At 62.9% G+C, this 56,511-nt stretch carries 53 protein-coding genes and 3 pseudogenes (1 of these 56 cut by a window edge); 33 read left to right on the top strand and 23 right to left on the bottom strand.

Annotated elements, in window-relative coordinates:
- From AC07UK_RS30095 to AC07UK_RS30015, 17 genes are all read left to right on the top strand, one after another.
- Positions 1-689 carry the 3' portion of a PRTRC system protein F gene (locus tag AC07UK_RS30095; RefSeq protein WP_494687087.1) on the top strand. It extends 442 nt beyond the left edge of the window, so the window shows 689 of its 1,131 coding nt (coding positions 443-1,131); its start codon lies off the left edge, out of view; its stop codon occupies positions 687-689.
- Between the two features lie 9 nt (positions 690-698).
- Positions 699-1,415, top strand: a complete 717-nt coding sequence (locus AC07UK_RS30090; protein ID WP_494687086.1) for a PRTRC system protein B — start codon at positions 699-701, stop codon at positions 1,413-1,415.
- Positions 1,416-1,423: 8 nt separating this feature from the next.
- Complete coding sequence (locus AC07UK_RS30085) at positions 1,424-2,065, top strand: PRTRC system protein A (protein ID WP_494687085.1); 642 nt, start codon at positions 1,424-1,426, stop codon at positions 2,063-2,065.
- Positions 2,065-2,859 (top strand): PRTRC system ThiF family protein, encoded by a 795-nt coding sequence (locus tag AC07UK_RS30080; protein WP_494687084.1) that lies wholly within the window; start codon positions 2,065-2,067, stop codon positions 2,857-2,859. The genes AC07UK_RS30085 and AC07UK_RS30080 overlap by 1 nt, the downstream gene beginning before the upstream one ends.
- A gap of 219 nt (positions 2,860-3,078) precedes the next feature.
- Complete coding sequence (locus AC07UK_RS30075) at positions 3,079-3,753, top strand: hypothetical protein (RefSeq protein WP_494687083.1); 675 nt, start codon at positions 3,079-3,081, stop codon at positions 3,751-3,753.
- A gap of 73 nt (positions 3,754-3,826) precedes the next feature.
- Complete coding sequence (locus AC07UK_RS30070) at positions 3,827-4,165, top strand: DUF3085 domain-containing protein (RefSeq protein WP_436225937.1); 339 nt, start codon at positions 3,827-3,829, stop codon at positions 4,163-4,165.
- Between the two features lie 156 nt (positions 4,166-4,321).
- Positions 4,322-4,789 (top strand): outer membrane lipoprotein, encoded by a 468-nt coding sequence (locus tag AC07UK_RS30065; protein ID WP_494687082.1) that lies wholly within the window; start codon positions 4,322-4,324, stop codon positions 4,787-4,789.
- Positions 4,790-4,985: 196 nt separating this feature from the next.
- Complete coding sequence (locus AC07UK_RS30060) at positions 4,986-5,366, top strand: hypothetical protein (RefSeq protein WP_435385209.1); 381 nt, start codon at positions 4,986-4,988, stop codon at positions 5,364-5,366.
- A 193-nt stretch (positions 5,367-5,559) separates the two neighbouring features.
- Complete coding sequence (locus tag AC07UK_RS30055; protein ID WP_494687081.1) at positions 5,560-5,940, top strand: hypothetical protein; 381 nt, start codon at positions 5,560-5,562, stop codon at positions 5,938-5,940.
- Between the two features lie 12 nt (positions 5,941-5,952).
- On the top strand, positions 5,953-6,426 hold the full coding sequence (locus AC07UK_RS30050; RefSeq protein ID WP_479944765.1) for a hypothetical protein: 474 nt from the start codon (positions 5,953-5,955) through the stop codon (positions 6,424-6,426).
- A 233-nt stretch (positions 6,427-6,659) separates the two neighbouring features.
- Positions 6,660-7,022 (top strand): hypothetical protein, encoded by a 363-nt coding sequence (locus AC07UK_RS30045; protein WP_494687080.1) that lies wholly within the window; start codon positions 6,660-6,662, stop codon positions 7,020-7,022.
- Positions 7,023-7,124: 102 nt separating this feature from the next.
- Positions 7,125-8,690, top strand: a complete 1,566-nt coding sequence (locus tag AC07UK_RS30040) for a hypothetical protein (RefSeq protein WP_494687079.1) — start codon at positions 7,125-7,127, stop codon at positions 8,688-8,690.
- 281 nt (positions 8,691-8,971) lie between these two features.
- Complete coding sequence (locus AC07UK_RS30035; protein ID WP_494687078.1) at positions 8,972-9,997, top strand: ATP-binding protein; 1,026 nt, start codon at positions 8,972-8,974, stop codon at positions 9,995-9,997.
- Between the two features lie 89 nt (positions 9,998-10,086).
- Positions 10,087-11,004: a hypothetical protein gene (locus AC07UK_RS30030; protein WP_436225929.1), complete on the top strand. Its 918-nt coding sequence runs from the start codon at positions 10,087-10,089 to the stop codon at positions 11,002-11,004.
- 7 nt (positions 11,005-11,011) lie between these two features.
- Positions 11,012-12,259: a vWA domain-containing protein gene (locus tag AC07UK_RS30025; RefSeq protein ID WP_494687077.1), complete on the top strand. Its 1,248-nt coding sequence runs from the start codon at positions 11,012-11,014 to the stop codon at positions 12,257-12,259.
- 442 nt (positions 12,260-12,701) lie between these two features.
- Positions 12,702-13,076, top strand: a complete 375-nt coding sequence (locus AC07UK_RS30020) for a hypothetical protein (RefSeq protein ID WP_479944761.1) — start codon at positions 12,702-12,704, stop codon at positions 13,074-13,076.
- Positions 13,077-13,458: 382 nt separating this feature from the next.
- Positions 13,459-13,749, top strand: coding sequence for a hypothetical protein (locus tag AC07UK_RS30015; protein WP_494687076.1), 291 nt, complete (start codon positions 13,459-13,461; stop codon positions 13,747-13,749).
- Between the two features lie 482 nt (positions 13,750-14,231).
- On the opposite strand, the gene AC07UK_RS30010 is transcribed toward AC07UK_RS30015, so the two are convergent.
- The 3 genes from AC07UK_RS30010 to AC07UK_RS30000 are packed head-to-tail and all read right to left on the bottom strand — an operon-like array spanning position 14,232 to position 15,863.
- Positions 14,232-14,669, bottom strand: a complete 438-nt coding sequence (locus tag AC07UK_RS30010) for a bactofilin family protein (protein WP_494687075.1) — start codon at positions 14,667-14,669, stop codon at positions 14,232-14,234.
- A gap of 13 nt (positions 14,670-14,682) precedes the next feature.
- Positions 14,683-15,282 carry a hypothetical protein gene (locus tag AC07UK_RS30005; RefSeq protein ID WP_492316460.1) on the bottom strand — a complete coding sequence of 200 codons (600 nt, stop codon included), beginning with the start codon at positions 15,280-15,282 and terminating at the stop codon, positions 14,683-14,685.
- Between the two features lie 41 nt (positions 15,283-15,323).
- Positions 15,324-15,863, bottom strand: coding sequence for a hypothetical protein (locus AC07UK_RS30000; RefSeq protein WP_494693901.1), 540 nt, complete (start codon positions 15,861-15,863; stop codon positions 15,324-15,326).
- Positions 15,864-16,558: 695 nt separating this feature from the next.
- Here AC07UK_RS30000 and AC07UK_RS29995 point away from each other — a divergent pair.
- The 8 genes from AC07UK_RS29995 to AC07UK_RS29960 all read left to right on the top strand — a co-directional run bounded on the left by AC07UK_RS29995 (position 16,559) and on the right by AC07UK_RS29960 (position 25,110).
- Complete coding sequence (locus AC07UK_RS29995; RefSeq protein ID WP_479944758.1) at positions 16,559-16,882, top strand: DUF7696 family protein; 324 nt, start codon at positions 16,559-16,561, stop codon at positions 16,880-16,882.
- The gene (locus AC07UK_RS29990; protein WP_494687073.1) at positions 16,834-18,159 is read left to right on the top strand and encodes a recombination directionality factor; all 1,326 of its coding nucleotides are present in this window, start codon (positions 16,834-16,836) and stop codon (positions 18,157-18,159) included. Before AC07UK_RS29995 ends, AC07UK_RS29990 begins: the two co-directional genes overlap by 49 nt.
- A 140-nt stretch (positions 18,160-18,299) precedes the next feature.
- The gene (locus AC07UK_RS29985) at positions 18,300-19,721 is read left to right on the top strand and encodes a metallophosphoesterase family protein (protein ID WP_494687072.1); all 1,422 of its coding nucleotides are present in this window, start codon (positions 18,300-18,302) and stop codon (positions 19,719-19,721) included.
- Between the two features lie 161 nt (positions 19,722-19,882).
- Entirely contained in the window at positions 19,883-20,401 is a 519-nt protein-coding gene (locus AC07UK_RS29980) for a hypothetical protein (RefSeq protein ID WP_494687071.1), read from the top strand.
- Positions 20,389-22,713 (top strand): SMC family ATPase, encoded by a 2,325-nt coding sequence (locus AC07UK_RS29975; protein ID WP_494687070.1) that lies wholly within the window; start codon positions 20,389-20,391, stop codon positions 22,711-22,713. The genes AC07UK_RS29980 and AC07UK_RS29975 overlap by 13 nt, the downstream gene beginning before the upstream one ends.
- Before the next feature lie 83 nt (positions 22,714-22,796).
- Positions 22,797-23,072, top strand: coding sequence for a hypothetical protein (locus AC07UK_RS29970; protein WP_494687069.1), 276 nt, complete (start codon positions 22,797-22,799; stop codon positions 23,070-23,072).
- A gap of 9 nt (positions 23,073-23,081) precedes the next feature.
- The gene (locus tag AC07UK_RS29965) at positions 23,082-23,273 is read left to right on the top strand and encodes a cell division protein ZapA (protein ID WP_494687068.1); all 192 of its coding nucleotides are present in this window, start codon (positions 23,082-23,084) and stop codon (positions 23,271-23,273) included.
- 70 nt (positions 23,274-23,343) lie between these two features.
- Positions 23,344-25,110, top strand: a complete 1,767-nt coding sequence (locus AC07UK_RS29960) for an adenine nucleotide alpha hydrolase family protein (RefSeq protein WP_494687067.1) — start codon at positions 23,344-23,346, stop codon at positions 25,108-25,110.
- Between the two features lie 73 nt (positions 25,111-25,183).
- Here the strand turns inward: AC07UK_RS29960 and AC07UK_RS29955 are convergent, their stop codons facing one another.
- From AC07UK_RS29955 to AC07UK_RS29940, 4 genes are all read right to left on the bottom strand, one after another.
- Positions 25,184-25,627, bottom strand: coding sequence for an HU family DNA-binding protein (locus tag AC07UK_RS29955; protein WP_494687066.1), 444 nt, complete (start codon positions 25,625-25,627; stop codon positions 25,184-25,186).
- 110 nt (positions 25,628-25,737) lie between these two features.
- Entirely contained in the window at positions 25,738-26,700 is a 963-nt protein-coding gene (locus AC07UK_RS29950; protein WP_494687065.1) for a tyrosine-type recombinase/integrase, read from the bottom strand.
- 50 nt (positions 26,701-26,750) lie between these two features.
- The gene (locus AC07UK_RS29945) at positions 26,751-27,083 is read right to left on the bottom strand and encodes a hypothetical protein (RefSeq protein ID WP_494687064.1); all 333 of its coding nucleotides are present in this window, start codon (positions 27,081-27,083) and stop codon (positions 26,751-26,753) included.
- The gene (locus AC07UK_RS29940; protein ID WP_494687063.1) at positions 27,080-27,868 is read right to left on the bottom strand and encodes a DUF6884 domain-containing protein; all 789 of its coding nucleotides are present in this window, start codon (positions 27,866-27,868) and stop codon (positions 27,080-27,082) included. The genes AC07UK_RS29945 and AC07UK_RS29940 overlap by 4 nt, the downstream gene beginning before the upstream one ends.
- Positions 27,869-27,986: 118 nt before the next feature.
- Here AC07UK_RS29940 and AC07UK_RS29935 point away from each other — a divergent pair.
- Positions 27,987-28,067: pseudogene (locus AC07UK_RS29935) on the top strand (hypothetical protein); the annotation flags it as partial.
- Positions 28,068-28,168: 101 nt separating this feature from the next.
- The gene (locus tag AC07UK_RS29930) at positions 28,169-28,702 is read left to right on the top strand and encodes a transposase (RefSeq protein ID WP_494687062.1); all 534 of its coding nucleotides are present in this window, start codon (positions 28,169-28,171) and stop codon (positions 28,700-28,702) included.
- Between the two features lie 3 nt (positions 28,703-28,705).
- Here the strand turns inward: AC07UK_RS29930 and AC07UK_RS29925 are convergent, their stop codons facing one another.
- The 7 genes from AC07UK_RS29925 to AC07UK_RS29895 form a co-directional block, all read right to left on the bottom strand.
- Positions 28,706-29,173 carry an RES family NAD+ phosphorylase gene (locus tag AC07UK_RS29925; RefSeq protein WP_494687061.1) on the bottom strand — a complete coding sequence of 156 codons (468 nt, stop codon included), beginning with the start codon at positions 29,171-29,173 and terminating at the stop codon, positions 28,706-28,708.
- Positions 29,173-29,601: an Xre family toxin-antitoxin system antitoxin gene (locus tag AC07UK_RS29920; protein ID WP_494687060.1), complete on the bottom strand. Its 429-nt coding sequence runs from the start codon at positions 29,599-29,601 to the stop codon at positions 29,173-29,175. Before AC07UK_RS29920 ends, AC07UK_RS29925 begins: the two co-directional genes overlap by 1 nt.
- A 401-nt stretch (positions 29,602-30,002) precedes the next feature.
- Entirely contained in the window at positions 30,003-30,452 is a 450-nt protein-coding gene (locus tag AC07UK_RS29915; protein ID WP_494687059.1) for a hypothetical protein, read from the bottom strand.
- A 118-nt stretch (positions 30,453-30,570) separates the two neighbouring features.
- A complete protein-coding gene (locus tag AC07UK_RS29910) occupies positions 30,571-32,970 on the bottom strand; it encodes a TOTE conflict system archaeo-eukaryotic primase domain-containing protein (protein ID WP_494687058.1) in 2,400 nt (799 codons plus the stop codon).
- Positions 32,927-33,490: a hypothetical protein gene (locus tag AC07UK_RS29905; protein WP_494687057.1), complete on the bottom strand. Its 564-nt coding sequence runs from the start codon at positions 33,488-33,490 to the stop codon at positions 32,927-32,929. Before AC07UK_RS29905 ends, AC07UK_RS29910 begins: the two co-directional genes overlap by 44 nt.
- 561 nt (positions 33,491-34,051) lie before the next feature.
- Positions 34,052-35,563 carry an ATP-binding protein gene (locus AC07UK_RS29900; protein WP_494687056.1) on the bottom strand — a complete coding sequence of 504 codons (1,512 nt, stop codon included), beginning with the start codon at positions 35,561-35,563 and terminating at the stop codon, positions 34,052-34,054.
- 946 nt (positions 35,564-36,509) lie between these two features.
- Positions 36,510-37,880 carry a Fic family protein gene (locus AC07UK_RS29895; protein WP_494687055.1) on the bottom strand — a complete coding sequence of 457 codons (1,371 nt, stop codon included), beginning with the start codon at positions 37,878-37,880 and terminating at the stop codon, positions 36,510-36,512.
- A 408-nt stretch (positions 37,881-38,288) separates the two neighbouring features.
- Here AC07UK_RS29895 and AC07UK_RS29890 point away from each other — a divergent pair, with 408 nt between their 5' ends.
- From AC07UK_RS29890 to AC07UK_RS29880, 3 genes are all read left to right on the top strand, one after another.
- A complete protein-coding gene (locus tag AC07UK_RS29890; protein WP_494687054.1) occupies positions 38,289-38,639 on the top strand; it encodes a DUF4160 domain-containing protein in 351 nt (116 codons plus the stop codon).
- Entirely contained in the window at positions 38,525-38,950 is a 426-nt protein-coding gene (locus AC07UK_RS29885; RefSeq protein WP_035868910.1) for a DUF2442 domain-containing protein, read from the top strand. Before AC07UK_RS29890 ends, AC07UK_RS29885 begins: the two co-directional genes overlap by 115 nt.
- Positions 38,951-39,049: 99 nt before the next feature.
- Positions 39,050-39,529, top strand: coding sequence for a hypothetical protein (locus AC07UK_RS29880; protein WP_494687053.1), 480 nt, complete (start codon positions 39,050-39,052; stop codon positions 39,527-39,529).
- Here the strand turns inward: AC07UK_RS29880 and AC07UK_RS29875 are convergent.
- Entirely contained in the window at positions 39,524-39,787 is a 264-nt protein-coding gene (locus tag AC07UK_RS29875; RefSeq protein ID WP_494687052.1) for a hypothetical protein, read from the bottom strand. The genes AC07UK_RS29880 and AC07UK_RS29875 overlap by 6 nt on opposite strands.
- A 449-nt stretch (positions 39,788-40,236) precedes the next feature.
- Here AC07UK_RS29875 and AC07UK_RS29870 point away from each other — a divergent pair, with 449 nt between their 5' ends.
- Complete coding sequence (locus AC07UK_RS29870; protein ID WP_494687051.1) at positions 40,237-41,400, top strand: IS110 family RNA-guided transposase; 1,164 nt, start codon at positions 40,237-40,239, stop codon at positions 41,398-41,400.
- Between the two features lie 313 nt (positions 41,401-41,713).
- Here AC07UK_RS29870 and AC07UK_RS29865 read toward each other — a convergent pair whose 3' ends face one another.
- From AC07UK_RS29865 to AC07UK_RS29835, 7 genes are all read right to left on the bottom strand, one after another.
- Positions 41,714-43,210, bottom strand: coding sequence for an ISNCY family transposase (locus AC07UK_RS29865; protein WP_494687050.1), 1,497 nt, complete (start codon positions 43,208-43,210; stop codon positions 41,714-41,716).
- 298 nt (positions 43,211-43,508) lie between these two features.
- Entirely contained in the window at positions 43,509-44,009 is a 501-nt protein-coding gene (locus AC07UK_RS29860) for a hypothetical protein (protein ID WP_115737136.1), read from the bottom strand.
- Complete coding sequence (locus AC07UK_RS29855; RefSeq protein WP_115737135.1) at positions 44,002-46,320, bottom strand: hypothetical protein; 2,319 nt, start codon at positions 46,318-46,320, stop codon at positions 44,002-44,004. The genes AC07UK_RS29860 and AC07UK_RS29855 overlap by 8 nt, the downstream gene beginning before the upstream one ends.
- A complete protein-coding gene (locus AC07UK_RS29850) occupies positions 46,317-47,780 on the bottom strand; it encodes a tyrosine-type recombinase/integrase (RefSeq protein ID WP_240992900.1) in 1,464 nt (487 codons plus the stop codon). Before AC07UK_RS29850 ends, AC07UK_RS29855 begins: the two co-directional genes overlap by 4 nt.
- A gap of 49 nt (positions 47,781-47,829) precedes the next feature.
- Positions 47,830-49,065: a site-specific integrase gene (locus tag AC07UK_RS29845; protein ID WP_115737134.1), complete on the bottom strand. Its 1,236-nt coding sequence runs from the start codon at positions 49,063-49,065 to the stop codon at positions 47,830-47,832.
- 1,007 nt (positions 49,066-50,072) lie between these two features.
- Positions 50,073-50,498 carry a type II toxin-antitoxin system VapC family toxin gene (locus tag AC07UK_RS29840; protein WP_011154102.1) on the bottom strand — a complete coding sequence of 142 codons (426 nt, stop codon included), beginning with the start codon at positions 50,496-50,498 and terminating at the stop codon, positions 50,073-50,075.
- Positions 50,492-50,764: a type II toxin-antitoxin system Phd/YefM family antitoxin gene (locus tag AC07UK_RS29835; RefSeq protein ID WP_082236122.1), complete on the bottom strand. Its 273-nt coding sequence runs from the start codon at positions 50,762-50,764 to the stop codon at positions 50,492-50,494. The genes AC07UK_RS29840 and AC07UK_RS29835 overlap by 7 nt, the downstream gene beginning before the upstream one ends.
- A gap of 422 nt (positions 50,765-51,186) precedes the next feature.
- Here AC07UK_RS29835 and AC07UK_RS29830 point away from each other — a divergent pair.
- Positions 51,187-54,506: pseudogene (locus AC07UK_RS29830) on the top strand (DEAD/DEAH box helicase).
- A 70-nt stretch (positions 54,507-54,576) separates the two neighbouring features.
- Here AC07UK_RS29830 and AC07UK_RS29825 read toward each other — a convergent pair.
- Positions 54,577-55,700: pseudogene (locus AC07UK_RS29825) on the bottom strand (ATP-binding protein).
- Between the two features lie 295 nt (positions 55,701-55,995).
- Here AC07UK_RS29825 and AC07UK_RS29820 point away from each other — a divergent pair.
- Positions 55,996-56,292 (top strand): type II toxin-antitoxin system RelB/DinJ family antitoxin, encoded by a 297-nt coding sequence (locus AC07UK_RS29820; RefSeq protein ID WP_011154099.1) that lies wholly within the window; start codon positions 55,996-55,998, stop codon positions 56,290-56,292.
- Positions 56,293-56,511 lie beyond the last annotated feature (219 nt).

Below are 56,511 nucleotides of genomic sequence, written 5' to 3'. Positions count from 1 at the left end.
AGATCGGGCAGCGTGCCGAAGTCATGCGCCGCGCCGATCCGGCCCTGCTGTACACGGCCATTCACCTCGTCAACGAGGCGGCGGGCCGATCGCTCTTCGTGCGCACACCGGACGAGCTGGCGGACATGTTCGCCCGTTGGTGGTGGGAGTGCGATCCGACCATGAGCGATGAGGAGGCGCGGGAGTTTCTCGCCGAGCGGTTCGGCGACGACAGCTGCGAGATCGAGCGCTACCTGCCGTCCAGGGTACTGCCAGTGCTGGCCCCGGATGACGCGGTGCCGGCGTTTGCGCGCCGGGACAAGACGGTGCGCATCGACTGCCTGCGCGCCCCGCAGCTGGAGGCGCTGGCGGGTCGCAAGCGCGGCCTGCCACGCCGCATCTGCCTGGCGCTGCGGGACCTGCAGGCGGTACTCGCCCGCACCCGGCGCAGCCGTGCGCTCAACCACGCGCAATGGGCGGAACCGGCCTACTCGGCGGCGACGCTCTGCATGTGGCGGGAGCACTGGGTCGGTCAGATCCTCGATGACCACTTTGATTCATTGAACTGCGGCGGCGAAGCCACGATGTATCAGTCGCTGATCCCGCTGGCAGACACCCCCCGCGCCATCCGGCGCCAGTTCAAGCAGCTGGCCGACATGATGGACGTCATTGCGGCACTCGACCGCGTTCTTACCTTAATTTCTGAATAGGAGGGCCACATGGCCAAGATTCATAGTGCTTCACGCGACCATGATGTGGCCCTGCAAGCGGCCATTCTGCTTTATGGGACTGACCTCAGCGCGTTCTGCTATGCCACCGCGCATCACATCGTCACCGATGGTCAGACGGGGCGACCCGTGATCGGCGCCGGCACGCCACTGAACCGGCGTGCGCTGATCCAGGCGGTGCGGCAGGTCGCCGAGGCCTCGCTGCCTAAGGGCGAGTTCCTGACGCCCAACGTGCTGTCAATCGGCCCGGATGCCATCACCTGGTGGTGTCCGCCCGGCAATCGTCGCGTGTACTTCAACTGCGAGGAGTTGGGTGATCGCAGCGCCGTGACGCCCCATCCCGGTCTGGTCTTTCTTGCGTCGCCTGCGGGCTTTCGTGTGTTCGCCCTGATCGACGATGAGCGCCCGACGCCGGATTCGATGCTGTACGAGCCGCCGTATTTCAACACCTGGGATCACGGAAAGATCTGCATCGGCACGGCCCACGTGCCCAAGCAGATCGACGCCGCGTCCATAGCCGGCTGGGAGGGGGCGTTCTTTGCTTCGGCCTTCACCCATCCCAATCACGGCGGCAAGCGTGTCAACCATGCCGACGGCTTCTACGCCTTCTGGCGCGACATGCTGGACGGGAAGTTTCCCAGCTTCCCGAAAGTCGCCCTCATTCCCATGAACCAATCGCTCGGCAACTTGATCGCCGGCCAATTCTGAGACTGAACATGCATCCGATGGACATTACCCTGCAGCAATCCTTTCCGACGGTGATGGTGCCGCGCTTCGGCGACCTGGCACCGCTGGGAACGACAGGAGAGCGCCTGCTTATCGCCGCCAACGGCGTGTTTCTGGAAGTGTCGCGGCCCTGGCTGCAGCTCGTGCGCCGCGTGGGCCAGTTCGACGTCAAGACTGCCGTGCCCTATGGCACCGTGGCCGAGGCGACGGACCTGCGCTGCGGCAAGCTGCCTGCGCACCTGATCGGGCTGTTTGCCGAGATGGCGCGTGCGGCCATGCCCAATGAGACGGGCGGCTGGATCGTCTGGAATCCGGCAACCGGCGCATTCCGGCTGGTGCCGGTCACGATCCTGTCGCACGGGCGCGGTCATTTGCAGTACGACCGGCCGGCGCTGGCCGATGGCGAGGTGCTGGTGGTGGATTGCCATTCGCATGGCAACTATCCGGCGTACTTCTCATCGACCGACAACGAGGACGACCAGCATGACGTGAAGTTCGCGTTCGTGATGGGCAACTGCCTCGCTGTGACTCCGTCGCTGTGCCTGCGGCTCTGCGCCAAGGGCATCTTCGAGGCAGTCGACCGTGTACCGGGCGACTGGTATGCGGCGGCGCAGGCCCGGGAGGTGGTGTGATGACGTTTCAACACCATATCCCCGAAACCATGCGCATCAACGCGTGGCAAGTGGTGGTGGTCGGTGCTGGCGGTACCGGTAGCGCCTTGCTGCCGGCGCTGGCCCGTCTGCACCACGCTATGCTCGAACTCGGCCACCCTGGCGGTATCGAGTGCACGGTCTACGATGACGACACGGTGAGCGAAACCAACGTCGGCCGCCAGGGCTTCTACCCCAACGACGTCGGCCAGCACAAGGCGACGCTGCTGGTGAACCGGCTGAACCTGCTGATGGGCACCCGCTGGGAGGCCCGCCCGCGACGGATCGGCAGCCAAGATCGCTTTGTCTGCGACATGGCGATCGGCTGCGTGGATTCGCGTGCTGCGCGCAAGGCTATTCTCGGCGCGCTCGAGCGCGGTTCCGGCGGCTACTACTTGGACTGCGGCAATGAGACTGACCGCGGTCAGGTGATTCTTGGCCAGGTGCGCGGCAAGCGGGAAACCCGCCTGCCCCACGTCGGCGACCTGTTCCCCGAACTGGTCGACCCCAAGGGTGACAAGGCCGACACGGCGCCGTCCTGTTCGATGGCCGACGCGTTACGCAAGCAGTCGCTGGTCATCAATCAGGCGATCGCCGTGCAGGCATTCAACCTGCTGTGGACGCTGTTCCGGACGGGCACGCTGAAGTATTCGGGCATGTTCGTCAATCTGGAGGCAGGGCGCACCAATCCGTTGCCGATCGATCCCGCCGCATGGGCCCGATTCGGCTACGACGTGGCCGCCAAGCCCGCGCGCAAGCGTGCCAAGCCGGCATGACGGCGCGTCGCCATTCCATGCACCCACCCCCGGACCGATGTTCGGGGGTTTTTTTTTGACGGCACAATTGCAACGCGCGCGTCCAGGCTGATACCATCACGGCACTTCTCGCGTCTCAGACGCATCGATTTTTCTCAATCCTGACCGTCGTCAGGCCTTCATCACCCGCAGGGGCATAGTCCCTGCGGCTGTGTTCCTGTTTTTTTTTGGAGCACACCTGTGATTCAGACCATCCAGATTGACCCGCGCCAGCTCAAGGCTATCGCCTTGCTAGCGCCCAAGCAGGACCCCCGCTATTGGCTCAATGGAGTCTTTGCTGAGGCCATGCCACGCGAAACGCGCCTGGTTGCCATGGACGGGCAACGCATGGGCGTGTTCCGTGCAGAGAAGGCCAACCAGCTTGGTGACGCCATCTGCGTAGGCTGCATCCTGCCCCACAACGTCATCGAATGCGTGAAGCCGGTGCGCGGAAAGTTTGGCTCGCTGGAACTGCGCCTCGATACCGAGCGGCCCGGCTGGGCCGAACTGGTGCATGGTGGCACGCCATTCGAGTTTGTGCGGCGCGATGCGGGCTATCCCATCTACCGTCGTGCCATCGGTCCCCATCGGGGTAGCGGTGAGCCGGGGCAGTGCGACCCGCGCCACCTCTATGACTTCCACCGCGTCTTCCAGGCGCTGGAGGGCAAGTTCGCCGCTGACAGCGGCGGCGTCTATCTCCATCACAACGGTACCGACAATACGCGCGTCAGCCTCTACGGGTGCGAAGACTTTGTCGGCACCGTGCGACCACGCAAGGCTGACGGCCCGGCTCTGTTCTTCTGGGCGGATTCGCCGGCTCCCGTCGCTCGCGTGAACCCGGCGGACGTTGTGCCTGTCCTGGCAGAACCTGCTTAACCGTCATTCTTCATCCCTTGCGGGGCAAAGCCCCTCGGGGGCTTGCTCCGTTTCACCCATTAAGGAGCAATCAATGCCTCAAATCACGCTTTCCCGTTCGCAGGTTGAGTGCCTTGTCGCCTTCTGCGACGCGGCGAAGTCCGAGAAGTTTTTTATCGCCAAGGACCACGGCGCTTACGTGGGCTATAGCACCGGCCCCAAGCCTGAGCAGCAGTGTCTGTTTTACTTTAAGGGGTGCAACCCCGCCGTGGATGCGGAGTTCTACGAGAACGCCCGTCGCGGTTTTGGTGGCGACGATTTCGGTGAGCGTCTGTCTCTGACCGGTCTCAAGGAGACCCTGGCCAATGCAGATTGCAAGTCCGTAAGGATCACCGTCACGCCCAGGTCTATCCGGATCGACGCGTTCGCCTGAGACGGCTCCACAAACGATGCCCGGACTGCTAAGATAGCCGCACTTCTCGCGTCCCTGACGCATCGACCACGCCGGCATCTCCGCTGGCACAGCTTTTCCCCCCCTACGGGCCTTCCTGCCCGTAGGCATGTTGGCCCATTTTCATGTGAGGCCAGCATGTTCAAGCGTTATTTCCTTCTCTTTGCATTTATCAGTGCTATCAGTGGCTGCGCTGCTCAGGCTTCGCCCAATGTCTACCGCGGTTCCGATGCCATGCGCGCCGGTTCGGCTGAGCAGGTGACGGTAGTGCGCGTGCGCAACGTCACCATCGCTGGCGACGGCATGCTGTCGGCCAGTTCCGGAGTGCCGGCCATCCTCAGCACGTTGGTTGGCGCGGTACTCGGTGCACGTGTCATCGGCAACGGCGACGGCCGTTACATCGCTGGCGCACTCTCGGGCACGGCAGCGGGTGTCATCGGCCAGGTGGCGGCCACGCACCTGTCACAGCGCGACGGCGTGGAGGTCATTGTCCGCACGGACAGCGGCCGCCAACTCGTCGTGGCACAAGGTGCAGATCAGCAGTTCGTTACCGGCGAGCGGCTGTATCTGGTGTCGTCGGGCAGCGGCTATCGCCTGACGCGTTGAACAGAGGGCCGGCCCGCCGGCGCTCCCATCCCATGCAAGCCCCGAGAGGGCTTGCCCAAGCGTTCGCGCGCTTGGGCAAGCGCTTTTGATCGCGTCCATGACGCATCGAAACCCGCGCCTGGCACCGCCAGGACCAATCCCTTGCACCCACGAGGCGCCGCCCTCGTGAGCGGCGTCCCATTTCACGGAGCCGACTATGCAACCCATCACCCCGATCCAGACCGAAGGCAGGACCGTCGACCAGGTCACCCACCTGCTGGCGCGCACGCTGCGCGCGATCGACCTCGAACCCGAGTGGATCATTCCGGCGAACCATCTTGCCGACGCCAATGAAGCGCAGTATGGCCTGTTGCCCGACGCGGGCTGGCCGGCAGAGCACGCTCGCCATCGCTTCGCGGTCTCGGTCGATCGCGGCTGCTCGGAGGGCTGGCGCGTGCATGTTGATCACATCGCCACTGCCGTCGAAGGCCCCACCGGTAGCACGATCCTGCGCAAGCTCGTTGTGGCCAAGATGTTCAGCCGCGACCAGGCGTGGCAGACGGCGCGCGTGATCAACCGCTTGCTGGACATCGACTGATCCGGAATGCGTGGCGCCTTCGGGCGCCGCGCACACAGCACCAGAGTGCTTGCTCAATCGACGAGCGATTCGGCAAACACTCTTTGATCGCGTCCAAGACGCATCGAACCCCCGTCTGGCTTGCCCAGACCTTCACCCTTTTCGGGACACCGTCCCGTTGGGGATGGCTGTCCCGTTTCAACCGAGACTTGCCATGAAAATCCCCAAATCCTTTACCCAACCGCACCAACCCGGCAACGCCGCGGCCTGTGCCAGCCTCAAACGCGATGCTTCCCGTGTCATGCGCCGTCTGGCATGCGACCTGGGCCTGCGTCAGCGCGATTTCACCGTGCGCGAGCGCCGGCGGCGCCGCGATGCGACCGACCTGTTCGCGTTGCACACCGATACGCTGTACGTGCAGATTGCCCACGCGCCGCAACAGTCCGCGGCTCGCCTGAGCTTTCGCACCTGCCGTGGCCGCGACGACCATACTGGCGGGCGCGACAATGCGGTCTGCCTGCAGTCGATCGGCTCGTCGGAGGGCTACGCCTCGCTCGTTGCCACGCTGCGCGTTGTAGCCGGCCGGCGCAGCTGAGGAGGCGTGACGATGACGCGGATTGCCAAGGTCATTCTCAAATCCACGAGCGGCGACGAATACTCCTGTTCCGTTCACTATGAGCCGGATGCCGACGTCGTTACGCTGCCGGTCCGGCTGGACAATCTGGTGGATGCCTCCATTGCGATGGGGGAACGGCACGTTCTGATGCTACTGGAAGACGGCTATCAGTTCCCGTTGGTGCGCAAGGAACCGTCCATTTACAGCGTCGATCGCTCCAGGGCGGACAAGCGTGGATGGCTGCAAGAAGCCCGCATGGCCATTGTGGCTCCGACCAAGGATCAGCGCCTGCAGTACGGGCGCTTTACTCATACGCTTTCGGCTGCGGCGATCGTCGGTCTGGCTGGTTATTCAACAAGCCGGCCTGGCTGGAACTTGACTGCGGTGGCAAATGGCGTGAGCCTTTTTGTGATCGCAGGTGTATTATTTGCCGTAGGTGCAGTCCTCTCGAAAGGAGAAAAGTGATGTTCGGCCCACCTCTTCTGGTTCTCGCGTTGCTGTTCTCGGCCTACCTGCTGTGGGCGGATCGCAACGGCCGTCGCGTCCACAAGGACTGAGCGCCAACCTTCCTCTCAGGTGTCCGGGTCCCGGACGTCTGCTCTGACGCATCCCTCCGGGGGTGCGTTTTTTGTTTCTACCACCCACGCGGGGCATGCCCCCGATGGGGCCGCCCTGTATCCAAGATTCAGGAGTGCTCCATGGAAGACCACATCATCGGCGCTGGCATAGCCAGCTACCCGGCCGGACTGCACCTGCGCGTCCACGTCTATCAATCCAATCTGCGTCCGGCGCTGTCGCTGGTCTGCGCGGACGATTTTGAACCGTATGCCGATCTCACGGCCAATGTTCCGCAGGAGCACCTGGCCGACGACGAGGTATTGGTGGCGGCCTGGAACGTGCCGGATGACGTGCTTGAGGCGTTGCTGGTGACGGGCTGGTTCAGGCCGATTCGCACGTTCGCCACGGGCCATGCCCGCGGGCCGGTCTGGAAGATCCAGTCTGCCGAGCTGCTCGCATGGATTGCCGATGCGCGCGCCGAAGCAGGCGTGGAGGCATCGTGATCGCCATTGCGAGCTGAACCTCGCACACACATTTCAATTCCTTTCCACCCAGACGGGGCAACGCCCCGTCGGGCTTGCTCCGTTCGCTCTCGGAGCAAATCAATGTACGTTGTTACCACTGGCCCGGAGCGGGTCGATTCCCGCACGACGCTGGCCGGCGTGCTGGCGCTTCTGAACCACGAACCTGGCCCCAAGCCAGGCTTGCGTGCGGAGGACATTTCCGTGCGTCATGTCGAGCGCGGCGCCATTCCCGTCCTGCGGCTGCCCTCCGGGTCATTCGCGGTGCGGCCCGCCGGCGACCCGAAGGCGATCCTCACGTCCATCCTGGACGAGGTGGAGCGCTTCATTGTGCGTCCGCACGGCAAGGTGCTGCGCCCGCATGAGATGAGCCGCACGTCCTGGCAGGCCGTCTGGGCTGCCGGTCGGCTAGCGGTCTTCACCAACGAGGCCGTTGATCCCGACCACGTCGCAAACCTCGGAGCGGCCAACCTGGATCTGTTTGCGGTGGCCGAGCCGTTCGATGCCTACGCCTTCGTGCACGGCGAGTTCCACCGGCGCTTCGGCTACGGCACGAACGGGCCTGAGTTTGCGCCGGGGGCCGGCATCAACGGCCGCCATGAGGTGCATGTCGCCTATGCCTTGCAACGCGGCGAGCCGGTCCGGGACTGCATCCTCAACGCCTACCGCAGCGGGGGTGACGCCTCTGACGCCGGCCGCCATGACCTGCACTGGCTGCCTACACTGATTGCGGTACCGTCGCTGCGAGGTGCTCTGTCGGCCAACCAGCTGCAGGCGCTGTGTTCGGTGATGCGCCATGACAAGCTGGCCACCACTGCGCGCAATGCGCCTCGCCTGATTGCACTGGTGAAACCTCTCGCGATGGACTGCACACACGTCGATGTTGACGACGCGTTGTTCGCCGCGCAGGTGGTTCCACCACTGGCCGCGCCGTTGGTCAGGGCCCCGACCGGGGACGACGCCGCCCCGGTGTCGCCGCTGGCCGCACGCCTGCACGCCCTGATCCGTGCAAAGCGCTATGCAGAGCGCATCGAGCGGGCGCAGGCCGACCGTGCCAAGGGCAGCCTGAGTGAGCGCCGGTTTCAGCACGAATGCGCCCTGGCCGCCATCGAACGCGACCATGGCAGCTTCATGTGGCCGAACCGCTTCGCACTGGCTGTCCTGCAGCGTGACCTGGGTTGCCTGCTGGAAATCCTGGACACGCCCAGCGACCGCAACACGCTGTCCAAGCGCGTGCTCCGCGAGGAATGCGGGGTGGTGCTGACCGGCGTGCCGGCGGCCACCCGCCGCCGCCGCATCTTCGAGCTGTGCGGCTTCTCGGAAGCGGAGCAACGCCAGTGGGATGCACAGGCGCTTACCGCGCGCTCGCTGCGTCTGCAAGCGAAGGATGCCGAACGCGCGCGTGAGCGTGCCGAGGCCTCGCGCTGGAACCTGAACGGCACGCGCATGAACGGGCGCGAGTATGTCGACCTGTGCATTGGCGAAGGCTTCCGACAGATCCGGCATCTCCCGCGAGGAAATTCCCGCGTGTACTACATCGAGCAGCCCGAGACGCGCACCACTCGCCGCCTGCAGGCCGGCGATGGCACCCTGGCCTACGCCCAGGCGCGACTGGCCGAACTTGAGCCCGCGTTGGCGATTGCCGCGTGATTCTTCTTGCAACCTCCCCCCGGCCACGTGCCGGGGATCTTCCCTCTCACAAGCGGCAGCAGATTTGCTGTCATTCCGAATGACACTCGCACCGTATTGCCTGTAAGCTATGTCGATAGAGCGTTGTTCGCACTGGTCAGAATCAGTCCAAACAGCGTTTTACCCGCGTCTGCCGACGCATCGACCTCTGCCAGCACTGCTGGCGCATTCATTGAAACTTCCCACAGGGACACCCTCCCTGTGCGGAAGATGTCTTTGTGGGGCTCCCCTTTAGGAATCCCATGAAAGTCAACCCTTCCCAACTGCACACCCTGCTCGCGGCCTTCATTCCCGCACGCCTGCCCGTCCTCATCACCGGGGCGCCTGGCATCGGCAAGAGTGATATCGTGGACAGCGTCGCCAAGGCTGCCGTCCACGACCTGCTGATCTCCCACCCCGTGGTGGAAGATCCGACCGACTCAAAGGGCCTGCCTTTTCCGGCAACGGATGGTGCGGGTGCCAGCTTCCTGCCATTCGGGGACCTGGCCACTGCGCTCAACAGCACGCGCCCGCTGGTCTGGTTCATCGACGACCTCGGACAGGCTTCACCGGCCGTCCAGGCCGCCAAGATGCAACTGCTGCTCGCGCGGCGCATCGGTGAACACGTCCTGCCGGACCACGTTACCTTTGTTGCCGCCACCAACCGTCGCAGCGACAACGCGGCGGTGTCCAACATCCTTGATCCGTTGAAGTCCCGTTTCAGCACCATCGTGGAGCTGGAACCGACGATCGAGGACTGGACGCGGTGGGCGGTCACGAACCACGTGCCGCCGGTGCTGATTGCCTTCCTGCGCTTCCGTCCCGACCTGCTGCTCTCGTCAGAGCGCAGCAAGGAAGTGGAAAACCTGCCCTCGCCGCGAGGCTGGGGACATGTGGCGCGTCAACTGCCGCTGGTACCGCTGGGCATGGAAATCATCGTCACGGCCGGCGCGGTAGGCGAGGGCGCGGCGCTCGAGTTCGAGTCGTTCCGCCAGATCTATCGCGAGTTGCCCAGTGTCGATTCGGTGCTGGCCGCACCAGAATCCGCCAGGATTCCGGACAAGGTGGCCGCGCAGTACGCCATCTGCTCGGCGCTCGCCTCGGTTGCCAACGAGAACAACTTCGATCGCGTGATGGTGTATGCCAATCGCCTGTTCGAAGCCCATCTCGGCGAGTTCGCCGTGATGCTCGCCACCGACGCCGCACGCCGCGATGCGCGGATCTGCGCCACCCCGGCCTGGATCAATGCGCAGGGCGGCAAGCTCGGTGAGTTGCTGCTCGGTAACTGAACCCCCGTTCTTCTTCATCCCATGACGGCGAGCCAACTGGCTCGCCGTTCGTCTTTGCAGCCGTATCCATCCCATTTCCAGGAATCATCATGAACATTCAAGACATTACCAAGCGCGTCATGCTCGCCACCTTCAACACGTCGGTGTGGCGGGCGCGCAAGTTCGACACCCGGGCGACCGAGGAAGTCGAGGCGAACCACGACACCAAGGACATTGGCCGCTTCAACAAGAAGCTGCTGACCGACGGTGCGACGTCCTACAAGGAGGTGTGTGCGATCGCCAATCGCGCCCGCGCCTACTTCGACGCGCACAGCCTGGACTACGACCAGCTGGGCGTGCGCCTGTTGCCCACCGACATGTACATGGAGGTGGCCGACCGTCAGCGTCAGTTCCAGGACGAGTTCAACGCCGCGACCGCGGTGTTTCTCGCCGACTATCCGCGCCTGAAGGACGAGGCGCGGGAGGCGCTGAACGGTCTTTTCGACGACGCGGACTATCCAACCCAGGCGGAACTGGCGAAGAAGTTCGGGATGCGCCTTGCGGTGCTGCCGTTCCCGGACGCGAGCCAGTTTGACATTGCCCTGCCGGCCAATGTGCTGGACGGACTGAAGACGGAGATGGACCAGCGCGTACTCGGCGCGGTCAAGACCGCCAATGACGACCTGGTCGGTCGCCTCTTCGAGGCCGTGCAGCATTTCGCCAACCGCCTGTATGGGGCCACGAACGTGCGGCTGGACGTCGCCGACAAGGTGCGCGAGCTGAGCGCGCTGCTGCCAAAGCTGAACTTCTCCGGGGACCCGGCGCTCACGCGCATCCTGGAGGATACCCAGCAGCATCTGGCGCGGCACAGCGGCCTGGACCTGCGCAACTCGACCGAACTGCGCAAACAGGTGGCGGAGAAGGCCATGGAGATCGAGGCACAGATGGCCGCCTTCATGGGCGGCCCGCCGCCATCGTCGGACGTCGCTGCGCCGGCGTCGCCCATGTTCCAACTGCTGACTGCGTGAGGCCGTCATGCGCGATCGAATCTCGAAGCAGCGCTCCCAGCTCATCCTGTCGCAACCGTTCTTTGGGGCGTTGCTGATGCGGTTGCAGCTGGTCGAGGATCCGTCCTGCAAGACGTTCTGGGTGGATGGCGTATCGCTGGGCTACAACCCGGCATACGTCGCCACCCTGAGCGATCTTGAGCTGCGCGGCTCTCTGGCGCACGAGGTCCTGCATCCGGCCAACGGCCATTGCTGGCGCCGTGGTGTTCGTGATCCCGGCCGTTGGAATCAGGCCTGCGACTATGCGATCAATCCGTTGGTGCTCAACGCCGGCTTGCAGTTGCCGGCCGGCGCGCTGATCGACGGACGCTTTCTCGGCAAGTCCGCAGAAGAGATCTATGCCATGTTGCGCCAGGAAGGGTCGGAGCAACCACAGCCGCAGCCGCAACCGGCGCCCCAGCCAACGCCACAGCAAGACGGCGGCGGTCAGGGCGATGGCAAAGGCTCGCCACAGCCTGGCGGCCAGGACGGGTCAAGCGATGGCAACGGCGATAGCAGCGCCGGCGGCGATCCTTCGCAAACCTCGCCGGAGTTTTCCCCCGGGGAGGTGCGCCAGCAACCGCAGGTAGACCAGCAAACGCTGGCCAACGAGTGGAAGGTGGCGACGATGCAGGCGGCCAAGGCCGCACAGATGCGTGGCAAGTTGCCGGGTGAGTTGAGTGCGATGGTGGCCTCAGCCACGCGGGCGTCGGTGGACTGGCGCTCGGTGCTGCACCGCTTTGCCTTCGAGCAGACTCGTTCGGACTACAGCTGGGCGATGCCGAACCGGCGGTACACCCACATGGGCCTGTACCTGCCGGCCTTGCACGACCAGTCGGTGGGCGATGCGGTCTTTGTGCGCGACACCAGCGGTTCGGTGTTCGACGAGACGCAGGCGCAGTTCGGGGCGGAGATCGAAGCGGTATTCGCCTCGCTGCAGCCGCGGCGTCTGTTCGTGCTGGACTGCGACACCCGCATCGCGCAGGTGCAGTGCTTTGAGCGGGGCGAGGCTATCGAGCTGGGCCCCATCCGTGGCGGTGGCGGCACGAGCTTCGTGGCGGCATTCGCCTGGCTGGAAGAGCAGGGCATCCACCCGGCCTTCCTGGTCTATCTGACGGACATGGACGGGAAATTCCCGGCTGCGCCCCCTGTGTACCCCACGCTGTGGGCCTCGACCACGCCGCTGCGTCGGATTGCTCCGCCGCCGTTTGGCGAGGCCGTCGAGGTGATCGTTTGAACCCAACCCCGGACTAGCTCCGGGGTTTTTCTTTGGTTCACCGCCGATTTCCGGAGGACGGTCCCACCCGGATCGGGTTCATCCGACCGAGACCAACAACGGTCATTCGATAATCGACATGCGAGCGACCGAGATGGGTCGGGAACAGCCGACCGGCGCTGGCTATCGCAACACGCGTGCTGGGCAAGGCCCGCCCTCGCTACCCCGGTGCGCGAGGGATGCCCTGCATGGGCTCGGCAACCGGGCCCATGAGGACCCAGCGACGCATTCCAGAGTGGCCAGCGCTTGACATCTCGGCCGGCGCGAACTTTGCTTGCGATAGGAAGCGGCTCTCCAGTTATCGCCCATGCCCTTGCAGACGCCCCCTTCGCCCTCCGCCCGTACTTGGGCTCTCCACTGCACGCTCTTTCGCGGGCAGACTCCGCCGCGCGCATGCCTGTACGTGCTCGCGGACCTGCGCCGAGGCGTCGCGCTGTCGGCCATACTGGCCGAACAGCCGCTGGGTGGTGCCTTGGCCGCATGGCTGGAGGCGGCCGCGATCGGCAGGCCCCCGCCACGGGCGCTGCAGTCGGCCGAGCTGCCCTCGGAGCAAGACCGGCGGGCTCTTTGCGCATGGATTGCAGCCTACGACGTTGTTCTAGAGCCGCAGGCTCTGGGTGGGCGTTTCTGGAAGCCTGTAGATCAACTCTTGCAGTCGGCGTGGGAAAGCCTTGGTCTGGCGCCCGGCGCAGTCGGCGAGATGCCGACCTGGTCCGGCGCGCAGCAGGGGCTGGACCGCTGGTTTCGCGAACATTGCCAGCACCTCAGCGGGGTGTGACACCGCGTGCGGGGGCGTCTGCGATATTGGCTACCCGGTGGTGGGAACGGCGGTAGCCGCTGCAGGTCCTGAGCCCCCGGCGGGGGCCCCATCCGTTGGAAGCAGCAGTGGTGAACGAGATGTTCAAGGAAGCGCGGGTGCGCAACGTGTGGGCAGAGACCGGCCATTGCAGACGTTGGCTGAAGAGCAGGATATTGCACCGCTTCTTCTTACGTTTACTACGACGGTACAGTTCCTACACTTGGTATGGGTCGTGGACGTCAGGTGCGCGGCCCTCTCAATTACTTCCACGCACTACATGCTGTCGGAAAGAGAAGTAACATGCTGCAAACATTGTTCGTGCGGCATGCTTGTCTCGCTGGTCAAACAGGAGGATGCAATCATGCAAACTGTTATAAGGAGATTTTCCGGAAAGGGTGCAAAGGAGTTGTTCGATCTGCTGGAGACGCGCACGGCTGAGGTCGAAGAACTGATGCGTTCGGTCAAAGGCTTTGTCGGCTACACCCTCGCACGCAGCGGCGATGGCGGATTCTCGGTGACTGTTTGCGAGGACAAGACAGGCACTGACGAAAGCGTCCAGAAGGCAAAGGACTGGATCGCGAAAAACGCCGGAAGCACGGGCGTGGGCGCGCCGGAGATATCGGAGGGATCAGTCCTCATTCACCTGAAGTAACTTTGCCTTGCGACTGGCAGCGCGTGAGTTCAGCGGGCGGATTGGGACGTATGCAACCGGCCTCACCGTCCACTCCTCACGCCCACGTCTTGCCGGGTTCGTCCAGACCTGCCCATTGCAGATCCTCCGGGCTCGTCACAATGCGGTACTTCTGGCTCTCGTGCCGCCTGACATGCATTCAACGGATCCACGTCCGCACCATTCCGAAAAGCGGAGGGGGCAATCTGTTTTCTTCTTCCTCGAGCTGCGAGTCGCGAGCAAGCCGACGCATGCAACTCATGGCAAACGCGTTGAACGGCTGCTTCGGAGCGGACTGACTGGCCGGAGTGGGTCGTTCAGCGACCCTCGGTCACCCCGCAGATCGGCGATAAACCTAATGTTGTTTGCGCCAAGCTGGGCGCCCACAAAAAAGCCCGGCAAACCGGGCTCATGTACCTCAAAAGAGATAGAAATTCATGCGCGTTTCCGCAAATAGGGTGGACTCATGTGCTCGGGGTCTGCTCGGTCGTCGCATCGGCAAGTTCGACAGGGTCTGCTGATTCTGTAGCCACGGTTTCCCTCGCAAAGACATGTGCGCCGGTGCCGCTGCCGATGGCGGCTACCCGTGAGATCTTGCTCTCCAGGTTCGCGTTCAACCCAAGCCGGATAGTGCCGGCATAGAAGATTTCGCCCTTTACGCGGCCGTTGAGGATCAGCGTGCGGCGCGCGGCCACGTCGCCCTCAACGATCCCGTCCACAACTACGTGATCGCCTTCGACCTTGCCGCGCACGATACCGCCGACACCGACATGGAGCAGTCCCGCGGACGAAGAGAGATTACCGTCGATGAGGCCAAGGCAGGTAATGCCGTGATCCGCCGCCACGTCGCCGTGAATGCTCATGCCACGATTGAGCACGCTGAAGGTAGGGGTGTCTTTCATGGTCGTCTTCGCCTCAGAACAGCTTGATCTCGGCCGCGCTATCGGCACGGCGGGCAGTGGGGGTGGCCGGTGTGGCCTGTGCCTGCGCCGGCGCCGGCTCGACTTTGCGCGCGACCGGGGCGGCAGCCCGGGCGGCTGGAGCGGGGCTTGGCTGCGAATGGCGCGCGGGCACAACGACTGGCGCCGCCGGCGTTGCCACTGGCTCGGCTACCTTGGAAGCCGGCTCCACCGGCTGCGCCTTGACCGATACGGGCGTGCTCTGCACCTCAGCGGCGGCCAACGGCGGCGCCTGGACGGGTTCCTGGGCAGGAGGCTTGACCTGCTGCGCGGCAGGGGCGGCGGACTCAGGCGGTGCCGCGGTGGTTGCCCGTCCGTGCTGCCATGTGGCGATGGCCATGCCAAGCGCGCCTGCTGCGATGATGCCCACCACAACACTGACGACCAGGCGAGCATTGCCGAAGCGTCCGGCCCAAGCTCGCGCCGCGCCCGCGGCGGCGTAGGCGGGGGGCGGCAGCATGTGGCCGCCGGAGTGTTGGGCGCTCGTCGGCGCTTCAAGGGTGAGGGGGGCGTGCGCGAACTGCTCGTGCAGGCGCTGGATCTCTCGAATGTCCACGGTAATCCTTGGGGTCGGAAGGGCGGGATAGGTAGGCGCGGCTAAGCCAGCCGGCTGCCGTCATCGGCGAACCGGTCGTTGTCCGGAATGCAGAGCGTGTGGATGATGTTGATGCGGCGGCTGGCGATATCGAGTTGGGTATCGCGCTCGGCACCGGAGATCGAGCGCCCCACGTGCGCGAACAGCGTGGCCGACGACAGTTTGTCGTACTGGTTGAGCAGGCGCAGCAGTCGCCCGGCGAGTGCGTTGGGCACTTCCACGGCGACCGATTCATAGCCGATCGAGAACTCCAGTTGGTTCTTCGTGGCGAGCCACTCGGTCACGCGCGTGAACCAGATTTCAGCCTCTCGGAAGGCTTCGTCCAGCGCCTTGACCTTGCCGCCCCGCGCCACCGAGCACTTGGACGCGACGAAGTTGTAGTCATCGTGCAGGAAGCGGCGTGTGAACACCGACGAGAACGACACCTCGACCTTGGTCGCCGTCTCGGGAACGATGCGTGAGATGCGGTCTGCGCTGATGAGTCGCGTGATCGGCTTGAGGCCGGTGTCCGGTGCGGTGCGCTCGTTGGGAACGGCCTGCACGGTGTCGGATGGGGATTGTGGTAGTTGGGCAGGGGCTATCCCTGGCTGCTCGGCAAAGTCCATGATCGTAGGTCTCTCTCTCTGCGGAGATTCTCTGTCAGGACACGGTACCGTTGCGCATCGTAAGGTATGCGATTTTCGCGAGGTTACGCGCTTTGCACGTTGACGCAATCCGTGCATAATGCTCTCACTTCTCGCGTCTCCGACGCATCGACCTGACTCCACCGCGAGTCCATTGCATTTCTCAAGTCGTGCCTTAGCGCATGCGCCGACCGGTTGGCTACCGGTGTGGACATTCCATTGTGATGAGCAATTTCGCCGTTTGCTCCCCATCTATCATCCGTAATACGCGTCCGTGACCAGTGCTGCTTCGGCATGCACTGTGGACACCGTTCGAGCCTGGGACCATGTGGGTCTCTCTCTCTTGGCCCCTCCTGGGCAGAACGGCCGTCGTCGGCTGATCCGTGATCCTGCGGTGAACCCTGTGTTCTAAATGGGCCGAAGTGCGGCGTGAACCTGCTGCACGAGGACGACTTTGCGTCCTCACATAGAGCCTGCGCGTTGTGCGCACCGCTCCCTGTTCGCCACGCCCCCGGAAGGGGCGTGGCAACGGGTTTTCCTGCAAGAAAGCTCGCTTCCGCACGTTCGGAGCGGGCTTTTTTTGTTTGTAGGAACCCTCGAACAGGAACACAGCCATGCTGTCTGCCATCGATCAGAATTCCGAGATTCGTGCCGCGATCGCGGCCACGCTCGCCCGCCGCCGGCCCGATTACGTCGGACAACCGAATGCGTGGCTCAATTTGTGTGAAGCGGCCCATGTGGCCGGTCTAGCGGAACCCGCCCGAGCGGCGTTCCTTTCCAAAGTAACGACCCAGCGCGGGGCCGACATAGCCCTGCGCCTTCGGGAGCATGCTGCGTCCATCCGCGTCGCCGTCGTTCAGTATCTTGAACAACGTAGGAGCAACGCATCATGCAACGAGCCATTGGCTACACCGACTTCAACCAACCTCGCAGTCTGATCGAGGAACGGCCCGCACGGCCACCCATCATTGGCAAGATTCGTCCGGGCATCAAGGTGCTCACGAAGAGGGCCAAAGAGAATGATCAAGCGGTCAAGATCCACGACGCCGGGCTCGCACGCGGCGACTCGTTCGAGGCAATCGGCGAAGAGATCGAGCGCAAGACCAAACTGCGCAACGCGCTGGTGCCGAAGAACACCGCCTGGTTCACCTGCCGGGCTTCGGACTTCACCAATCCGGCCACCGCCGACGAAATTCTCCAGAAGTACGGCGAAGATCGCGGCGACGGCCCGAAGCTTTGGCGCTTCCCCGTCATCTTCGCGTTCGACGACTGGCTGGCGAACATGCCCAACCAGTTGAAGGTATGGGGCACGCGGGGCCTGCAGTACTTCTCCGAGTACGGTACCGACGGCAAGCGGTATTGCAAGATGTACGCCGCACCGGAAGTCGATCAGCGAGCGCAGCGCGCCAAGCGCCTCTTTGGCGGGCGCACCATCATCCTGCGCCAGGACGACGCCATTCCCGATGGCGTGTGCGACCCGCACCAGTGCCCGCAATACCAGGAGCGCAAGTGCAACCTGAGCGCGAACTTCCTCTTTGCGGTTCCCGACATTAAGGGCCTCGGCCTGATCGAGTTGCCGACCAATTCCATCTACGTGTTGCAGAAGGCGTATGCCGCGATGCAGACGGTGGCGTTGGCACGGGGCGGCCGCCTGGCCGGCCTGCAATTCTGGCTCTCGAAGAAGGCGGTCGAGATTACCCGCATCGGTGACGATGGCCTGCCAATGCGGCAGGAACAGATGCTCACGATGCTGGACGCGGAGATCGATATGGGCGCGCTGCTGGATGGCGCAGACCAGATGGCGCCGGCACTGGAGGCCGCAAGCCAGGCGGTTGCGCTGCTCGAAGGTGCAGCGGCTGCAACGGCTTCGCCGCCGGTGACGCCGATCGCCGATGTCTCGGACGCGATGCTGTTGGCGCCTGAACCGGCGCCGATGGGGTTGCCAGCATCGGGCACTACGCTGATGTCGACCGAAACAGATCCCGAGGACCGTGAAAGCGTGCTGGCCGACCTGGCCGCTCGCCTTGGCATGGCGAAGGGGCAAGACAAGATGGACTTGCTGACCTTTGCGCGCATCGAGTACGGCCAGGGCTGGACCAAGCGGCTCAAGGACGTCGACAGCATGATCGGCGAGATGCAGACGGCGCTGGCCAACCCATTGGCCTTCCGCGAGCAGGTCCGTGCTCGCTTGCGCGAGGCTACGTCTTCGGTCTGACGACGTAGCAAGGTGAGCGGCGCGCAATGCGCCGTTCACGTTTGCTTTCACCCCAATCCCTTTCACCTGTGGCCCATCCAGGCCACGTCTTTCCCCTCTGCGCGCCGCCACTGGCGCACATCACATTGGAGAATCACATCATGCTCAACGCGAGTGAGAGCCTGCTGCTGGCTCACTTTTCTGACTTGCATTACTCAACCGGCAATCTGGTCGAGGCGGATCGCTGCTTCGGCTTTGCCGTCGAGCACGCGATCACCGCGGGCAGTCGGGTCGGCATCATTTCGGGCGACTCGACCGATCATCGCTTGGACGCCCACACCCCGGCGCTGCGCGTGCTGGCCCAGCGTATCCGCCGGCTTTCGGAGCACATGCCGATAGTGATGCTGCAAGGCACCTTTTCCCACGAGCCGCCCGGCACATTGGATCTGTTTCGCCTCGTTGGCAGCCATTACCCCGTCTACATCGCTGACCGCATCCATCAGGTGGCGCTGTGCGACGGCGAGTTCACTGCGTCAGCGGGCGCGCTGTTCACGCCGGCTGAGATCGACGCGCTGCTCGCCGATGGGGCGCCGGAGGTGATCTTCACCTGCGTGCCCACCGTCAACAAGGCCATGCTCGCCGCCGCTGTGGGGGCAACGGAGGCTGCGACCGCAGTCGGCGACCATCTGGCTGCCTACCTGCACGCTGCCGGCACCGTGAATCAGAAGCTCCGCGCCCGCGGAATCCGCACGATGGGCATTTCGCATGGCACCGTCAACGGCTGCCAAACCGAACATGGCGTGCCGATGGCCGGATTCGATCACGAATTCACCATCGGGTCGCTGTTCGATGCGCAATGCGACGGCTTCATGCTCGGCCACATCCACCGCGCCCAGCAATGGGACCGCGAGGGACGGCTTGTGGCGTATCCGGGTTCGATCGGACGCTTCCACTACGGCGAGATTGGCGACAAGACCTACCTGCAATGGCATGTTTCGCCGGGACTGGCGGAAGCAACTCCGGTTGTGACGCCCGCCCGCGAGACGCTGTGCATCGACTTCGACGGCCCGCCCGACATGGACGAGTTGGCCCGCGTTGCCGCCAGCGCGTCCGATAAGTTCGTGCGCATCCGCTGGGTGGTGGACGAAGAACACCGCCAGGCCGTCGATCGCGACGCCGTCGGCGTTCTGTTTGCCAAGGCGGCCGAGGTGAAGCTGGAAGGCCGGGTCCTGCCCGCCGTGCGCAGCCGCGCCGAGGGCATTAGCCGCGCCACCAGTTTGTCGGAGAAGATCACGCGATGGGGCGAGTTGACGCACGTCGACACCAACCCGCTGCTGGATCGTCTGTCGATGCTGGAGCACGCCGAGCCGCAGGCCATCGCGGATCTGGTACTGCAGCAGCTGGATCGCGAGGGTACATCAGAAGTCGCGGCCCCCGCCGCGTCGAGGATTGCACCTGAGCGCGTGGTGGAGGCAGTGCCGGCCCCAGTCGAAACCCCCGCGCCTGTCATCGTGAAGCCGAGCGCACCGCCACCGGCGATGGACTGGCTCACCGACGACCTGTTTGCGGAAGCTGCCGCCTAACCCTTGAACCTGGCCAGAGCCATGTTCCGAGAGCCCTCCGGGGCTGTCGAAACAAGGTTTTACCCGCGTCCTTCGGACGCATCGACCGCTGTTTCATCCCATTTGAACCCTGACGGGTGCTTCCCGTCCGGGAATGCACTCCGTCCACTTTGGAGTGCATCATGATTCTTTACCCTGCTGGCCCAGACTGGGCCCAAACCTTTGAAACCGCTCTACCCCCGTCCACACTGGCCGCGCGGTTGGCGGACGCACACGGCTTCACCCGCAGCACCCTGTTCCAGCCGTTTGGCGCAGGGCGCGGCACGGTAGTAGCGCAGCGCGAACACCTGTTGGTCCTCGCGGTGCACGCCGCTGATGGCCAGCACTGGTACGAGGTCACCCCCTCGCTGGAAATGCAGAACCTGCTCTGGTCGTTCTCCCATGGCTATGCCAGCCAGTGGAGCGCGCTGGAACTCAGGGCGCTGTGCGGCTGCACCATGTGGCCGGACGTGATCGCGCTGGCCCGCCAGCAGTTCGCCGCCGCCGTGCGTTCCCTGGAGCGTGCGCTGGCCGGGCTGCCCGAGCGGGACGCGCCAGCGGTGGTCCCTGACATGCCGTCCTATGACGGCGATGTGATGGAGCTGCCCGGCGACTACCTGGCCGCGATGACCGGCATGGAGGTGTCCGAATGCGCCCACTGAAGCTGACCCTCTCGGGCTTTCATGGCGTGCGCGATGGCATGCGCCGTGACAGCGTGACGCTGGACCTGACCAGCCTGCCGCCCGGCCTGATTGCCCTGGTCGGCCCCAACGGGGCCGGCAAGACGACACTGATGGATAACCTCCATCCGTATCCGATCATGCCCAGCCACGCCTCGAAAATGTCCGCGGACGCCTTCTCATACTGGGATCACCTCTGTGGCACCCGTGGCGAGAAGGATCTGGAATGGGAGCACGCCGGCAAGCAGTACCGGTCGACGTTCGCGTTCCGCAACCCGGGCAAGAGCCGCAAGGCCGAGTATTACTTGTTCGAGAAGGGTGCCAACGGTGACTGGGTACCGCTGCAGCTGCCCGACGGCACACTATCGGATGGCAAGGCTGATACCTACAACCGCTGCATCGAGGCGGTGATGGGGTCGCCGGAAGCCTTCTTCACCAGCGTGTTTTCGGCGCAGAACCGCCGCCCGATTGCCAGCTACCAGGCCAGCGAGATCAAGAAGCTGCTGGCTGAGCTGCTTGGCATTGACCATCTGCGCGACCTGTCGGCGAAAGCCGGGGAGGTGGCAAAGGGGTTGGCGAGGCATCTGGACACCCTGCAGCGCGAACTGGTCGGCCTGTCCGCCCAGCGCGAGCGGGCTGCGCAGTTGGGCCGGGATATCGGTCTGACCGACGAGGCTCTGGCCGGGGCACGGCGCGAACGCGATGCACAAACCGCCGACGGCGCGAAGCTCCTCCAGGAGCGCGCGACGCTGGCGGCCAGGCAAAGTGCGAGCGCGGCTACCGAAGCTCGTCTGCGTGAGCTCAAGCAACGGGAAACCGAACTGGGAGCACGCCGGCGGCAGTTGGACGCCGACCAGCGCGCCGTGGCCACCCGCACCGCGACAAGGCGGCGGGAGTTGGAGCAGCTGATCGCCAGCCGCAAGCTGGTGCTGGCCGAAGGGCCGGCCATTCTCGCGGCCGCGGAGCAGCGCGACGTCCTGCAGATGACCATTGGCCAGAAGCAGGGCGACTTTGCCACGAAGCAGCAGGCCGTCAGCCGTCTGGAAGGGCAGCACACGCAGCACGCCGCGCTTTCCAGCGAGTTGCAAGGGCTGGAAGCCCGCGGCAAGTCGGCGGCGCAGTATGCCGCCTCGTTGAAGGGCCAGGCCGATGTGATCGAAACGGTGCCATGCCGGGCCGATCCCATGCACGCCACCTGCCCGTTGCTCGCTCAAGCGCGCGACGCCAAGGGGAAGCTGGCCGAGCAGGTCATCCTCGTGCAGGACCTGCGGTCGAGCTACCAGGCCAAGCTGCAGGCGATGAAGCCCTTGTCGGAAGCGGTGGCCGAATTGCCGGCCCAGCGTGCCGCCGTGGCGGCCCTGCAGGCGGCACTGGCCCGCGATCAGCAGGAGCTGCAACGGCTGACCGCCCTGGCGGCGAAGAAGCCCATGCTGGAGGTGGCACAGGAAGGGCTGGCGCAAGCCGAGCTCGATCTGGCCGCCCTGACCGACGAAGACGCTGCCAGCAAGACCCGGCATGACCGGGACGTTGCCGAAGCGGACTCGCAGTTGTTGGTCGTGCAGCGTGAGCTGTCGGGGCTGGCGACGGAAGACGTCACCGGCCTGCTGGCTGCGATGGATGTGCGTCTGCGCCAAAGCCGCGAGGCCGTGGTCGCGCTGGATGGGCGGATCGAAGCATTGATCCGCCAGCAGACCAGCCTGGCCACCGAGCGCGAGCGCGTCGAGGCGCAGCTGTCCGGACTGCCTGCGGTACAGGGCAAGGCTGACCGGCTGTCCGACGAAATTGCGCAGTGGAAGCTGCTGGCGAAGGCGTTGGGCAACGACGGCGTGATCGCGTTGTCCATCGATGACGCCGGCCCGGCGCTCACGCGGATCGTCAATGACCTGCTGCTCGCCTGCTACGGGCCGCGATTCACCATCGCGATCCAGACACAGACGACACTGGCCAACGGCGACAAGCGCGAGGGGTTCGAGATCGAGGTGCATGACGCCGAGAGTGACAACGCGAAGAACTTCGCTGTCATGTCCGGTGGGCAGAAGATCTGGATCAACGAGTGCCTGACCCGTGGAATTGCGCTCTACCGGGCGCAGGATTCCGGGCAGTCGTTCCAGACGCTGTTCACCGACGAGGCGGACGGTGCGCTGGATCCCGAGCGCAAGCGCGCCTTCATGCGCATGAAGCGCGAGGTGATGCGCCAGGGCAGGTATGAGCGGGAGTTCTTCATCTCGCACACGTCAGACTTGGTCGACGAAGCCGACGGCGTCATCGACGTGGTGGCGCTTGCTGCCGGGTAGCCCTACGTAGTTTTCCCTTTTCCTTCCGTCAATCAGAGGCCAGTTCCCGCAAGGGGCTGGCCTCGCCTTTCTTCTATTCTTTTATGTCCAAGACCTATATTTCCGCGGCCGATGCCGCAAAGCTGCTGCCGCGCGGCAAGAAGGTGCATACCTTCTTTCGTGTGTTCGGCTGGATGGGAGCAACCGTCGAGCGATCGACAGTGCTGGCGGCATTCGAGAAGGCCAGGCAGGTCGAGGTCTCACCCGAGGCGGCGTACTTTGGCCATCAGATGGCGGTGAAGCTGGACGGCATGCTGACCTACATCGACACCAACCAGCAGGCGCTGCGCAAGCTGGTGCCGCAGGCCGTTGCCGCGTGAGGATGGACCATGAACCTCATTGTTGGCATTGACATTGGAGGCCCCACGTTTCAGGGGACTTCCGGGCCGGCCGAAGCAGCAAGGCGTTTGCGCCAGCTGGCCAACGAGATCGAACGCAAGGTTCCTGATTTCTCAGGTTGTCGCGAGGGCCAGCGCCTTGCCGGCACGGAAGGCGCCATCGCCTATCTCGCCGACCTGTAGCACATCCACCACTCTACAACCCATAGGGGCCCGGCCCCTGTGGGCTGTGGCCTCGCTCCGAAGGGGTCACGTGCAAACCATTTCTCTCTTTCCCCAGGGTGCCCTCGATCCAATCGAGGACAAGGCAGACCTGGCCATCCGTGCCATCCTTGCCATCCTGGAAGCCGGCCACCCGCTGGTTCTCGCCTATAGCGGCGGCAAGGACAGCAGCATGGTCGCCGCGCTGGCACTACACGCCGCAGCGCGGTATCAAGCTGCGGGCGGCGCGCCGCTGGTCGTCGCGACCACCGGGGATACCCTCGTGGAGTCACCCGAAGTCGCCCAGCACTACCGCCATGAGCTCGAGCGTATGCGAGTGTTCGGCAAGCGGCATGGATTCTGCGTCATCACGCGCGTCGTGCGGCCGACGATGGCCTCGACTTTTCAGGTGAAAGTCCTCTCCGGCCGGGCGCTGCCCAGCTTTCCGGGCACGCACGCGGATTGCTCAACGGACTTAAAGATATCGCCACAACGCACCTTCCGTCGACAACTCTTTCGGTCGTTGGGAGGACAGGGCCACGCGGAGCCGGTGACGTTGCTTGGCACCCGCTTTGTGGAAAGCACGCGGCGTAGCATCAGCATGCGGGAGCGCGGTGAATCAGCCACGCTGCCGGCGCGCAACCAGGACGGCGACCTCGTGTTGAGCCCCGTTTGCCACTGGCAGGATGACGATATTTGGGAGGGCATCGCGCTGTATGGAAGTGGGGCGCGTCCCGGCTACTCCGACTTCGAGGATATGCGGCGTATCTATGCCCATGCGGGCGGGACGTCCTGCGCCGTCGTGGCGGATGCAATTCTTGAAGGTGCAGGCTCGCGTCGGCAGGGCAAGTGCGGGGCTCGTCTCGGCTGCCACGTCTGCCAGATGGCAGAGGACAAGAGCCTTGCCAACATGATCGAGTACGACGGGCGCTACGCATACGCTGCAGGCCTGCAGCGCCTGAACCGGTTTATCCGCAACACGCGGTTTGACTGGTCGCGGCGGCACTGGGTGGGTCGAACCATCCGCGGGGGCTGGATCAAGGTACAGCCGGACACGTACCACCCTACAATGGTTCGGGAACTGGTGCGGTACATGCTCCAGCTGGACTACGATGAGCAATGCCGTGCTGAGCGCGTTGGAGAGCGGCCGAAGTTCGAGCTGCTGCCCCTGGACCTGCTTGTTGCTGTGGATGCGCTGCAGTCGCTCAATGGGCTAGCCAGACCCTTCGCCGCATGGGCGGACTGGCGGGACATCCACCAGCGGGGCGTCCGGTATGACATTCCCGATCTGCCCCAAGTCGCCCAGACCGCGGTGCCGACGGCGCGCTTCCTGCACGTGGGATCGGAATGGGACGACACGGCTGAACCGGCGGAATGGACTGGCCTGCGAGATCCCTACCTCGAGAGCTTAACGGCCGACTCCGCCTGTGGTCCTGCGCTGCAGGTCACAGCTGATGGCCGTGAAGTATGGGCGTTGCCTACTGTACAGCAGTTCTCCGTTGACGCGGAGGCGGCGTTCCTGATCTCAGAGTTCGAGGTCGATCGCTTGCTGGAGATCCATGACGTTGGCGTGGGACCCGGCCAGGTGACGGCTGGCTACTGGTGGTACGCGCAGTATGGGTGCCTGACGCTTTCTCATTCGCAGCGGGCGGAGCACGACGAAATTGCGCGCCGTACCGCGTACAAGGATCGCCTCGAGCTCACCCTCGACTACGATGTGGGTGCGTTGCGTTCGCGGGCGGCATCCTTCGAGGACCTTCCGGCGAGCAGTCAGCTGGCGTGGCGGCAAGCTGCTACGCCGCAGCAATCCCTCTTCTAAGCGCCCATGGAAAAAGCCCCGAGATCACGCAAAATCTCGGGGCCTTTTCTTTGGTTCGTGGGAACCGTGGCGATTACATCGCGGCGTCCTTCAACTTCTTCATCGCGCGAACCTTCACCTTCACGCTGGCCGGTTTGGCGGCAAACCATTGGTCCTGGCCCGTGAACGGATTCTTGCCGAAGCGCTTTTTTGTGGCCGGAACCTGGATGGCCGAGACCTTGAACAGGCCGGGGAAGGTGAACTCGCCTGCGCCTTTCTTGTGGATCGCGCTCACCATGGTGTTTTCCAGATGAGTCAGAACGGTTTGGACGGTCTTCTTGTCCAGTTCGGTCTGGGCGACCAGATGGGCGAGGAGGCTCGACTTGTTGAACGTGTCCTTCAGCGGCTTGGCAACCGGGGAGGCTGCGGCAGCCTTCTTAGCCGGAGCGGCATTCTTTGCGGGGGCAGCCTTTTTTGCGGGGGCAGCCTTCTTTGCGGCGGTCTTCGTTGCAGTCTTCGCGGATGCTTTCGTGGCCATAGTCGTACCTGATTAAGAAATGCGTGCGCGCGGGATATCGCGTACATCGCATCCGCGAAGAATAGCAAATGCAAGCGCGAGTGCAATAGTGAGATGCGCTGAAACCCCGATCATTTCATGATTTTTCGCCGTCGGGCAGCCGAAATGGTAGCGGCAATGCGGTCGCAGGTGCGATTGCTGGCAAGTCCTAAGATCCGGGTCACGTCGTCGTGCGTGCAGCCAGCGAGCAGCTGACGCCGGCAAAACGTATTGCGCAGCGTGCGGGGACTTGGCTCGACGCCGGAGAATCCTATCGCTTCCAGCGTGGCGGCCACGATCCGGCCCAAGCTCATGTCGGTGATGGGGCGGCCATCCGGGGTAAGGGTAAAAAGCAGGTCGCCTTCGACGGGAAGCGTTGCGCGGCGGACGTGCCAGGCCTGAAGTAGCGGTACCGCGAATTCGGCCAAGTGAACAGTGCGCGCGTCCCGCGCCCCATGTCCCGTCACGAAGAGATAGGGCGGGTTTGTATCCGGCACTAGGTCCCCCAAACGCGCGGCTCGCGCTTCCGCCGCGGTAATCCCCGTTGCGAGAAACATCGCGACGATCGCCCGGCTACGCAAGCCGGCCAGATCGTCGGCAGGGGATTGAAGATAGGCCTGCAGCCGCGCGTCCTCAGCCTCGTCAAGGAACTGGGGTGTGGGCTCTTGGTCTGGCCAGCGCTCGGCGGAGAGCATCAGGGCGGCTGGGTTGTCCAGGCGCACACCGGCGAAGACCAGATGCCGGCACAGGCGGTCCAGCAGCTTCACGTACCGCATGCGTGTGGCCGGAGAGTATGACCTGGCGTCGGGGGTCTGCAAAAACGCCTCGATATCGGCGGTGCCAAATGAGGCAACGGTCGCGCTCCTCGCCAGCAGGTGTCGTCGGAAGTTCTCGAACATCGCCTGGTGCTGGACGATCGAGCGCGCGGAGAAAGGGCGCCGATCAGCGCCAGCCGCCTCACGCGCCTGCCAGTCACGGTAGGCCAGGGTGGGATTGCTGAGCCAGGGGGAGTCCATTTGTGTCATACCCGCTGTTATATACTGAATTTGACCCATCCCACACCCCTGCCGCCGCTATGCGGCGGATATGGCTTGCAGGCGAGAGGTCAAAATCGCGGCCGCCCATAACGGTTGCGGCGCGCGGCGAGCCTTGCGCGGGTGCAGGCATAGCGTGGGTAGGCGGCATCCAGCATGCCCGCGATCCGCTCCAAGCGATCCTCCTGCGTGAAACAGCACGCGAGCAGGCATGCGTCGGCGCAGTAGCGCATGACCTCCTGTAGCAGCGCATACCGCTTTTCGGGCGGGAACTGGAGATTGCCGATCTTCGCCCACGCCTTCAGCCCTGTGTGGGCCAGCGCAACAAGTTTGTCGGGTGTTGCCGGTCCCGTTTGACATAGCTCTACCGCTTCCCGATGCAGCTCCCGGTCAAAATCGCTCATGCCGGCTCCTTGGTGGAAGTGTGCAGATCTGCGACGCTGACCCAACGCGGGCAGATTCTCGTGCGCCCGCGCACAAGGTCTTCCACCTCAACATCAGCGGTGGGGCCGCTCGGCCCATTGAAGACCGAGAGCACGCGGGCCTGGCGGGCGGGCAGAGCGGGCGCTGCCCGGTAGCGCAAGGTAGCAACGTCGCCAGCCACGATTCGTCCATAGGCGCGAAAAATCGGTGTGCCGTTGGCATGCTGACCGATCTGGTCGCGGAATGCAGGCTTCAGTCCGTCAAGAAAGGCGCCGAGCTGAGATCGCTGCATGCCGATACCACCATAGGATTCCTGCAGGACAGGCAGGGTAGGGCCGTACCGGCGCGCCAGCGCGGCGCGCATGACGCGCCGATATTCGGCACCGCCGGCGAGCATCACCGATCCGACACGCGTTGGCCAGGCACGGGGCCGAAGATAGCTCGACAAGTCGGCCATCATCTCGTCGGCGCGTTGCCGCGTCATGCGCTCGTCATATGGCGCAATTTCGGTGTCGGGATGCAGGAAGCCGTGACGCGCGGACAGGATCAGGACACTAGGCGCCGCATCGGTGCGCAGGTGTGCCCGGTACGATTGATACATGACGCCCCGGTATAGGTCGATAGCACGCGCATCCCGATCGAGCTTCGAGCCGGAGCAGGCCATCAATAGCAGGGCTGGCTCGGCGGTATCGTTGCAGAGCGTTGGCGCGAGGGGAAACAGGGGGAGTTGTGTAGTGGAGAGCATGAGCATGGAGTCGGGTTGCATGCTTTTTACTCTACAGAGCGACCGCCGAAGTCAAGTCAGCCGCGCGCTAAGGCGTTGGACCGAGCCGAAGCTGGCAAACAACGCCCTGGAGGACGAAAGCCAGTAGAGCGAGCAGCGAGGCTTTGCCATTTTGGTAAGAGGCACGTTTGGGAGGTTCCGGAACACCACTGCACACGCGCCTAGGGTATTCTGGAGATGACGATGCCGAGAATCCGTTGAGCGTGGTTTCGCTATTTCATCGCCGACGGGACGCGGCGGCGGTGCCTGCGCGAGTACTAAAAGGGAGGGCTGCGGATGGCCATGGAAAAATTCCGCAAAATGGCAGCGGCAATGGACCAACGTGTCCGGCAACTCACGGGAGAAGGGGTTACGGGAGGCGAGCTGATCCATTGTATGGCGGGCCACATACCCGACCTGCAGCGTGTTTGGGTAGGTGCCAGTGACCAGCAGCTTGCCAAGTTGTGTCAGGACTATCCCGGCTTCTACCATTACGCGAGCCTCATGGAAGCGGCTGCCGAAGCGGAGCGCGCGAACCCTACCAAGAAGTACCTGGAAATGCCGGAGTTGAATGCTCCGTTCAAGTCATTGCTGGCGGCGCTGCTCACTGATGCGGCGACGCTGGAGCTCCGCTATCAGGCACTGATCGAAGGGGCAAAACGAGACGGCATGGGCGGGAAACAGCGTCATCGTATTTGGCTCGCGGAGCGTGACCGCTTTGTTGGGGCCTTGAAGGAGACGAGCGCGCCGACAATCGTGCTGGAAGTGGTCGTTCCAGCCCTTGACCAGATAGCAGACCGCGTTGCCCAGCTCGAAAAGCGCGTCATCGCGGGATGATCATTACAACGATTGTCGCGGGAATAGCCTGTCATCCCATTGCACAGGCTCAGGCGTAGAGACCTGGATGCGCGACGCATCGGGATGGTGGGGATTGACGAGGGCGTTCCACTCCAGACGGGCTACCACGGATGGCACTAGCAGGATCGCAGATCGGCTCTCGGCCAGCCATCGATCACCGAAACTACGGGCGGCGCGTGGGTCTTCCAGCGTGTCCCAGCCGGTTGGCAATTGGGCGACCTCGGCTCGTTCCACCGACATGTCGTCAGGCACCGAGCCAATGACGAGGACATGCCGGCGTGGAACCTTGCCGATGCGGGCATGCACCAGCACCTCGAGCATTGCGCCAGCAAATGTCAGGGCGCCATAAATAAGGGGCCGCCCCGGGCTATTAATGCGCCCGCCGACCAGCATGGCGCCTGTGCCGTTCCAGACCTCATGCCGTTGGTCCGCAATCCGAAAGATCTGCATCAGGCGGACATGCCGTAGAAGAGCCGCCACAACAGTTCCTCAACGCGCCTGGCGCCGAGCTCCGTCATGGCAACATCTAACGGCTTGCTGCCGCCGAGCAGCGGATGGGCGGCATTGAGGAATGCGCGTGCGTCCTCCTCATCGTCCCAGACGAAGTTTGCGGTGGCGAAAATGCGCGCCAGCCGCTCTGTCTTTTCCGATTCGTCCGGGGTGAGTCGGTCCTTGCGACGTTTAAAAGTGGCTTCCGGCACGATACGGGACATCAATATGCGTCGTTCCTCGGAAGTCCGCACAACGTGGTCGACGATTTCCCGCAGCGCCGACTTGGGAAGACCTTCGCGGACGGCCGCGTCGAGTTCGGCAATCGAGAACAGCGGCGGGGATAACGCCATCGCGGCGCTAATGTTCTCAGGCGAGACGACCAGCATGGCATCACCTCTAGTATCAGTTGATACCGAATTGTAGTTCAAATGAGCGTGGAACGCCTTGTCGGACGATAATTTTGCAAAAGATATGATCTAAAAAACACACAGGAACTGTTATGTTAAATTGTTGCGCTATATAACAATGACAAATTCAGTTGCCCGCGCGACGCTCTTACTAAGAGGCGTATGCTGCTCGTGGGATGTGCCGCAATCAAATGACCATCAAATAGAATCTCTAATTCTAACTTATTGAATTAATTAGCATTTCTCGCGGTGAGAACCACGCGGCGCGGCTTACCATTGGGAAGTGGGCGTTCGCCCGCCTCGTTGCCTCCGGTGACCAGAAATCTGCTCTCGTGCTGTGTTGTATGGCCCCGCACCGTCTGCTGGCAGAGGCATCGCGGTTAGTTAAGGCCGCTTAACGCGCGCCGTGTCTTAATCAAAAGTTCTGGCAAAAATTTTATTAAGATGTCCCGACGCCGCAGGCCCAAGCTAGCCGTATCGACGTAGCCGGCAAAATATGTGGGAACTGGCGGCACAGGATGAAGTAAGCCATCAAACGGCATCAAGGGCAGGCCATCAGCGTTGCAGCGTGTAATTTCACCATCATGAAAAATCGGGCGAACAGCCTCCACGCTGACTTTTTTACTTTGAGGACGGGCCCCGATGTCGCGACCACTACCTGATCCAACGCTGCCTTCGCGCGCGACCACGCCCTGCGTGTGCTGGACCGGCTGGGTTTGACGATGCTGGTCGTGCCCAAGGCGCATGCGCCTTGGCTGGGTGCTTTCCTCGACCGGTACGGCAATGCCATTCGCTGTCATGCGGAGCGCGTTAATGGCTTGCTGGTCCATCCGATGCGGTGCCGCTCCTGAGGGCGGCTTTTCCCCGGCTACCGTGTGGGCGGCAACCCATGCGTGCTGGGGGTATAGGCGAAGAAGCACTCGTAGGACCCCAGTTGCAGCGAAACAATCATTCTGTCCCGGCCCCTCCCACCATCCGATACCCCATTGCCCGGTACCCGCGTTGGCGCTTGTCCCACATCCGCAGCAATGCTGCATGGCCGGTGTCCACAAAATCGATGATCCGTACGTCAGTCTTATCGGCATGTTCGCGGTGCAGCCTGCCCGCGTACTGTTGCAGGGTTCCCCGCCACGACACAGGCATTGCCAGCACCAAGGTATCGAGTGGCGGGTGGTCGAAACCCTCACCAACCAGCTTGCCGATTGCCAGCAAGACGCGCGGTGCGTCGGCTGGCAGGGCCTCGAGCGCCGCGATCAATGCGGCGCGTTTCGGCTTCGACAGCCGCCCGTGCAGTACGAAAAGGGGGGAAATCTGCCCGCCCAACGCAGCCTGGATGGCGTCGAGATGTTCGGTGCGTTCTGTCAGCAGCAAAATCTTGCGGCCTTGCCTAAAGGCCTCAAGCACTTCCGCAGCGATGGCGTCAGTGCGAGCCTGATCGTGGACCAGATGCCGGAATACCTCCTGAATGCCAGACTCGGGCGGCAACTCGATGCGCGAAAGGCAGGTGTGCGGTACGACCTCCAGGGCGTGCGGTGAGCTCGCCGGTTTCGCTGCCGTGTACCGGATCGGCCCGCACTGCATGAAGATGATGGGCTGCTGGCCATCGCGGCGAATCGGCGTGGCGGTCAGGCCGAGTACGTACTTCGCCTTGGCCCGTTTCAGGATCGCGTCGAACGAGACTGCGCCGATGTGGTGGCATTCGTCGACGATGACATGACCGTAGTGCTCGACCAGCGGATTGACTTCACCCTGCCGCGACAGAGATTGCATCACTGCGATGTCGATCTGACCGGAAGGCTTGGCCTTGCCGCCGCCGATGGTGCCGACCACGCCTTTGCCGACGCCCAGAAAGGCTTGCAGGCGCTCCTGCCATTGCTTGAGCAGTTCCGTGCGATGTACCAGCACCAAGGTGTTCACACCGCGACGAGCGATCATGGCGGCCGCCGTCACCGTCTTGCCGAAGGCGGTCGGTGCGCATAGCACGCCAGCATCATGCGGCAACATCCCGGCAATGGCGGCCTCCTGGTCAAGGCGAAGCGTGCCGACGAAGCCAACATCGATGGGCTCGCCCGCAAAGCGCTCGTCGCGTAGCTCACAGCGGATTCCGTTGTCGCGCAGCAGGTCCAGCGCGGCCTCGAGACAGCCGCGCGGCAGGGCGATGTGCTGCGGGTAGTTTTCTGCGTTGCCGATCACGCGTGGCTTGTCCCACACTGACAACCGCATCGCTTGCGCCTTATAGAACTCGGGGTTCTGGAATGCCGCCAAGCGAATCAGGCGGTTGGCCAGCGGCTGGGGCAGTTGCGCCTTCTCAAAATAGATCAGGTTGGCCAGCGTCACGGTCAGCGCCTCCGGCATCTTGCCCGTGAGCTTGCTTGCCGTCGAGGCTTCGCGCTTCCATGGCGTGGCCAAGTCCTCATCGCCGATGAAGGTGACATCCAGCGGGTGGACGCTACCCGTGGCACGAAAGATAGTTGGCTCGATGTCGTGCGGCGCCATCGGCTGGATTGACGCCAGGAAGGCCCACTGGTCGGGATAGGGATGAAAAGCGGCATCGACGAACACGCTGCAGCCATGCTCACGCGGTCGCTTCTGCAGTGGCAGGGCAATCAGATTGCCGAAGCCGCCTTTGGGCATCATGTCCTGGTTGGGAAACAGACGGTCATAGGACGCCAGCTTGAGTTGCCGCGTGCGCGAGCAAGTGTGGCTGATGATGGCCGTGCCCAAGCGGCGCGCATCGCGCGCCGAGACCTTGCCCGCGAAGAAGACCCAGACATGCGCACCCTGGCCGGAACGAGAAATTTCCAGCGCGACCGGCACACCAAGTTCACTGCAGGACTGCACGAAGGCACCGGCATCGTCACGCCACTCGGCCTCATCGAAATCGGCGGCGAGGAAATAGCAGGTGTCATCTTCCAGCAACGGATAGATTCCCACCGTGTGCTCACCGGCCAAATGATCGTAGATGACCTGATCAGAGAGCGGGATCAGCAATCGGTTGCCGCAGTCGCCGCACTTGATGCGCGGTTTCTCGCAGACGCCGGCGCGCCATTCGTTGGCGCAAGCCGGCGCGTAGCCGGACTTGCCCGTGGACTTGCTCTCCCAGCGGATCGGATAGACATCCGTGCGCCCGCGAAACAACCGGCGGAACAGCGCCACCTTGTCGTCCGTGGACATGTGCGGTTGTTCAGCCCCCAGAGCGCCAGGCGCGGCCTCCTTCGGCGGCAAGCGCCATGCGATACCATGCGCTTCCAGTAGCGCGATCAGGCGGGCGTTCTCGGCTTGCAGCGCGGCGAACGCATCACGATCAGCCATCGACGCCATATTCGGCCAGCAAAGCATCCATGTCATCGGCTACTCCGTAGCCGAAATTGTCACTATTACGTTGTACTTGGGCAAGGCGTGCCCAGAGTGCCGGCCGCTGTGTATCGGGCAAGGTAGCGATCATTTGCAGCGCCTGCTCGAACATCCGTACCAAGGCTTCAAAATAGCTGTCGTCCTGGTAGCCAACGTCGGCGCTGAAGCCGGACGCCCGTTCGCAATAGAACACCATCAGCTCGGCCATCCCTTCCGGCTGGCCATTGGCCTTCTTGTACTCGGAGATCGCCTTCTTCGCCTTGGCGACCGAGGTGTCCTGGTTTTTGAACGCATCCGGCCACAGCCAGCGGTCGATGGTCACCTTGTATGGCTTGAGCACATCGCCGCCCAGCGTAAACCGCGCGTGCAGGAAGGCCTGGTTGTCCTTACTCGCCACGTACAGGGCCTGTACCAGCCCGATCAAGCCGGCACGGTCGAAGTCGGTCAGCTTGGCTTTGACATTGCTCCAGGAAGGCGAGGCTTTGCGGGCGGCCTTTGGCTTTACGTCTGGCATTGACTTGCCCCCCAACATGGAAGAACCGCTCCCGCATCTGGTAGCAGCCGGAACGGACACCGGTTCGCTTCGGTGCAGCACTTCCAACAATACAGTTTCTGACCGCGCCTTCTTCGGGCGAGGTAAGCGCAACCTGGAACAGAGGCACCTGTTCTGCCAAGCTTGGGCCATCGAGCACATATGTTCGTTGCTCGCTGACGAGGCAGTGCCGTCCTCCGGTCGTCGACCTGTTCCGACGTGCCGCATTCACGGAAGGTGTCAGCCGCGGTTATTGCGCTTGCGCGCGTAGCCACCCTTGTCATCATCCTCTCATAGTCGATTGGCGAATCGCGATCGATTGTATCAATGTGGGATGACTGACTGTCATTCGCCGCTCCACGAAGACGGTCTCGTTGGATTGCCATCGAGTGGAAGAATTTCAAAGCACCCCCATTTTGATCCCGGCATGCCTTGAAGGGAAGGGCGCAGCCCTTCATGGTGATTACGGTCGGTGCAATCGTTCGCCGCTTCCTTCAACACCCACGTCGGGGGGGCGGGCAGAAGCTAGGGCCCGTCCGAGCATCACACTGACCGCGAAGACGTAAGCATCCTGACGTATGCCGGCAAGTCCAGGCACTGGTAGCCGGCGGCCGTCAGCGCCCGAGCCTCTTCATCAGAAAAGACTGGCGAGAACAGCGCCTTGGTCAACGTCCACCCTTTCACCCGGCGCCCTTCCTTTGTCGACATGAATCGCTCGATGTGTCGCTCAAATTCGGAAAGCGAGGACCGGATGTGCTTGCTTGCACTGCGCTTACACGAGCCGAAGCGGATATGCCGCGCGTCCTCGTCGAGTGCGACGATGTCGATCTCGATCGCGTTCTGTTCGTCTCGCGGCCGATTCCAGTAGCCCAGTTCGATGGAGGTCAGCGAGAAATCGCCCACGCCCTTTCGCGAACACTCTACGTGCAACTGACGAATCAGTTTCTCGAACGCGTATCCCTCGTGCCCGTGCAGCCGAGGGAGCGTCAGATCGATCGCCTTCGATAGCGGGCGCATGCGGGAAGCGTCCCGCGCCGGCTTCACGACCGACAGCCACGCCTGCAGAAAGTTGTCGGTGATGTAATAGCGGGAATTGCGGCTCTTGCTCTCCGAGAACACCGGGTGGCGCTTGTCGACCATATGGTAATTCTCGACCAACCGTTTGACTGTGACCTTCAACGACGCTTCGTCTTCATCCCGCAGCAGGGTGCCGACTAATTGCCCGTGGCTCGAGCCTGGATGTTCCGCGAGAAAGTTTAGGACTGAGAGCAGTCTGCCCTTTACCTCACGGAGAAAGGATGTGTCTGCCTCTTCGGCCAGAGGGCTGCCTTCGCGAAGGAACATCCGCTCGAGCAAGGCTTCCTGAAACCGGCTGCCCACCTGAAACAGGCCTTGGTCATACGCGTCCCGGTAGAACTTGGGAACGCCCTCGAAGAAGCCCCAGAGCGTGAGCCAATGGTGCGGGTCGCGGATATCGTGTGCGCGGTACACCTCGATCAAGTCCTCGAAATCCCAGTGCTGCAGATCGATCGTCGCAGTTAGCCGCCCAAAGAGCGGCGCACCCTTGTCGTCGAGGAGCGCGCTCATTTCCGACTGCAGGGAGCCAAGGACAAACAGCCCGCCCCCTTGCGTATCGCGCAGCCGGTCCACTTGCTCCTGCAGGAATGAATTGAAGGCGTAGAGCCTCGCCTGCGTGAAATACTGGAATTCGTCCAACACGACGATCAGGCCGCGGCGGCATAGCTGGCCGATCACGCCGGCCATCGAGGCGAAGTCAGTGACTTGCGGGGCCAGTGCATTTGCAATCTCGGATTCGCAGTCTTCCAGCGCCCGGCGGAACCCAGTCGCCACATCTCGCTCGTCTGAGTCTGGTACCTGCATGTAGACCATCTGGGCGAGTAGCGACGGTTCGCTCTTGGACAGCTCACGCAGCAGGGTCGTCTTGCCAATGCGTCGTCGGCCTTGGATGCGGCAGAAGAACCAGTTTGGGCCATGGACAATCCGGTCCAGCGTCTCTAGCGTGCCCATCCGTCCGTAGAATTCCCAAGAGGTCATAGCAACCTGTTTTAGTTACACGGATGTATCGTAAAGTGTTTGTGGCCGCAAAGCTAGGTGGAAGAGGGCTTTCTGCGGGGAAAGCCCGTTCCCTTCGTCTGGCCGATGCGCCCCGATGACGCGTCAATGCCGGTTTTCGCATATAAGATACAACAATGTATCTTATATGATAAGTGTCTAATAAGTGTCTTATTCGTCCGCAGGAGGGGTTACGGCTGGTAACGCCTAGCCATGGATAGCATGGGCACGCCAGGCTGGCGCGCAACGCTTGGAGCAGGGCTCGCATAACTGCAGGCCTGGGCCAATGAGCAGACGACACGCTGGGCCGCCGCTGAATCCGATAGAAGGCAGCCAATCCCGTTTCAAATTTATAATTTCACGTTCATGAAACAATCTTGCGAACAGCCTTCGTGCTGGCTTGCCATGCTTCACGGGACGGGCCTCTATGCCGCGACCACTACCTGAGCCGACGCCTTCGTCGCGCGCGACGATTCTTCCCAACTGGGCGACCGCATACAGCCAACTGGGCGGGAGGAGGGATGTCCATTGACCAGGCGGCGAGGCATTGCGGTGTCTCTGTCGGCATGCTGTCCAAGCTGGGGAGCGGCAAGGGGGTCAATCTCGAGCACGCCTGTGCTGGACGAACTGGGTTTGACGATACTCGTCGCATGCGCCTTGGCACCCGAATACGCAGCGGCTGATGCGGCGAAGATCCGCGCCAGCGTCGCTGGTAGCAGCGCGGCCGCACACCAGTTCGCATCTGAGCGACACGTCCGACAATGAAGTTCCAGGCCGCGCTTCACTCGCCGCTCCCTGCGTCGATTAGTTACCGGCCAGCCGCGGTGCAGGGCTTCGGTTTCGTAGAATTTGCGGATTCGGGGTCCACGCCACGATCACTATGGGCAGCGTGCAGATTGTAAAGCTTGGTGACGCGGCGGCAATGTAATCAGTTGGGTGGCCCCGACACCTGGGATGCCTTCCAAGCTGCGAGTTCCGAGGGGCGCAAGCCGTAGCGGGCCAGTACGCCCTCGTGCAGCCGTCGGAGTTCTTCTACGATTAGTGCTTGCACGTTGTCACGATCAACTCCTGGCACGTTTGCCATGACGACCTGCCGAATCACGGATAGCGCATCCTGATCGGGTTGCAGCACGACGTCCCGGATCGCTTGTTTGATCACATCACGCCAGGCAAGGCGTAGCGGATCGGGTTCCGCCAGGTCCTGCTTGATGGCCAGGTACTCTTGCGTTGAGCGCTCGTAGGCCCAAACGTAGAGATCGCGCAGCAACTCCACGCGGGTCATCTCATACATGCCAAGGATGGCGCGACTATAAGCTTGCTCCGGCACATCCAGGAACGTCAGCGGACAAAGGTTTGCACGGAACAGCGGCAGATTGGCCACCAGGCGCGAGGTGCGTTTGTTGACGTCCGCGAATGGCTGCAGGTATGGCAGGTGCACCATCACGAAGAATGATTGTTCAAAGGGATCAGCAATTTGATTCACCTTCTCGAGCAGGGCATCTAGTGCGTCCTCAATTTGCTGTGGTGCCGACAGGGGACGGTAGACACTTTGGCCGATGTCCACGGCGTGCTGGCGAATCCGGCCTTCATCGGCAGGGTTGGGCAACAGGTTCTCCGACAAGGCGCTATGCAAGTTCATCAAGGTATAGCGGTCAAAACCGACCGTAGTGATGTTCTCCACCAGCAGTTCGATGGCCGTCTTGTGGTTGAGGATCATCTGGGTTTCGATGGCCGCCTTGCCTTGCGCTGCCTTCCCGTGCTCAATCAGCTCACGGGTGTCCAGGCGGGAATAGGTGTTGCCCTCCAAATGACTCGATGCCCATGACAGGTCGATCAGCAGCCGGTTCAGAATTGCCCTGCTATAGGTTCCAGCGGGGGCATCAGCCTGTGCGGTCTTGCCCATCTTGTGTAGCTGACGCCGAAGCGATTCCGAAAGGTACCGTGTGACATTGGGTTGATAGGCGTCAAGGAAGTCGCGTTGGTAGCCCACAGGCTTGCGCGCTTTCGGGGGCTGATCGATATAGGCGACGATGTCGCGGCTGTCTGCGGAAAGCGGGATGTAACTCGGGAAGCGGTCCTGCTCAGGCGCGGTCGTGGCAAGCTCTGTCGTTTTCGCCACGAAATAACGACGGGCGCGTCCTTCGCCGATCGCCGTGATCTGTCCGCCATCGATCCATTGGCTGATCCAACGTTGGGCTGTCCGCCGCGCAACGTCGGGATGCTTGGCTAGCAACTCGGCGAGCATCAATCCAGCGGGGGCATTCCGAATGCTGTCTAGCAGGGCGTGGGCGGTGGACATAAGGAGCGTGGCGCAGTTCGCTTGAGGAATGGCGCCATTTTGGCGCAGTTTTTTAAACTGCGCCCAAAAATTGGCGCAGTATGACAACCCCAATTAACGATAGAGCCGCGCCCGGGCCTAGGCATAGTGCTCATAGAAGGCGGCCCATTTGCGGAAGCTGCCCAATTCGCCCACGACCCGGATCATGGCCAGGTGGGAACTCGTCAGCGCCACCGGTGGAACTCTGCTTGGCGCTGCTGTCGTGCCGCGCGAAGGCGGCATATTGCGCACGATCAGGTTAGAAGGCACATCACTTCGAGATGGGTAGGGGCAACATCGAATCCGCGTATGGCGAACTAGTCATAGGCACCAGGCCCTTGTAAGATCACGGCAACTAATAACCCAAGCTGCTTAGGTTTGGTACAATCAATGCCAACGGTCTTATCGATTTTCGGCCTGCGCGTGGTGATCTACCCCAACGACCATCGCCCGGCCCATGTCCACGTGATGGGCAAAGGCTGCGAAGCTGTCTTCAATCTGCATTGCCCGAAGGGGCCGCCAGAAACTGCGCGAGAACTATGGCTTTTCGGCCAGGGACTTGGGGAAAATCGTCGACGCGCTGATCGCCCATCTGGCGGCGTTGTGCCGCGACTGGAGAGGCATCCATGGAAATTACTGACGACGTGCTGGCCGCTGCGAATGCGCGCGGCGCGGCCAAAAAGGCCTCCTTCCCGGCGGTGGTGTCGGTGCGCTACGACCGGCGCGTCTCGCGCGTGGTGATCGCGCTGGCATCCGGCCTTGAACTGGCGTTTTCGCCCAAGGCGGCGCAGGGTCTGGAACACGCCCACCCGGCGGACCTGGCCGACGCCGAGATCAGCCCCTCGGGGCTTGGCATCCATTTCCCCCACCTGGATGCGGACCTGTATCTGCCGGCGCTGCTCGAAGGTTTTCTCGGCTCCAAGCGTTGGATGGCGTCAGAGCTGGGCAAACGCGGAGGTGCGGCGTCGACGGCTGCCAAGGCGGCGGCTGCGAGGGAAAACGGTAGGCTTGGCGGACGCCCCCGCAAAAGCAAGTTGCCTGCCGCCGCGTGAAACAAAGAGCGCCCCTGAAGCGCTTCAGCAGCGGCCAACCATGACGCACTATCGTTGCGAATTAACCCGCGGACGGCCGAAGTGAATGGCGGTTGGCGCTTGCAATTGCTCGACGATGGCGAGGAAGTTGGCGGCGCGGTATTTCCCGCCGATCCCAACCCGGACCCGCATGCTGGCATGGCCTGGTTTAACGCACTCGCGGAGCCGGAACGCGCCAGGGAGAGTGGAGCAGGGCGTGCCAGAGTGGTCGACGTCGTCGACCCGGATGCGATCAGGCGCGCGGCGGGCAAGCCGACGCGGGCTTTATGGCTCGCGGCCAAGAGCGCCAACGTCAGCTACAGCGGCGAGCTAACGCCAGAGGAGTTGGAGCAGGCGCTGGCATCCGGCGAGGCCCCTGACCAACATTATGCTCAACTGGCTCACGTACTCGACGAAGCGCCGCTTCAGCTTGTCTGCAAGGTTGTGGCTGAAGTTGCCGCCAAGCGGCACCGCGAAACTACCGACATCTGGAAAAACCTGCGGCGCCCGGCACAGGCTCTCAATGCTACGCGTTGGGGCCTATGGGGTGATCGGTCATGACTGCTTCGGCCTGCGCTGCAGCTTGACTGGGACCGGGTCCTGAGGACGGAACTGGGCCGTCAGCATGTCCCGCAGGCGCGGCAAGCCGATGATCCAGCCATTGCGCACGACATCCACGGACGGAACCAGGTGATCCGGGTGCTCCTCGAAGTAGCGCTCGCTCGCAGCCATGAGGCGGCGAGATTCGACCGGCAGATTCGGACTCAAAACCATCGCGGCGAGCCGGAAAACGTTTGCCTCCCGCTGATTGCCGGCCATGGCCAGTCGCCCACGGGCGGCAGCCGTGCACCTTTCCAGTAGCTCACATTCCTCATCTCTCGAGGTCACCGGCGGATCTCCTTGGACAACTCCCTCGGGGGGCGGGCGCTTAGTGCCTAGGCACTCCTTCGGGTGCGACGGCGCGTTGGCAATGGGGGAAGGTTGGTGTCACGCATCATGTAGCGTGCGCAGGCCTCGATGTCTTGCTCAGAAACTCCGGCTTCCGCGAAGGTGTTCCTCCATCCAGAAACGATGTCCAGAAGCTGCTCGACTTCAGCGTGTGCCTCCGCGGGCATGAGCATGAATAACACACATGTCTAGGCCAAATCAGAATGTCCTATCTCTGTCCAGATCAGAATGTCCGCTAGATCCTATGTATAAGGACGGGTCGGCTCGCAGAGTGGTCCTAAAGTGAAGGTGCAAGTAACTTACTTTGGAGGGCCCACATCATGCAACCGACCCGCATCGATCATTTTATGCCGCCGGGCGAATTTTTGGCTGTAGCACTGGAGCTATCGAGCGGATCCTGGAAGATCGGCTTGCATGATGGCAAACGCGAGAAACCTGCAATCCACGCGGTATCGGCTAATTCTGCGGCATGTCGCTTACAGCAAGCCGTGCAGCAGATCGAGAAGGTCAAGTCAAAATGGGGCCTTGCGCCTGATGTGCGAACGGTCGTACTGTACGAAGCAGGACAGGACGGTTTCTGGATAGCACGGGCCCTGGCCAAGCTCAGCTATGAACCCCTGATCTGCGACCCGGCCAGCATACCCGTGGAGCGACACGCACGGCGGGCCAAGACTGATCGGCTTGACGTGATCCGGCTGCTGATGTGTCTGCGGGCCTGGTTGCGCGGCGAATATGACCGCATGCGTGTGATACGGGTGCCAAGCATCGAAGCCGAAGCGCAACGCCATCTTGTACGGGACCGGGGCGAGCTCCAAAAGGAAACAATGCAGCATCGCGACCGGATACGCAAATTGTTGCGCACGGTGGGCTGCTGGCAGGACGTCAATGGCGACATCGCAGCGCGTCTCGCGATGGGAGCGTTTCGCTGCCACGACGGCGCCCCCTTGCCGCCAGACCTGCACGCGCGACTAACCAGGGAGTGCCGGCGCCTGGCCCTGGCCGAGCAGCAATTTGCCCAGCTCGAAAAAGAATTGATCGAACAATTGCCGGAACCCGTACAGAAACGCATCGCCGACCTCGAACGACTCAAGGCCATCGGCCCGGTGGGGGCTACCCGACTGGTACTCGAACTATTCTGGCGACACTTCGACAACCGGCGCCAAGTGGGGTCCTGTGTCGGTCTGGTGCCTCAGCCCTACGACAGCGGCCAGAGCCGGGTCGACCAAGGAATCAGTAAACAAGGCAACCGGCGAGTGCGCTCCTTGCTGATCGAGATGGCGTGGTTCTGGCTCCGCTACCAACCCCACAGCACGATCGCGCGGTGGTTTGCGCAGCGTACCTTAGGCAATGCCCAGAACAAGCGCGCCAAACGTATCGCCATCGTCGCGGTGGCGCGGCGGCTCGTCATCGCATTGTGGCGCTACCTTGAGCACGGGGTCATCCCCGAGGGCGCGGTACTGAAGAACGCAAGAACCCGAAGGTAGAAACACACTTCAACAATCGGGTGACAAGGTTGGGGACATTCAGTTACGCAGCACAGTTAAAAGTAGACAGGCCCGCGCACTACACTGGTTGCTCAGCAACCGACACTTCTAGATGGGGCTTGTCGCATCCGGGTCTTCTACGCGCTACGCGCATGCAGGACTATGCCGGAAATATTCGGCGGATAGAAGTTTGTGATGGTGATCAACCCTCACGCAACGATGACCGGGAACTTGAAACTGACCTCGGGCAACACGACCTCCTCGTCGCTCCGAGCAAAATTTAATGGGACTATTTTTAGCGAAAAACCTTGACTCAGTTCTCATCATAGAAGTGCAGTGTGGTGTTCTTCTTTCTTGGTGCCTTTCTGGGATGTTTGCGTAAGGCAGTCGAGCTGACCTGAGGCGGTGCGGTATCAACAGGGTGGGGCGGTGGTGCCACTTCATCAATGGCGCGCCGCAAATCGTCCGAGCTCAACTTTCGCTGCGGCTTGGTGCCCGGCATACGCAATTCAGGGTGCCGAGGTGGTTGGCCAATGAGAGTGCGTGATGGCAGGTCAAGGTTTCGCCGGTTGTCGCGCAGGACCTGCACGCGTTGGGCGATCTCCAGCACGTGTCCCAACCGCTTGTTCTCAACGATTGCGCCCTGATCGATCTCCGACAGGCGGTCATAAAGGACATAGGGCCGGGAGATGCCGTCGGCCCAGAGTTCGATATGGCCGTCCGGATACTCCGCGACCTCGATATAGCGATGGACCAGCGACCGATGTTCTGGCAGGTCCTTGATGAGGTACAGCTTACGATCGTATTGCAGGGTCAGTCGATTCGAGACCTTGCGCCATTCCCTCCAGGTAAATATGCGTTCGAGATCCTCTTCGGGCCGTACCGGGCGATGTGCGTTAAAGTCGCTGCGGGGAATCTTGGCAAAGCGCATGTTGAAGTCGGCGATGAAGACCGGCGCAAAGGCATTGGCGGCCTCCAGCGTGCTGATATTGTGCGCGCGCAACTCCTTGACCAGCCGGTCCTGCAGCGTGCCGTTCATCCGCTCGACGCGTCCTTTGGCCGGGCTCGAATTGGCGCAAATGCTCTCGATGTTGAGTTCGTAAAGCGCGCGCCCGAACTGGGTATAGTCGCGGCCGGCGGTGGCGCCCTTGGCATTGACCCGGAACACGCTGAACTTGTCGCTGTAGAACGCCACGGGCTTGCCGTGGCGCTCAAGATAGGCACGGGTCGCGGCAAAGTAGGCAAAGGTGGACTCCGTCGGGACGAACAATAGCTGCATCAGCCGGCCCGTGGCGTCATCGACGTACACCAGCAGCGTGCAAGCCGGCGCCCGGTCCTCAAACCAGGCGTGATCGCTGCCGTCGATCTGCACGAGTTCGCCCAGGCAGGCCCGGCGGCTGCGAGGCTGATGGATCTTCGGCGGCCGCTGCTTCCTTGGCACCCAGAAACCCGCATCGATCATGATTCGGCGTACCGTCTCCTTGGCCAGATTGACGCCATGGCACTCGCGTAGCTTCTCGCAAGCCAGTGTTGGGCCGTAATCGGCGTACTGGGCCTGGATCAGGGCGCGTGCCTGCGCTTCCAGCAGGCGCGGAAGCTGCCGATGGCCAGGCTGCCCGCGCTGACGCGACAGCAGTCCCGTCGGGCCGTCCATACGCCAGCGTTGGACCAACCGCCGCACTTGGCGTGTGGTCAGATTGAGCCGTTCGGCGGCTCGCCATTGCGGCAGCAGACCTTCGGCGGTAGCTTGAATGACCTTGAAGCGGTCAGCTTCGCGCAGACTCATGGTGATCAATCCTCGATCGTTCATGGCGCGCTCCGGTTCCGCTCAGGCGCTACCAGTATAGGTCTTGCTAGAGGACATTCTGATCTGGCTGGAAGCGGACATTCTTGTTTAGCCCCTACAACACACCATGCCGCACAGTTGGTATGTCGGGGTTTTTGTTGCGAGGGGCCTTTTCACCGCCCCATATTGATATATAGCGGGATTTCAGCGTAGTTATCCACAGCCAGGTAGTCCGCGCTGTTGCGCAACGATCTGAGGTCACTTTGTTGCGCAAGATGGCTGCCAGCAACGCAACAGCGTATTTGGCACGAAGTCGACGCGCCTAGGCTTTGGGAGGCTCGCCTTCTTCGGGCCGGGAGCCTGAGGGAAGTGCAGTGATCGTCGCGACCGGCAGGGCGCCCAGCGCTTCGAGTTGCACCCGGGCCTCGGCATAGTGCTCATAGAAGGCGGCCCATTTGCTGAAGCCGCCCAGTTCGCCCACGACCCGGATCATGGCCAGGTGGGAACTCGTCAGCAGCCTCACTTGCCGCTCGAGCTCGGCAATGCGGAGCTCCTTTTCGGCCAGCGTTGCCGCTGTCACCGCGCTCGCCTGTCGCGGCAGGCGCCGCTGCCAGCGGCGGAACTCCGCCTGGCGCTGCTGGTACTGCGCCAGCAACTGGCTGCGCGCGGGGCTGCGCGTGATGGACGAAGCCGCCTTGAGGCTGGGATGGCGACGCGCGACGGCGCGCGCCGTGATGGTCTCGTCGTGGGCCAGCAGATCCTCCAGAATGCGAACGAGGTCTGGATCGTCTGGCGCCGCCGCTGTCGTCTTGGTCTCAGTCATCGAGCACTCCGCGTGGCGGTATCACCGACAGATCCGGGCCATCAGGGAAGGGCAGCTCGCCGTTAGCGCTGGCCAGCAGCTTGCGCACCCCTTCGAGCCGAACCCGCGCATGTGCGATCTGGTTATCGCGCCCCAGCGTTGTAGCCGGTCGTGCCTCGGCATGTGCGAGAGCGGCCTCCAGCTTGCCTTCCAGCTTGACGAGATGCGCCCGGTTCTCGGGCAGGTTGGTCGCCGACAGGTGCCGGCAGCCGGTAAAGCATTCCAGGTGCTTGGGGCAGGGATCGACCGTGAAGCTGTTCAGGCAGTGCCCGTACGGGGTCACATGGAAGCCATCGGCTTCCGCCTTCAGATAGGCGAAGGCCGCCTCGTCGCCTTCGTCAGCCTGGATGCGCAGGAACGCGGCAACGACGGGACCGCTGGCTTTGCCAGCCTGGATCATTTTGGCCACCGTGGCCGCTTTCTCGCCCAGGGAGGATTCCACTTCAGCCGGCAACTCGATCTGGTCGAGTTGCTCGGCCAGACTGCGATGGTCGTACACGTAGCTTTGCGTCACGCTACGCCGGTTAAAGCGCTTGGAGATGATCGTGTCCGCGACACCGAGCCGGAACAGCTCGGTGTTCTGTAAATGGCGCAGCATGTGCGACTCAAGGTGCAGTCTCTGGTCCTCCGCGCTTTGCCCATAGCGCTGGAACAGCGACTCTCCCGAAGGCCGCTCTCCGATCGCATTCGCCACGAAGCCGGTATCTGGCCGGTTCACCGCCATCACTCGTGTCACATCGCAGATGCCGTCATCACGTTCCTCCGCCAGCGAGCGCTTGGGTGCCAGGAACAGCAACTCCCAACTCTGGAGTTGGCCAGACATCAGTGGCAACGGTGCCGTGTCCGACAGCTTGGTCGGCACCGCGGCCCGCAGGTAGGCTTCGAGTTCGCCCACATGCAGGCATGTCTGCGACCATTGCAACCGGACGTCAGGCGGGATCACACTGCCATCGTCCCGGCGGAAGGATAGGGGGTGCTCGCCAGCCCGCATGGCCTTTTCAAGACGGTTCAGATACACGTAGGCAGCCGAGTCCAGGCGAGGCTGCCGTGCATGGCTGGTGCGTTGCAGGTCATGCATCTCCTGCAGCAAGGTGACGTCGAACTGCGCGCGATAGCGATCCAACAGGTCGGCCCGCTGCGCGCCATCCATAGCAGCCCAGAACGGATTGCCGGTCAGGTGAGGGTACAGATGGGCGGCGGGCACGACCTCATGCTCGGCGTACCACGGCAGCAGACGACCGGTTTCGGCTTGCCGTCGCAAGGTCCGGCGTAGCGGCTCGGTCAGCGCCACACTGCGCGCTAGGGTCTCCGTCAGCAAGTCGCGGAACATCTCCGGTACATACTGCACCTTTTCGAACAGCACACGACTGTCCGACGTCGGGGTCTGCTGCTTTTCCGCGAAGTGGCGCAGCAGCAGCGCCTCCGCGTAGCCGCCCTGCGTGCCCGCGGACTGGCCATGCCGGTCGTAGTAGGCGCGGGTGCGCTGCCAGTCCGCCGGCAGTAGCACGACCTCGCCAATGCGCAACCCGGTCACGATCATCGCGCGCAGGCACAGGAAGCGCAGCGTATCGACGAAGCTACGAGGCGGCTCGGTCATGACGATGCGCACCAACTCCCAGAAGGCGCGCCGCTCCGGCAGACGTTCAGCGCGCTTGCGTTGCTCGAGGGTGTCCCGTAGTTCGTCCTCGGATTGCAGGAAGGCGGCCCGACGGACCCGGCGACTCGTCGTTCGGCGCTGGATCGCGGCCTGGTAGAGCGGGCCGGCGTTTGCCAGCCGCTGCACGTCGAACAGATTCCTGAGGACGCCCTCCACGAGCTGCCCTAGCTTGCCGCAGGCCTGGAGGCGGCTCGCCAGTTGGACAGCATGGTGCCCATCCTGTGTCGTCAGTTGCCAAGGCTCCTGGTCGGGTAGGCACGTCGCCAGTACCCGCAAGGGACGCACGATGTTAGACACGATGTGCCCGGTGGTATTGCGCTTGACCAGCAACTGCTCCAGCACGGCGGCCTTGATCAGATCCTGCCATGCCGCCGACAGCGCTGCTGGGGCAAGCTCTTTCGACTGCTCGGCCAAGGCCTTCAACATCTTGGCATCGCGGCCGAGATGGTTCAGGTAGTGCACGGGAGGCGGCACATCGCCTGCGAGCGCGGAGAGGTTCCAGCCATGCCCCTTGTGCACGCGTCCGTCCGGCTCCAATGGTAGCGACCAGGCCAGGCCCCGTTGCTTTGCTAAGGTTTGCCCCAAGGCTATGTAAGCGCGGTAGCCAGCGTTCATTTCGCCTCGCCCTCCAGTTCGTCCAGCACCGCTTGCACGCCGGCAATGGCCCGCTGCAACTGCAAGTGGGCGGGGGACGCCGCGTCGTCGCGAGACGCATCGTGGAAGAAGCGCACCACGCTGCGCAGGCCTGCCAGCACTTCGCGATGCAGCGCTATATCGCGGACCGGCATGAACCGGTGGCAACCATAGCAAGAGGTCACCGGATTGAACGGGCAGGCCGGCTGGCCGCTGGTGCAGCCGCCGATGCCGGCGATCGGGATGCCGTGCGGCACGCCGGCGATCTGCTGCTCGCCCTTGAGCGAACCCAATTCTTCCGCACTGATGAAGCGCGCGTGCGCGATGCGGGCCACCTGCTGGTAGATCGGAGACAGTCCCATGGCGCGATTGACGCGCTCCGCCTGGTTGGGCGAGCTGTCGAAGTACACGAGGCCGGTGGTCACGTCGGCGTGACCCAGGAAGGCGGCCAGCTCTTCCTGGTTGGCGCCGGCATCGACCAGGCGCTGGGCAGCGGTGTGTCGCAGATCTGTCGCCGTGACGCGCACGCCCAGCAGCCGCTCGGTTAGCGCGGCTATGCGCACGGAGACTTCCGCGGCGGAGGCCACGCTGCAGAAGCGATCACCACCGGCATGCCCGCGCGCGCGTTGACGCTGCTCCAATTGGCCAGGTAGCACCGCCCACTCCCGTTTGACCCGGCGGGGCAGGGGCTTGATGGTGGCGCCACGCCGCTGCTTCACCATGCGGAAGGTCAGATGCACCGCTGGCCGCTCGTCAGTGCCGTCCGACCACACGCGCACGTCGCGCATGGTCAGTAGCGCAATCTGGATTGGGCGCATGCCGAACTGATAGGCACACAACAACATCACCGCGTCACACAACGTCACCTCATCCAGGCATGCGCCATCGCGCGCGCCTTGGGCCGTGTCATCCAGATAGTGCACGATCGCCGCTTCCTCCTCGATCGACAGGAAGACGTCCCCGGTGCGTACGCCAGCGTATTTGTCCCGGGCCGGCCACGGCAGGGCAACGCCGAGGAACTCGCGGTACTGGGGCGACCAGCCACACAGCCGATAGTGGCAGAGCAATCGCAGCAGCGCCTTGGCGAACCCGTAAGCGTCCGCTCTTTTCCCCAATGCTCGTAACGCTGCCCAACTGGCCACACAATTTTCGGGACCGGCCATCAGCAGGGCAATGACTTCCGCATAGCTGAAGTGCTTCGCCGCTTGCAGGTATCCCGTCGCCGTCGATACGTGCAGGTTTTCCCCGAGCAGATAGAGGAACAGATGCTTTAGCAGTGTCGCGTAGCCGCTGTCATAGCTAGAGAAGTCGAGATACTGGGTGCCGCCATTGATATGGACGGCGAAGACGCTTGCGCTCGCCGGTTCGTGGATCACGCGCGTGGCGTCGTCGAAGTCGTCGTAGTAGCGCAGCAGGGACGGCAGCGCCGGCAGTTGCCGCACGATCTGGTCCAGCCAGGCCTGCGCTTCGCTCGCGGTCCATCGGTTGACATCAACGTGCGCTGGCATCTCGGTCTCCCGGTGGCAGGGCACGCAGCACCGCGACCCGGTCGTCAAAGACGTTGTTCCAGACCGCCGACAGGCGGTCTTCGAACACGGCCCGCGCATAGTAGGCCGGCATGTCCGACGTGCGGGACCAACCAAAGAAGCTGCGCAGCTTTTGCAGAGCCTCGTCCATCGAGTCGCCCTGGGTGAGCAACTGATTGAGCCGCACGACGGCGCTGGTATGCCGGAAGTCGTGTGGCGTCACACTGGTCTTGCCGGTCCGGTCTTCCAGTTCGGCCAGCACGTGCGCCGGCAAGGCCGCCGACGCCCGTGCAAAGAGCTTGGTGAGCGACTCGGTGGACAGCGGCGTGTTGGTCTGCGCGTTGAGCAGGTAGGGGTGATTGGGCCGCCCGCGGTAATTGTCGACATAGCATTGCACCAGGTTCGCCGTCAGCTCGCTGACGGGAATCTGTCGAATCGAGTTGGGCGTCTTGATGCCGGGGCGCGAGTGACGGGAATCCGCTGCGCCGTGCCGATGTTCGCCCACGTTGAGCCAGTAACGCGTCCGTTGCTGCCTGGCGTCAAAGCCGGACTTGATGGCATCCGCGGTCAGCAGCAACAACTCGCCGCGGCGCAGGCCTTGATGCAGCATCAGCACGAAGGCGATAAAAACCCGCCAGCGGGTTCGCATTCCCTTGAACGGGTTCGTCGGGGAACTGGGGTCCAGACCTTCATACAGCGCTTGCACGACCGACGCAGGCAGCGAGCGCAGGACATTGACGCGATGGTGGCGTTGGATCTGGAGCTGGCCGTAGAGCAGATGGAGGCGTTGCCAGCGCGCATTGAGCTGCACCAGCCGGTCGTCACTTGCCATCCCTTGACCCAGCCAGGTCGACACCATCACGACGAATTCCAGCCCGGCGCGCCAGCGCTCTTGATCCGAGGCTGTCGGCCGGGCCTGATTGCGCAGCGAGACGAACCAGCCTTCCAGGATGGTGCCAAGCCGGGCGTCATCCAGGTCCGCCAGCGCATCGTCCAGCGCACCAGCGCCCAACATGTCGTCGGCATAGGCATACAGGCGTTCGACATGATGCAACTTGCGCAGCCGCGTCAGCTCGGCGTGATCGGCCAGCGCCACCAGCGCCCACACGTTTGCCCAGAAGCGTGGCAGGCCATGCCGGTCCACCAGCGTCACGCCGTGCAGACGCTGCGGCACCTCCGGCTGATTGAGCTGAATGACCATGGCCGCCGAGGTCCAAGCCCCAGGAATCTATACCATAGACCATCCTGGCTGTTGCGCCAGAAGCGGGACTTCAAGGCTTCAGAGCGCAACAGAGGTAAACCTACCGTTCCGTCGACAATAAACATTATGTTAAATATAAGCCACTTTTAGACATTGTACGCAGAATTGTCTACGCCCTGCGTAGACAATTGGAGAGAATCCACCGTGCGCCCTAAATTGCGTTCATGTTGCGGAACTGTGCGGGCCACATCCGCGACTGGCCCATCGCAAAGCGCAAGGCGGCGCTCCACAAGCTGCTGCACCGCGTTCGGTTTTTGCAGAATTTGTTCCTGGCCCCATGGGCTAGAACAAGGAGGCCGCGGCGAGGCGGGCGGGCGCGTGGCAGCAGCCCCTCCAGCTTCGCCCGTGATCGCGCGGAGGCGCACGCGGCGCGCCTGACGGCGACAGTCCTCGGCGTTCAAAGCCGCAGCGAGCCGAGCCGCGGACCGACCAGATCAGCCACTATTGCAGGGGTCAAGATGACGTGGCGAGTTACGCGCGCGGAGCCAGCGCTTAGGTTGCGATTAAAGCGGATATCCACGTTGTTGGCCCCAGCACTTCCTCCAACCGATTGTTTCCCAGCGCAGGAGACTACGCAACGCCGACACGCCAGGATCCAAGATCTGTCTCATCGTCTCCGCAAAAGGATTCGCGAAACGCCGCAAGAGAAATAATTGCCGAGAACGAAACTCTTCAACCAGCCGCGTCTTCCCGGGCATAGCGGGCTTTGCATACATGGCCCACACGTGGATGCCCGGTCGCAGCGGCGACATGTCATCTAACGTCCATCGCCGGTTGCGGTTCTCCATCTTTCAACGTCAGCACCATCCTTCCGTTTTTCCGTGCTGTTCCAGTTCATTACGCCAGGTCGACACCAATCAGCTTGCGCAGATCGGCCTGGCTGCTGAATGCCTTTTTCCTGGCCGGCGTCGATGGCTGCCTTGATGATCGCCTCGTCCTCGCGGCAATCAGGGGACGAACCAGTTCGCCAGCCGCAAACCAGTCAATTCCGAAAAATCCTTCGTATTGCGTGTCACCAAGGTTAGCCCATGCGCTATCGCAACCGATGCAATCTGCCCATCCACGAATGGCAATGTGAATCCAGCCCGCTCGCGTGACTGGCGCAGCTCCGCGTGGATCCGCGCTGCGGCAGCGTCGTAAGGCAAGACTGGCAAAGTGCCCACGACATCTTGCACAAAACGGCCAACTGCGTCCTTCCGTTGGCCATCCGGCATGCGCAACCAGCCATAACGGAGTTCGTGCCAGACCGGGGCCGGAATTGCTAGCTCCCCCTCGTAGCGGGCCAAATTGTCCGTTACCGCGACCTCAGGTCTCGGCCGCATGGCCTCTGAAACAATGTTGGTGTCGAGCAACCAACTCACGGCGCTCACCATGAGAATTCTCTTCCCCCATCGGGTTGGCGTACTTGCGCAAAGGGATCGCTCTCATTCTCTTCTGTCAAATGCTGTTGGCGCCACTCTGCCAGACGCGCAGAAAAGCCAGAGGAAGACCCAACCAGCTGTCGATATTGAGACCACGACATCAAGACGCCGGCAGCCTGCCCGCGCCGGGAGATCAGTAGGGGCTCTTGTGCCACTTCTACACCTCGCAGCGCATCAGCGAGGTGCGCTCTTGCCTCAGAAAACGGGATAGTTTGCATGGAAAGGTGCTCCCTTGCTTGATATGTACGTTTCAATTGTACATCAATGGGACTCCAGCGTCAGTTCGACACCTTGCCACAGGGAATACTGATCGTCCCGGAAGGTCCCGGAATTGTTCGACCGGGCGGCCGACCCCGTTGCGCCATTCTGGTCGAGGTACCCACTAGACATTAGAGTTGGGCATCGACCTGCTGACGAAGGCACACGCCGGCCCTCCCCGCAGAATGAAGCGGCGTCGACACCCGCCGGAAATCTCCGCCCGCGTCGATCACGACGACTCGAATTCCCCGCCGAGGACGATCGCCGGCCCAGCCTACCGAGACGAGCCAGCTCGCCTTCGATTTGGGATCTGCTGCCTTACCGGTCGCGAGTCCAGCCGCGTAAAATGCTCCCGACGTTGTCCACCGGCCTCCTTCAGTCAATGTCTGTCCCCTACCAATCCAGGCAAATCGCGCAATGGCTGGATCCGTTCACGGTGTCCAAGGCGCGTCCCTATGCGAGTGCCGTCTCGGAGTTGCGCTGGATCGACGAGGACACCCTGGCGGGCCTGGTGCAAGGCACCCGCACGCGTCCGTATGACGTGCGTGTGTATTTCCACGACATCGACGACGACATGTGGGTGGAAGGCGAATGCACGTGTCCAGTTGGGGTCGACTGCAAGCATGTGGCAGCGCTGCTGATCGCCGGCCTGGCGCACCAGCCGAAGCCACCGTCCACCGGCGTGCGCGCGGAACTGGTGAGCTGGCTTGAAGGCTTTCGTGCCAGGCGCACGGCCGCCAATCCCGCGGCCAAGAAAAAGCCGTCCAAGCCCACGCATGCCCTAGCCTACGTGATCGGCCAATCGTACCGCGGCGGCGAGGTAACGATTTACAAGGCACGCGTTGGCGCCGACGGCACGATTCGCTCGCTTGACGATCCGTGGCAAAACATCGAGAAGGCGCTGGTCGAACCCCCCAAATTTGTTACCGAAGCGGATCTGCCGATCCTGCGCGGGCTATGGCTGGGCCGCTCACATGCCTCCTATATGGGTGGTTTTGGCCTGCGGGGCGCAACCGGTGCCGTCATCTTGGAGCAACTGATGGCAACCGGACGGGCTTTTGTTTCCTTTCGCCCGCGGGCTCACACTATCCCGGCACGCACTGTGCGCTGCAAGTCGGAGCCGCGCGCGGCGCGCAACTGACTTGGCAGGCGCAGCCTGACACGCGCGTGCGGCCGCTTCTGCAAGCCGAACCACCCGCTTCCCTGTTGCTGACGAGCACCCAGCCGTGCTGGTACGTCGACGCGGATGCTGGTGAAGCCGGCATCCTGGCGATGCCTTGGCCCTCCGAACAGCTCGCCGATTTCCTGTCCATGCCGGCCATTACGCTGGACGAGGCCGCACTGGTTGGGAATGTGCTGCGTGACGTGGCGCCCGAACTCCCGATGCCGCCTGCGCATGAAACGGCGTCGGTGCGAAGCATCCACTGCGCGCCGGTGCCCGTCCTGGCCCTGGACACGTTGTCGACATGGGCCTCGGCGCAGGATTTTGCGACGGTCAGCTTTGATTACGCAGGACACAGCCTCCCGGCGCACAGCAGCACCACTCTCCTTCAAACCACCGGTGGCGAGGTCGTCCAGATCAAACGGGACGCCGATCTCGAGCGCAAGCGTCTGACAGAACTGCAACAGGCCGGGTTCCGGAAGATTCGGGCCGACCATGTCTTTGGGCCAGCCCCGTTTCCGGCCGACATGCTCGGCCCCGAGGACCATGCCAGCTGGCCAAGCCTCGTGAAGGTGCTGCTTCCGATCCTTCGCGCAAGTGGCTGGCGCGTCGTCATGACGGACGCGTTTCGGCACAACGTGATTGAGATCGAGGCCATTGACGGCCGCCTGCGTCAGACCGGTGATGGCTGGTTCGACGTCGAGATGGGCATCACTGTCAACGGCCGTACGGTGCGTCTGGAGCCGCTGCTGGCTGACCTCTTTCGCCGGGATTCGCGCTGGTTGTCAGGCAGGCTGGATGGCATCCCCGACGACGAAGCGATTGATCTGAAGACCGAGCGCAACGAGCGGCTGCGCCTGGGTGCCGACCGGCTGAAACCCGTCGTGCGCGTGCTGATCGACCTGTTCGACGCGCTCAACACCGGCATGCGCATTTCCGAGTGGGATGCAGCCCGGCTCCATGCCCTGGATCAGACCGGGCGCTGGCAGTTTGACGGCGCGGCATCGATCCGGCAGCTCGCGCAGCGGCTGATGGCGGGTCCCGGGATGGCAGACGTGCCCGTGCCGCGCGGCCTGACGGCCGAACTGCGTGCTTACCAGCGCCAGGGGCTCGCCTGGATGCAGTTCCTGCGCGAGCACGGGTTGTCTGGGGTACTGGCCGACGACATGGGACTGGGCAAGACGATCCAGGCCCTTGCGCACGTCCTCACGGAAAAGGAACGGGGCCGGCTGGACCGGCCTGCGCTGATCGTCGTGCCGACGACCCTCGTGCACAACTGGCGCGAGGAAGCCCAGCGCTTCACGCCGACGCTGCGCGTGCTGGATCTGCACGGCCCCCAGCGTCACGATCGCTTTGACCAGATCGGCGAGCACGACCTGATCCTGACCACATACGCCTTGCTGTGGCGTGACGAGGCAATCCTTGCCGGCCACGACTATCACCTGCTGCTTCTGGATGAGGCCCAATACGTCAAGAATGCCGCCACCAAGTCCGCCGCAACCATCCGAACACTGCGTGCGCGACACCGCCTCTGCCTGACAGGCACGCCGCTCGAAAACCATCTCGGTGAATTGTGGGCGCAGTTTGACTTCCTGCTGCCCGGCTTTCTCGGTACCCGCCAGGACTTCACGCGACGCTGGCGCACTCCCATCGAAAAGGGCGGCGATGCCGTTCGACGCGACCTGCTCGCGCGGCGCATCCGGCCATTCATGCTGCGCCGGCGCAAGGATGAGGTGGCCACCGAGCTGCCCCCGAAGACGACGATCGTGCGCACGGTGGAACTCGAAGGCGCACAACGCGATCTGTACGAAACAGTGCGCGCTGCCATGCAGGAAAAGGTGCGGGCGGCCGTCGCTGCCAAGGGCCTCGCGCGCAGCCACATCATCGTGCTGGAGGCGTTGCTCAAACTGCGCCAGGTCTGCTGCGATCCGCGGCTCGTCAAGATCAAAGAGGCGGCCCGGATCAAGGAGTCGGCAAAGCTTGACCTGTTGCTGCACATGCTGCCCGAACTTATCGAGGAAGGCCGTCGGATCCTGCTGTTCTCGCAGTTCACTAGCATGCTGGATCTCATTGCGGCAGCCCTGCGAAACGCCGGCATTCCCTACGTCATGCTGACCGGGGATACCACGGACCGCATCACCCCGGTCGAACGCTTCCAGCAAGGCGAGGTACCGCTTTTCCTGATCAGCTTGAAGGCCGGTGGCGTTGGCCTGAACCTGACAGCGGCCGACACTGTCATTCACTACGATCCCTGGTGGAATCCTGCTGTGGAAAATCAGGCTACTGACCGCGCACACCGCCTTGGCCAGGATAAGCCCGTGTTCGTCTACAAGCTGATCACCGGTGGCAGTGTCGAGGAGAAAATCGTCGCGATGCAAGCGCAGAAAGCCGCGCTGGCCGAGGCGATCCTGTCGGAGGATGCCGCCGGCGCCGTCAAATTCTCCGCCGAAGACATCGAGGCCCTTTTTGAGCCGATCCCGGCGGCACCGGCCGTCGCCGCGACGACAAAATCCCGGTCCCGCATTCGGACAGGAACCTGACGATGCCGTGTGCTCGGGCAAATCGCGACGGCACTGCACGACGCCCGGGCAGGCAAAGCGACCGCACCACTCAAGTCGTTTGGGATGCTCGACGCGGCAGACGCACCTCAAACGCCGTCTCTGCCTGGTCGGAGCGGGCGTCGATTGACCCGTGATGGGCCCTGGCAATTTCGCTCGCGATATACAGCCCGAGCCCGTGCGCGTGCTTGTCTTCCGGATCCGGACCTCTGCTTAGCGGGTCAAACATTCGCGCCAGCGTCAGTTGGTCAATAGCGGGGCCGCTGTTCCTCACCGCGAGATGAACTTCGGTGTCGTCACCAGTGAGTACAACACGGACCGGGGCGTCTGGTGCGCCATACCTGATCGCGTTGAGCACCAGATTGGAAACCACTTGCTGCAGCCGCAAACCATCCCAAACGCCCAGCGCGTTACCGTTCATCTCAAGGTCGATGCGGCGGTCCGGATGCGCTGCCCGCAACTGATCCACGGTATCGCCAACGACGTGAGCTAGGCCGACCTCAATGGGAGCGATGTTGATACCCAAGCTGAGTTTCGTTCGGTTGAAATCGCACAGATCATCCAGCAGGGAATTCATGCTGGCCCCGCTGCGAATGAGCCGTGCTGCCGCCTCCGACACCTTCTCCCCGGCGTTCAGCGCCGCCAGATAGGAGGCGGTCATCTGGATGGTCTGCAGAGGACTGCGCAGATCGTGCCCAAGCATTCCCAACAACAGATTGTGAGACTGCTCGACTTCCGCGTTGAAAAAATCCACCGATTCCGCGACGGCCTGATCGATCGCCTCGTTGAATCGCATCACGTCATCCAGATCCCCGGCGACCAACTCAAACTCGTCCATCCACAAACGCAGCACGCTCGCGCGTAGCGCCCGGTACTCGGCGACCAACTGGTTGATGTTGAAGCCACCGCGCGCCCGGATGACGGCGTGAATTTGGGCTGCAGTGTCCGGCGCACCGGGCACCTTCGGGGCTCGTCCCAAGGATTTTTCGCGCTGCGCCTCGCTCGTTTGCGGGGGTCCTAAGATCTTTGGCAATGGCTTGGAAGATCTGCGGTGCGTGGGTCGCGCAGGGCGAGAGAATCCAGATTCCGTGCGGCAGGCAGCTGGGTGGCCACAAACGCCTCCCATTCCCCCAAAATGTGCTTCATATCGCGCAAGATAAAGTCAGCTAGCCGCATGTCTGCCCCTTGAGCTTTGGGAGCCCCAACGCACTTCTGAAGAATAGGATGTTATGTCAGCGATGATGGGTAAAGTATTGCATAAGGCGCTTTGAGCGCTCGGAAGTCTCGTGCTGTCGATTGTTACGTGACAACTGACGGCTGACTTCTTCGAGGCGGTTGCCGCATGCGTTCCGTACAGATGACCGCAACGACTCACTGAACGTAGCGTGGCGCTTGCGGACAAGGTCCTGCGCTTACCTTGGTTATATCGCAATTGAGATACATAATGTCGGTCAATGCATAGGAGATTTTCATGGCGCATACTTCAATGCTGCACATCCGGGTGGACGACGACCTGAAAGCCCGCGCCACGCAAAACCTCGCCAGGGTCGGCCTAACCGTTTCCGACGCAGTGCGCATTCTGTTGACACGGATCGCCAAGGAAGGCGGGCTGCCGCCCGGTCTGACGACGAGTCCCGAGACCTATGATGCTTGGTTCCGCGCAAAGGTCCAGCAAGCGCTGACCGACCCGGCCCCGCCGCCCCCACATGACCAGATCATGGACGACGCTCAGGCGCTGATCGACCGGAAACGCCGTGCGCGCGGTTGAATGGATGTTGCGCCGCGCAAATATGTGACTGCCGAACTCAGGGGATAAGCACGAGGCCATCGCCAAGCTTGGTCGCCAGCGTCGTCCAGCCCCGCCCGCGTGCGACCGGCGGACCGCCCGGATCGTGCTGGGCTCACGCGGCGCGATCTGACGTATCGCACGCCGAGTCTTGCCTTCGGGATCCCAAGAACTCGTCCCCCGCATAGGCGGAAAGCCAAC

The organism is Cupriavidus sp. GW821-FHT07C08 (assembly GCF_059419025.1).
This window is presented reverse-complemented; position numbering and strand designations above follow the sequence as displayed.

Coding starts and splice junctions, on each gene's coding strand:
- AC07UK_RS30035 (WP_494687078.1), top strand. CDS start 8,972: ATGAAAGTCAACCCTTCCCAACTGCACACCCTGCTCGCGGCCTTCATT.
- AC07UK_RS29875 (WP_494687052.1), bottom strand. CDS start 39,787: ATGGCCGGCAATCAGCGGGAGGCAAACGTTTTCCGGCTCGCCGCGATG.
- AC07UK_RS30085 (WP_494687085.1), top strand. CDS start 1,424: ATGCATCCGATGGACATTACCCTGCAGCAATCCTTTCCGACGGTGATG.
- AC07UK_RS30030 (WP_436225929.1), top strand. CDS start 10,087: ATGAACATTCAAGACATTACCAAGCGCGTCATGCTCGCCACCTTCAAC.
- AC07UK_RS29905 (WP_494687057.1), bottom strand. CDS start 33,490: ATGCCAGACGTAAAGCCAAAGGCCGCCCGCAAAGCCTCGCCTTCCTGG.
- AC07UK_RS29870 (WP_494687051.1), top strand. CDS start 40,237: ATGCAACCGACCCGCATCGATCATTTTATGCCGCCGGGCGAATTTTTG.
- AC07UK_RS30055 (WP_494687081.1), top strand. CDS start 5,560: ATGAAAATCCCCAAATCCTTTACCCAACCGCACCAACCCGGCAACGCC.
- AC07UK_RS29955 (WP_494687066.1), bottom strand. CDS start 25,627: ATGGCCACGAAAGCATCCGCGAAGACTGCAACGAAGACCGCCGCAAAG.
- AC07UK_RS29975 (WP_494687070.1), top strand. CDS start 20,389: ATGCGCCCACTGAAGCTGACCCTCTCGGGCTTTCATGGCGTGCGCGAT.
- AC07UK_RS29980 (WP_494687071.1), top strand. CDS start 19,883: ATGATTCTTTACCCTGCTGGCCCAGACTGGGCCCAAACCTTTGAAACC.
- AC07UK_RS30090 (WP_494687086.1), top strand. CDS start 699: ATGGCCAAGATTCATAGTGCTTCACGCGACCATGATGTGGCCCTGCAA.
- AC07UK_RS29840 (WP_011154102.1), bottom strand. CDS start 50,498: ATGGTGAGCGCCGTGAGTTGGTTGCTCGACACCAACATTGTTTCAGAG.
- AC07UK_RS29845 (WP_115737134.1), bottom strand. CDS start 49,065: ATGGTCATTCAGCTCAATCAGCCGGAGGTGCCGCAGCGTCTGCACGGC.
- AC07UK_RS29990 (WP_494687073.1), top strand. CDS start 16,834: ATGCAACGAGCCATTGGCTACACCGACTTCAACCAACCTCGCAGTCTG.
- AC07UK_RS29865 (WP_494687050.1), bottom strand. CDS start 43,210: ATGAACGATCGAGGATTGATCACCATGAGTCTGCGCGAAGCTGACCGC.
- AC07UK_RS29920 (WP_494687060.1), bottom strand. CDS start 29,601: ATGCTGGTCGTCTCGCCTGAGAACATTAGCGCCGCGATGGCGTTATCC.
- AC07UK_RS29820 (WP_011154099.1), top strand. CDS start 55,996: ATGGCGCATACTTCAATGCTGCACATCCGGGTGGACGACGACCTGAAA.
- AC07UK_RS29950 (WP_494687065.1), bottom strand. CDS start 26,700: ATGGGTCAAATTCAGTATATAACAGCGGGTATGACACAAATGGACTCC.
- AC07UK_RS30050 (WP_479944765.1), top strand. CDS start 5,953: ATGACGCGGATTGCCAAGGTCATTCTCAAATCCACGAGCGGCGACGAA.
- AC07UK_RS29985 (WP_494687072.1), top strand. CDS start 18,300: ATGCTCAACGCGAGTGAGAGCCTGCTGCTGGCTCACTTTTCTGACTTG.
- AC07UK_RS30070 (WP_436225937.1), top strand. CDS start 3,827: ATGCCTCAAATCACGCTTTCCCGTTCGCAGGTTGAGTGCCTTGTCGCC.
- AC07UK_RS30015 (WP_494687076.1), top strand. CDS start 13,459: ATGCAAACTGTTATAAGGAGATTTTCCGGAAAGGGTGCAAAGGAGTTG.
- AC07UK_RS29995 (WP_479944758.1), top strand. CDS start 16,559: ATGCTGTCTGCCATCGATCAGAATTCCGAGATTCGTGCCGCGATCGCG.
- AC07UK_RS30060 (WP_435385209.1), top strand. CDS start 4,986: ATGCAACCCATCACCCCGATCCAGACCGAAGGCAGGACCGTCGACCAG.
- AC07UK_RS29970 (WP_494687069.1), top strand. CDS start 22,797: ATGTCCAAGACCTATATTTCCGCGGCCGATGCCGCAAAGCTGCTGCCG.
- AC07UK_RS30040 (WP_494687079.1), top strand. CDS start 7,125: ATGTACGTTGTTACCACTGGCCCGGAGCGGGTCGATTCCCGCACGACG.
- AC07UK_RS29860 (WP_115737136.1), bottom strand. CDS start 44,009: ATGACTGAGACCAAGACGACAGCGGCGGCGCCAGACGATCCAGACCTC.
- AC07UK_RS30010 (WP_494687075.1), bottom strand. CDS start 14,669: ATGAAAGACACCCCTACCTTCAGCGTGCTCAATCGTGGCATGAGCATT.
- AC07UK_RS29835 (WP_082236122.1), bottom strand. CDS start 50,764: ATGCAAACTATCCCGTTTTCTGAGGCAAGAGCGCACCTCGCTGATGCG.
- AC07UK_RS29925 (WP_494687061.1), bottom strand. CDS start 29,173: ATGCAGATCTTTCGGATTGCGGACCAACGGCATGAGGTCTGGAACGGC.
- AC07UK_RS29910 (WP_494687058.1), bottom strand. CDS start 32,970: ATGACATGGATGCTTTGCTGGCCGAATATGGCGTCGATGGCTGATCGT.
- AC07UK_RS29855 (WP_115737135.1), bottom strand. CDS start 46,320: ATGAACGCTGGCTACCGCGCTTACATAGCCTTGGGGCAAACCTTAGCA.
- AC07UK_RS29915 (WP_494687059.1), bottom strand. CDS start 30,452: ATGGACCAGCAAGCCATTAACGCGCTCCGCATGACAGCGAATGGCATT.
- AC07UK_RS30080 (WP_494687084.1), top strand. CDS start 2,065: ATGACGTTTCAACACCATATCCCCGAAACCATGCGCATCAACGCGTGG.
- AC07UK_RS29885 (WP_035868910.1), top strand. CDS start 38,525: ATGGAAATTACTGACGACGTGCTGGCCGCTGCGAATGCGCGCGGCGCG.
- AC07UK_RS29890 (WP_494687054.1), top strand. CDS start 38,289: ATGCCAACGGTCTTATCGATTTTCGGCCTGCGCGTGGTGATCTACCCC.
- AC07UK_RS29900 (WP_494687056.1), bottom strand. CDS start 35,563: ATGACCTCTTGGGAATTCTACGGACGGATGGGCACGCTAGAGACGCTG.
- AC07UK_RS30045 (WP_494687080.1), top strand. CDS start 6,660: ATGGAAGACCACATCATCGGCGCTGGCATAGCCAGCTACCCGGCCGGA.
- AC07UK_RS29895 (WP_494687055.1), bottom strand. CDS start 37,880: ATGTCCACCGCCCACGCCCTGCTAGACAGCATTCGGAATGCCCCCGCT.
- AC07UK_RS29930 (WP_494687062.1), top strand. CDS start 28,169: ATGGAAAAATTCCGCAAAATGGCAGCGGCAATGGACCAACGTGTCCGG.
- AC07UK_RS30065 (WP_494687082.1), top strand. CDS start 4,322: ATGTTCAAGCGTTATTTCCTTCTCTTTGCATTTATCAGTGCTATCAGT.
- AC07UK_RS30025 (WP_494687077.1), top strand. CDS start 11,012: ATGCGCGATCGAATCTCGAAGCAGCGCTCCCAGCTCATCCTGTCGCAA.
- AC07UK_RS29965 (WP_494687068.1), top strand. CDS start 23,082: ATGAACCTCATTGTTGGCATTGACATTGGAGGCCCCACGTTTCAGGGG.
- AC07UK_RS29945 (WP_494687064.1), bottom strand. CDS start 27,083: ATGAGCGATTTTGACCGGGAGCTGCATCGGGAAGCGGTAGAGCTATGT.
- AC07UK_RS29940 (WP_494687063.1), bottom strand. CDS start 27,868: ATGCAACCCGACTCCATGCTCATGCTCTCCACTACACAACTCCCCCTG.